The organism is Alteromonas portus, from assembly GCF_005117025.1.
In the GTDB taxonomy this organism is placed as follows: domain Bacteria; phylum Pseudomonadota; class Gammaproteobacteria; order Enterobacterales; family Alteromonadaceae; genus Alteromonas; species Alteromonas portus.
The window spans coordinates 115344-173014 of record NZ_SWCO01000012.1; the positions used below are offsets into that span (position 1 = coordinate 115344).

Consider the following 57671-nt stretch of genomic DNA (forward strand, 5'->3'; position numbering starts at 1 on the left):
AGTTCAGCGGCAGCGTCACTATCAGCGTTAATAAAGGCAAGGCGCGCGCAAGAAATATCGGCGCTTGCCTGAATAGAGAAACCTGATGTTGTTGGCTTGAGTAATTGCGTTATGTTGTCGCCTTGAGAAAGCGCCACATACACATTGCCATTCATCGCGACAATATCAAAATCACGGAAATATTGAGGCATGGTGTAAGTGGCCAACATAACTTGATTGTTCACGTCGACCGCTTTTAGTGTGCGACCATCAGCATACACTGCATCTTCGAAACCATCATTATTGAAGTCGAATGCCTTGATAACTGAAACATCGTTCGAGTATCCGCCTGTAATCTCATATTGAATAGAGAAATCATTTAATCGCATTGCAGCGAATGCGCCATCATAGGTTTCGGCACTAGGTAGGAATAAATCACCAGCACCGTCATTGTTGTAATCGGTGGTTACCGCAATACTAGAGTTATCCCAGTTAGAAGAAACTTCCTCACTAGTGATGTAATTCCCTGTATTCTCCATTAGTAAGACCTTAGAGCCGTCATAACCGCTACCGGTACTTGGCACGAAGAAAACAGCGCGTTCGTCACCAGGATACAAATCAGCCCATCCAGCCGCATTAAAGCTATCTAGTTGATGCGTGGTTGCTGTTGTTTTTATTGTTGCAGAAGTTGCTGTGACATCTGCCGTTACGAGTAAATCTTCACCAGAAGACGAAGTGCCAGTGCCCCATAACAGTTCGTTAAGGCCATCATTGTCGGCATCACCAAGAGTCAGCGAGGTCGAACCATGATCAACCATATCAACGCTAAATACTGAAGTGAGCGTGTTACTAGACAGCTTCATGGCGTGGACATTGCCCCATTGGCAGTCCCCTACAAGCAATACAGGATCACTATCGTCAGTCAGTTTTCCTGCGCTAATGTCGCAAGTATTAAAATTCTCAACACTCGTAATTTGAGACTTGTCTTGTGCTGAGTATACATAGATGTAAGACCAACTGTCAGCGCCTACGATTTCATCAATACCGTCGCCATTTATATCGGCAACGGCAATGTGATGACTGCCAAATCCTGAGTTCAAAAACCACTGGTTTTCACCAGAATCAAGGTCATAAACCAAACCAGAATTAGTAACCAGTTCTAACTGAGCGTCGGAATCTACATTACCCAAAGCAATTTCATAGGTATCTTCAGCGGTAAACGTAAATAAAGGTGTTTCGGGCGAATTAAGATCTACCACCACAATATTATCGGCATCGCCGTAATCACGTGATGAATATAGGTAGGCCAATTCATCGTCACCATCATTATCTATGTCGCCAAGAACAGCACTATGTATGAAATTGTCGGTGGTAAAAAGCGTTTTGGCCGTTTCGTCAGTGTCGGTAACGACAGATACGCCGTGTTCAGATATTACTAAAATATCGGGGTAATCGTCGTTATCAAAATCGGTACTGAGAACTTGTTTTACTGTTTCACCGTGCTCGATTTTGTAGGGATACATCCAAGTTTGGTTGTAGATGCCGTTTTGATAAGACAGTAAGAACACGCGGTTTGCTGAATCTGTAGAGAGAACTTCATTGTCGCCGTCGTGGTCGAAATCACCTACTACCATTGAATTGTTCATTTTAGGCACTTCAATACCCGAGCGAGCTAACTCTTGTACTTCATAGTTAGTCACCGAAACATGGGTTTTGACGACTTCAGCACCGTCTTCACCTGTTGAAAAACCAAATGCGTAAAGCTGGGTTTTAAACAGCTGATTGTTCGGCGCTTGCCAAGAAATTAATCCATCTTCATTAATAGTTGCACCTGAAGGCGCTGACACCAAAGTGGGAACACCTTGATTGTCGCCAAGATCAGGGTCAGACACCATTACTCTGAATTCGATGTATTCACCAGGAGAAACTGAGTCAGGTACGTTTTCAAATGCGACCTGTGCCGGGGCATCCGACAGAGTAATTGAAGTGCGTCCTGACTCTACAGTGTTTGCGCTATCTGCGACAACCATAGACACTTCTACTACATCGTTAAATACAGCTCGATAGGCAGGAAAGGTATCCCCTGTAACGTCTTCTACTAAGTTGCCGTTTAGATACCAGCGGAAACTGACCGATAAATCTTCTTCGTCTGTATCGCTATCATAGTAATAGCCGGGACTGACGGTAATAGGGGTCGTCGTATCCACTGTGTCCCATACGTAAAAATCAGGTGCATAGACAGTTGGTGGGATGGACATGTCAGCAATAGCGACAAGTAATCTATCTGCAAGGTTAGCAGTAATTAAATCATAGGCATCAACTATAAATGTACCTACGTCGTAAGTACCGTCGTTATCAGTATCTTCTAAATAACGAATAGTGCCATTTTCGAAAAGTAAGGTTGCAGTTTTATCGCCCGCTACAACTACTTCTCCCCTATACATGTATGGCCATAAATACTCAGGGGCCTCTGCTTCGACAGTGAGTTTACCTTTAGAGCCAACATAGAAGTCAAATTCGGCATGGTTAACGCTTTCAGTGGGCGAATCAGATATGTTGTAATTCCCCATTAATTTATATTGCTCTGAGCCAATAGTGAACGCGACATGCTGGCTGGTATCTGCGTGATAGCTAATGTTAGTTTCGTTGAAGCCTTCATCAATTGAGACGACGCCTGACAACGTGTGAGGTATGCCTTCGTTAGTCCAGGTAAGACTGTCGAAATACATACTGTATTTCACAGCGTTATCTGACACGCTTTCAATAGTAATAGCCGTTGAACCGGTAATAGCAACGCCGTTGCTGTATAACCAGCAGTTTTGGTAATCCATGGCGATGGTACCTGTAAGGGTACTGGACAACTTACCGTCATAAGCAACACTACCGCCTTGATCACAGGCATAGGTTTTTTTAATTGTGCCGCCGTTCACGTCGTCAGAAAAATCCTGTTCTGCCAGTTCTGGCAACGTCATAACAGCATCGTTAAATAATAAATTGAAGGTTTGTTGGACTAATTCTAGTTCCACTTCCGCATCGGCTGTTTTGCCTGTGTACTGGGCGTTTGCAATCGCTTTAGCAGCAGTGTTGAGTCGAGACGCGTCGTAGTCTTTCGCGTTTTTGATGATTGTAGATGACGAAACCGAAGAAGAACCTCCGTTTACTGGTCCCCCAGAGTCGGACCCTCCGCCGCCACATGCTGCTAAGGATAATACGATTATACTGAAGGTCCCGAGACGTAAACTGCGTGTCATAGCTCTTCCTTGATATTTTATTATTGGTATTGATATTTTATGCGGCTTAAATTTAACCCAAATACGAATGTGGAGCAACGAAATATGGGTTAAGTAAAATGAAGAGCTTGAATTAAAAAGCCTCTCGTCGGCTCAATTGTAAAGATAACTATCCTTTCACTCTCGATCCGTAAAGCAAACCTAAAGTTGACTTGAATCACTTGTCCCGATTCGATGGAATGTGTTTGCCTTGCGGATACAAAAAAGCGCCGTCGATTTACTCAAACAGCGCTTTTAAAATTTAAGCCTACGGTAGATTCAAAATTATAAAATTTGGTTTTGCTTCCACTCGTTTAATTTTTTCTGGCGGGCTTCTTCTTTTTCCATACGTGACTTTTTACGGTCACACGGTTCTGGACAGTCACAGGCCTTTTCAATACCTAGTGCACCTAAGCCACCACAGCTTCCAGAGATTGATTTTTTCTGAAAAAGGTAACCTACGGCCATAGCCAGTACCATTGTTAGAAAGAAACCAAAAGCAAGGATAAATGTAGACATTGCTACCCCCTAATTATGAACTGTGACCAGTTTATCAAATTCTGGCGATGCATACTCTTCAAATCCGTCTTCTGTGCGACGAATGAGGAATACAGCGAGTTGTTCTTGCTCAGCAACCGCTATTGCTTGCTCCCATCCCATTACATTAAACGCCGTAGCCAAGCCATCTGACGTCATAGATGAAGGGTGAACAACCGTAACCGACACCAAGTTATGTGAGATAGGATTACCCGTTGTGGGGTCGATTAGGTGCGAATAACGAACGCCGTCTTCTTCGTAATAGTTGCGATAGTCACCTGATGTAGCAACCGCGTTTTCTCCTATTGAGACAACTTTTTGAACAGCACGTTCAGTGGTAACTGGCTTTTCAATGGCAATCAGCCACTCACTGCCGTCGCCTCGTTCGCCTTTCACACGCATTTCACCACCTATTTCTACAAGGTAGTTTTCAATGTTGTGCTTTTCAAGGATCTCCGCCACTTCATCAACGCCAAAACCTTTTGCAATAGTCGACAGGTCGACATAAAGCATTGGGTGACTTTTCTTCAAGCCTGTAGGCGTGGTTGACAGCTTCTTATAACCCACATATTCGCGAATATCGTCGATGTCTGTCTGGCTTGGTACTTTTTCAGGGCGCTTAGTTGGTCCAAACCCCCATAAATTAACCAATGGGCCAACGGTAACATCAAGTACTCCGCCACTAAGGTTAGCCAAGCGTAATGCCTCGTTAACTACGGTTAGCGTATCTGGTGATACGGCGAAATTGTCGGTGTAGCGATATTGATTGAACCTTGATAGTTCTGACGTTGGGTCGTAAGTAGACATCATCTTGTTAACCTCAACAAGACGGGCATCTATTTCAGCTTGTAAGCCTTCTACCGGTGTCTCCGCTACAAGGTACTTAACGTTGTAGGTTGTGCCCATTGTCTGCCCTTGCAGGTGTACTACAGGCGTTTTTTCGTCGCTACAGCTTGCGAGAAGTAGAATACCTACCGCAACAAAGGCGAGGAAAATTCGAATAGCAAATCGAATCACGATGTTGTCCTTAGCTAATATGCACATTACTCAATCGCTATTATGTGCATTATGCATGTTGCTTCAACGAAAAAGGGGCTTACGCCCCTTTTAATATGCTTGAGTTTTTAAGCGAGTAGCTCTTAAATCAAACCCTTAGCCACCGAAGTCATCTAGCATGATGTTTTCGTCCTCAACACCCAAATCTTTAAGCATGTTGATTACGGCCGCGTTCATCATAGGTGGTCCACACATGTAGAACTCACAGTCTTCTGGTGCAGGGTGATCTTTCAAGTAGTTCTCAAGAAGTACTTGGTGGATGAACCCAGTGTAACCTTCCCAGTTGTCCTCTGGCTGAGGATCAGAAAGTGCTACATGCCACTCGAAGTTATCGTTTTCTGCTGCTAGCTCGTCGAAGTCTTCTGTATAGAACATTTCACGAAGTGAACGTGCACCGTACCAGAAGCTCATCTTACGCTTAGACTTAAGGCGACGAAGCTGATCGAAGATGTGAGAACGCATTGGGGCCATACCTGCACCACCACCTACGAATACCATTTCGTTTTCAGTTTCTTTCGCGAAGAATTCACCGAATGGACCAGAGATAGTCGCTTTGTCACCTTCTTTCAGGCTCCAAATGTACGATGACATTTTACCCGCAGGTAGGCTTAAGTTATTAGGTGGCGGCGTAGCGATACGCACGTTCAACATAATAATGCCTTCTTCTTCTGGGTAGTTCGCCATTGAGTATGCACGAATAGTCTCTTCGTCTACTTTAGACTCGATGTCGAAGAAGCCAAAACGCTCCCAGTCACCGCGGTATTCTTCAGGAATATCGAACTCTTTGTACTTAACGTGGTGCGCTGGCGCTTCAATCTGAATATAACCACCTGCACGGAAAGGTACACTTTCACCGTTAGGAATTTTAAGCTTTAGTTCTTTGATGAAGGTTGCTTTGTTATCGTTAGAGATAACTTCACAATCCCACTTCTTAACACCAAATACCGACTCTTCCAGCTCAATTTCCATGTCTTGCTTGATAGCAACCTGACATGAAAGACGGCAGCCTTCGCGCGCTTCACCTTTGGTGATGTGGTCTAGTTCAGTTGGAAGGATTTCACCACCACCTGAGTGTACATCTACACGACACTGGCCACATGAGCCACCGCCACCACAAGCAGACGACACGAAGTAACCTGCGTCAGCTAGAGCACCAAGAAGCTTGCCACCCGGTGCAGTTTTGATTGCCTTGTCTGGGTCACCGTTGATAGTGATAGTAACATCACCACTTGGTACCAATTTAGACTTGGCAAACATGATAATAAATACCAGCGCTAGAACGATGGCAATGAACATGCCTACGCCTAGATATATTTCTACATTATTCATTTATATGCTCCCGAGCTTTCTTACAGCTGAATACCAGTGAATGACTGGAAGCCTAGTGCCATTAGACCCGCGATCATAAATACAGAACCCAGACCACGAACACCATCAGGCATATCAGCATACTTCAGCTTTTCACGTACTGCCGCTAGCAATACAATTGCTAGTGCCCAGCCCATACCACTACCAACGCCGTAAACGATGCTTTCAGTGAAGTTGTATTCACGCTGTACCGCAAACGCCACACCACCGAAGATTGCACAGTTAACGGTAATTAGCGGAAGGAAGATTCCTAGTGCGTTGTAAAGCGCAGGGAAGAACTTGTCTAAGCTCATCTCTAGAATCTGTACCAACGCCGCGATAACACCGATAAACGTTAGGAAGTTAAGGAAGCTTAGATCGGCTTCTGGGAAACCTGCCCATGCTAGTGCGCCTGGAGCAAGAATGTTTACATAAATAACTTGGTTAACGGGTACAGAGATACCTAATACCACGATAACTGCAACACCAAGACCCATAGCAGTTTTAACTTTCTTAGATACCGCTAGGAATGTACACATACCTAAGAAAAGTGATAACGCCATGTTCTCAACGAAAATTGAGCGAACAAATAACGACAAATAATGTTCCATGACTTACTCCTTAGGCTCTACTTGCTCTGGACGGATAGTACGGATAAACCAAATCATACCGCCGATTAAGAAGAATGAGCTGAATGGTAGGATTAACAAACCGTTACCCTGATACCAGCCACCGTTTTGAACCAGTGGAAGGATTTCGAAACCTAAAATAGTACCGAAACCAAATAGCTCTTTAATTGTACCAATAACAATTAGAATGAAAGAGTAACCCAAGCCGTTACCAATACCATCAAGGAAGCTCATCAGAGGTGGGCTCTTCATGGCGTAAGCTTCAGCACGACCCATTACGATACAGTTAGTAATGATAAGACCAACGAATACCGACAGCTGCTTCGATATTTCATACGAATACGCTTTCAGAATTTGGTCAACTACGATTACCAACGATGCAATGATGGTCATCTGGATAATAATTCGAACGCTAGATGGGATCTGGTTACGAATTAGTGAAATAAACAAGTTTGAGAACGCTACAACGCTTGTAAGCGCTAGCGACATTACCAATGCTGTTTCCAGCTTAGTGGTAATTGCCAGTGCTGAACAGATACCCAATACCTGTAGGGCGATCGGGTTGTTGTCCAGGATTGGCCCAAAGAGGGCCTTTTTCATTTCTTTAGTATCTGCCATGAGACTTCCCTTATGAACGCCATGCTTGGTTCTTCAGGAACTGGCCGAAGCCTTGCTCGCCTACCCAGTAACGAATTGTGTTTTCAACACCGTTGCTGGTTAGGGTTGCACCTGAAAGCGCATCGATAGTGTGAGGATTGCTAGGGTTAGCGTTTTTCACTACGCGAATAGCAACTTCGCCATTCTCGTAAAGCTCTTTGCCATCCCATTTGTCCTGCCAAGCAGGGTTTTGCACTTCACCACCTAGTCCTGGCGTTTCTTTTTGCTGATAGTAAATAAGCTCGCGAACCGTTTGGCCGTCTGCGTCTACCGCTAAGAAACCGTACATAAGATCCCAAAGGCCGCTGCCGTGTACAGGAAGGATGATACGAGAAACATCACCTGCGTCGTCGCGAACTAAGTAAACACTTGCCACGTTAGGGCGGCGTTGGAAACCAACATTGCTGTTAGTTACCTTAGTGCTGTACTCAGTTTCTTTGGCTGCTTTATACATATCGTAATCTGGCTTAGGCGCTTCTACGAAAGTACCTTCGTCAAGATTAACAAAACGCTGTTCTACTCGCTCGCTGTACGTGCTTTCAATTGCGCTATTGCTCATGCCCATTTCATAAAGGCCTGCAGCATTAAGAATGTTGCTCTTTTTATCTAGAGCTGCGTTTGTTTGTTGTAGAGAGCGAAGGCCAACAGCCGCGCCAGAAACAACAATTGAACAAACTAAACATACGGCAACAACAATACCTACCGTTTTGCCTAAAGATTCTTTTTTAGCCGACACGTGCTACCCTCCGCTTGATATTGCTTTGTGCGACGAAATAGTCGAACAGTGGCGCCCACAAGTTAGCAAATAGAATTGCTAGCATTACACCTTCTGGGAAGGCTGGGTTTAGGACGCGGATTAGTACCGTCATGAAACCAATGAAGATACCGTAAGCCCACTTACCTTGGTTTGTGAACGACGCAGAAACTGGGTCTGTCGCCATAAAGAACATACCAAAAGCAAGACCACCAACAACAAAGTGCCAATGAGCAGGCATTGCAAACATAGGGTTGGTATCGCTGCCGATTAGGTTTAGCAAGGTTGCGAAGAACGCCACACCAATTGCAACACCAGCAACAATGCGCCAGCTTGCTATACGCATGTACATGATGAACAAGCCACCAAGAATAATAGCAAGGGTAGACACCTCACCCGCTGAACCTGAGATAGTACCGATGAAGCTGTTCATCCACTGATCCATGTTCGCGTAATCAAGGTTGCCAGAAGCCGCTTGGCTTAGAGACGTTGCACCAGAATAACCATCTGCCGCTACCCATACTTGGTCACCTGAAATTTGTGCAGGATACGCAAAGTAAAGGAATGCACGACCAGACAATGCTGGGTTAAGGAAGTTACGACCTGTACCACCGAATACTTCTTTAGCAATTACAACACCGAAGGTAATACCTAGTGCAACTTGCCATAGAGGAATAGTAGCTGGAAGTGTTAGTGCGAACAGTACCGATGTTACGAAGAAACCTTCGTTAACTTCGTGCTTGCGCACAGACGCGAACAATACTTCCCAGAAACCACCTACCGCGAACGTTACCGCGTAGATTGGCAGCCAGAAACATGCGCCATAGAAGAATAGACCTAGTGTACCCGCATTTGCCAAGTCACCGCCTAGTGCAGCGAATAGGCCTGCTTGCCACGTATCAGGTAGTGTTCCTGCACCAGCAGCAATTGCTTCTTGCGCTTGGAAACCAATGTTATACATACCAAAGAACATAGCTGGGAATGTTGCCATCCATACCATGATCATGATGCGCTTAAGGTCAATGCTGTCACGCACGTGCGTGTTAGCTTTATTTACTTTACCTGGGGTGTAGAAAATGGTCGCCGCAGCTTCGTAAAGCGCATACCACTTTTCATGCTTACCACCTGGATCGAAGTTTGGTTCGATTTTTTCTAAATACGCTTTTAAACCCATGACTTAACCCTCTTTCTCTATCGTGGTCAAACAGTCGCGTAAGATAGGAGCGTAGTTGTATTTGCCAGGGCATACATAAGTACACAATGCCAAATCTTCTTCGTCCAGCTCTAAGCAACCCAACGTCTGAGCACCGTCAGTATCACCAGAAATCAGGTCCCTAAGCAGAAGCGTAGGAATGATATCTAGGGGCATAACGCGTTCGTAATTACCAATTGGAACCATAGAACGTTCAGAACCATTGGTAGTTGTTGTCATATCAAATTTCTTGCTGCCACTTAGGTGACCTAAGTAAGCACGAGTCACTGAGTGCTTATCTGAACCTGGAGTGATCCAGCCAAATAGCTTTTTCTCGCGACCTTCTTTTAGTAGTGAAACTTGGGTGTGGAAACGGCCAAGGAAGCCGTGAACGCCCATCGCTGTTGTACCGCTAAGTACAGAACCAGAGATAACACGTACTTCACCGTCTACTTGCTCGTTTGCAGTAAGTTCGGTCAAGTCTGCGCCAATTACAGTGCGCACTAGGCGTGGGTTGGTTGCAGCAGGACCTGCAAGTGAAATAACACGACGGTTATCTAGCTCGCCAGAGGTCAGCAACGCACCAATAGCCATTACGTCTTGGTAGTTGATGTGCCAAACCGTTTTGTTCATGCCAGCAGAATCAAGGAAGTGGATGTGAGTACCCGGTAGGCCCGCAGGGTGAGGACCGCCAAATTCTTCAACATCAACTGCCGCATCGCCAGTAGCAACAGATGCACCTGCCGCTTTACAAACGTAAGTCTTGCCACCGCTCAATTGCGTTAATGCTTTAAGACCATTTACGAAATCGTCTTGGCGCTCAGCAATAATTACTGCAGGATCTGCTGCTAGTGGATTGGTATCCATTGCTGTAACGAAAATTGAACTTGGAACAGAGTCTAGCTTAGGAGATTTGCTAAATGGACGTGTACGGAACGCTGTCCACATGCCTGACTCTACAAGGATTGACTGAAGTTGCTCGCGTGTTGCGCTCGCGATCTGGTCAGCTGCAATTTTATCAAATGTCACAGCATCGCTGCCGTTCATTTTGATAACTACAGACTGAAGAACACGTTTTGCACCACGGTTAACCTCTACCACTTCACCCGCTGCTGGGGCAGTGAATTTAACGCCAGGGTTCTTTTTATCTTCAAAAAGCACCTGACCTTTCTTCACTACATCGCCAACTTGGACGTGCATGGTAGGGCGCATACCCACATATTCTTCTCCCAGAACGGCAACGCGCGTTGCAGCAGATGCATCAGCAATCTCCTGCTTTGGCGCTCCCTCAATTGGGAGGTCGAGACCTTTCTTGATTTTTATCATATGTAATCGCACTACTCTAATAGAAATACCCTTTTGCATGACCGCAGAAAACCTGCCTGTCAGCATGCAAAAGCGCACTATTAACAGGTGTAGAACACCTTTTCGTTGTTGATTGATGGAACTTGCTGCAATTGCTACGGTCAGCCTGTTATGAAGCCGTAACGCATAATTCCTTTTTGCGGACGCTTATTCGCCCTTTCTTTATAGACCACCAGCAGAAATTAACACTTATTATTATTGTTGTGTTGCTGCAATCGCCACTGCTGTTTTGGTAGAGGCAGAAAAGACCCCTACTTAATTTCGGGATTTTAGCATTAACCCATACGTTTGTGCCACGCTATTTCAAGATAAAGGCAAATTTTTCTACAATTTAATGTAAACCTTTGGTCTTATTCATTTACATTTTTTGAATCCACCCCCTATATCAGCTTGTAATTGGGTACAAAAAAGCCGTCAAATCAGACGGCTTTCGCATATATGAGTATTAGGTTAATTAATGGTAAGTTTAGGTTTTACCAATTAACCATTGGGTCAACTTCACTGTCGTAATCAACACTTGAAATGTCGAAACCGAACAGCTTTAAGAACTCATGGTTGTAACCTTTATAGTCACTTAAGTCATGAAAGTTCTCTTGTGTCACTTGATCCCATAACGCCTTAATTTTTGCCTGTGTTGCGTCGTTAGTTTCTTTGCCATCCATGCGATAGCGATTTGCTTCGTCTAACGTTGGAGTATTGCCGAAAAGACACTGCGTGAACAAACCATGAATTTGTTCAATACACCCTTCATGCGTGCCTTCCTCTTTCATCACTTTATAAATAAGTGAAATATACAGAGGCATTACAGGAATGGCTGAGCTTGCCTGCGTTACCAGTGCTTTCAACGAGCTCACATTGGCTTGCACAAGCAAATCACTGTTTTTACCGATAATGGCTGCGGCAGCGCGATCTAGGTCTTCTTTCGCTTTACCAATCGTCGCTTGACCATAAATAGGCCATGTTAGCTCTTTACCAATGTAGGTATATGCGGTGGTTTTACAGCCTTCAGCAAGCACATCGGCTTCACGTAAAAAGTCCATCCAACGTTCCCAATCTTCACCGCCCATCACTTTGATGGTATTGAGGATTTCTTCGTCGTTGGCTGGCTCTAGCGATACTTCATGCACTTTATCTTTATCAGTATCGTAGGTTTTTGTTGTGTACGCCTGCCCTACTGGCTTAAGCGTAGATTTATACGTTACGCCTGTTTCTGGGTCGGTTCTACGCGGAGATGCAAGGCTATAAATAACCAAATCTACCTTGCCCATTTCAGCTTTGATTTTTTCGATGGTTTCATTTTTGATTTCATCGGAAAACGCATCGCCATTAATAGTTTCTGCATACAAGCCTTTTGCTTTGGCTTTTTCGTGGAATGCTGCGGTGTTATACCAACCCGCGGTACCCGTTTTGCGTTCCGTTGGTGCTTTTTCAAAACACACACCTAGGGTTTTTGCGCCATAGCCAAACGCAGAAGTAATGCGCGATGCTAAACCGTATCCCGTTGAGCTACCAATAACCAACACATTTTTAGGGCCTTCGCCTAAGTCGCCTTTTGCTTCTACATAAGCAATTTGTTCGTCAACCGCCGTTGCACAGCCAACAGGATGCGCGTTTGTGCAAATGAAGCCTCTCACTTTAGGCTTGATAACCATAATAATTTTCCTTATTTGAGCGTGGGGCTATTGTAATGCCGAAGTCTCTGATAACAACTCGGAGCAGATGAACCCTAGCATATCGCAAACACAAGGCGACACCAATGAAACAACGTGCCAAGTTTAGATTTGCTTTGTATTTACGAGAAAAGACAGAGAAGAAAAGAGATAGGAAAAAGAAACATTAGTCCGAATCGCTAAATTTAACGAAGTGCGGGCTAGTTTTTAAAACGTTATGAACTATGAATAAGAAAAGATGGAACACAGGTGTGCAGAACTGCACACCTGTGAACAACACATTAACCTAGAACGTCTAGAAGCTCTACGTCAAAGATAAGCGTGCTGTATGGTGCAATAGCTGCTCCCGCACCTTGCTCACCGTAAGCAAGATCATGTGGCACGTATAAACGGTACTTAGCACCTACTTTCATAAGTTGAAGTGCTTCAGTCCAACCTTTAATAACGCCGCCTACTGGGAATTCAGCTGGCTGGCCGCGCTCGTAAGAGCTGTCAAACGTAGTACCGTTAATAAGTGTACCGTGGTAGTGAACACGTACAGTGCTAGCCGCAACTGGTGTTTCACCGTCACCTTCAGCGATAACTTCGTACTGAAGACCAGATTCAGTAACGGTTACTTCGTCACGCTTTGCGTTTTCTTCAAGGTATTTTGTGCCTTCTTCAATAACCGCTTTGCTAGCTTCTTCTTTAGCCGCTTGCATGCGCTTGTGAATTTCGCCGAACGCATCACGTAGTGTGTCGTTGTCAACCTGAGGTGCTTGACCTGCGAAGGCGTCTTTTAGGCCAGCTACAACAGCGTCAATCGCTAGTCCGTCAAACGGATTTGATTGTAATTGTTGACCCATTTGAAAACCAATGCCGTAACTTGCTTGGGTTTCTACTGTATTGAATGTATCAGTCACAAGAACTCCTGAAATTAAATTACAAATGCAGTACAAATTTCAAACAAAACGCATAACGCGAGAATGTTTCTGCATTTTCCGGTGCAAGAGTGTACCACACCATAAAATATCTTGCTTTGAGCAATGTTAACTAGGGTGCAAAAGTATCAAAATGTTGTAAATTATAACCGAAAGTGGTTAGACAAGTCGCAAAGGACACAGTATGGTTAGGCCCATATATTTAGGAGGAAAGCATGCAAACACACTACGATGCTGAACTGAAAGATACCGTTCGATACCTTGGTAAAACCCTTGGTGAAACAATCAAAAATCAATTAGGTCAGGAGTGGCTAGACCGTATTGAAAAGATTCGAAAAGGCGGCCGAGCTTCTTATCAGGGAGACGCTACTTGTAGCGAAGAACTGAAAGAAACTTTCAAAACAATGTCTGACAGCGATTTGCTTACTGTTGGCCGTGCCTTCGCACAATTCTTGAACTTAGGTAATATTGCCGAGCAAGAATACAACGCAGCAATGAATGTTGATGCATCGATAGATGCACTGTTCAAACACCTAGATAAAGCTGAATTAACCGCAGAGAAAGTTCAAGATGCGGTTGCTAAGCTAAACATCGATCTTGTACTGACCGCGCATCCTACTGAAGTTACGCGCCGTACACTTATCCACAAACATAAAGAATTGGCGAACTGCCTTCAGGCCATTCATCAAGAATCGCTTAATGATGTTGAGCGTAAAAAAATTGAAACCCGCATTGCCGACCTTATTGCACAGGCTTGGCACACTGAAGAAATTCGTTCTGTACGCCCTACACCTGTTGATGAGGCGCGCTGGGGCTTCTCGGTTATTGAAAACTCATTATGGGAAGCAGTACCTGACTTCATGCGCGAACTTGATGGTCGTTTGAACGAAGACTACGATGTATCGCTACCGCTAGACTCGTCACCAGTACAATTTAGCTCTTGGATGGGCGGCGACAGAGACGGTAACCCATTTGTAACGTCAAAAGTGACTGAGCAAGTTCTCTTGCTTGCCAGAAAGCGTGCAGCCAAGCTTTTCGCGATAGATCTTGACCGCTTGCAAGTTGAGCTTTCAATGTACGACTGCAACGACGCGTTACGCGAAAAAGTCGGCGACGCCAACGAGCCATACCGCGCCCTTCTTCGTCCACTTGTTGACAAGTTCATCGCAACCCGCGATGGCATTAGCGACTACTTAGCAGGTAAAAACCCAGATACTTCAAACTGGATAGAAAGCGACGATGAGCTAATCGAGCCGTTAATGCTTTGCTACCAGTCATTGTTAGACTGCGGTATGCAGGTCGTGGCAAACGGACTGTTACTAGACACTATTCGCCGTGCTCGAGTATTCGGTATTCACCTTCTGCGCCTTGATGTACGTCAGGACTCTGAACGTCATGCCGACGTCTTTAGCGAACTCACTCGCTATCTTGGTCTTGGTGATTACGCTCAGTGGAGCGAAGCCGACAAGCAGGCTTTCTTACTACGCGAGCTTGGCTCAAAACGCCCGCTTTTCCCTGCTCAATGGGACGCGTCTGATGACGTAAAAGAAGTGCTTGATACTTGTAAGGTTATTGCGAAGCACAGCAAGCACGGCTTTGGTATTTATATCATCTCTATGGCCAGTGAGCCGTCAGATGTCATGGCCGTTCAGCTGCTACTTCAAGAGAGTGGTGTAGATTGGCCTATGCCAGTGGCGCCATTATTCGAAACGCTAGACGATTTGAACAACTCACCTGACGTAATGCGTAAATTGTTGTCTATAGACTGGTATCGCGGTTACGTGAAGGGCCGTCAGTTCGTTATGATCGGTTACTCTGATTCAGCGAAAGACGCTGGTGCATTAGCTGCTGGCTGGGCACAGTATCAGTCGCAAGAAGCATTGGTTGCCATTGCAGAAGAATTCGACGTAAGCCTAACGCTATTCCACGGACGTGGTGGTACAATTGGCCGCGGCGGATTGCCAGCACACGCTGCTATTTACTCACAACCTCCTGGCTCACTAGAAGGCGGTTTCCGCGTAACAGAACAAGGCGAAACCATTCGCTACAAGTTCGGCATGCCTAAACTAGCTAAACGCAGCTTGGGTATTTACGCCAGCGCCATTATTGAAGCCATGTTGTTCCCGCCTCCGGCACCGAAAGAAGAATGGCGAGAGCTAATTACCGCAATGGCAGCGCAAGGTCGCGACAACTACCGCGCAACAGTACGCCATGATGAAGAATTCGTCCCTTACTTCCGTGTAGCAACGCCAGAGCAAGAACTAGGTAAGTTACCACTAGGTAGCCGACCTGCGAAGCGTAAGCCTCAAGGCGGTATTGAGAGCCTACGTGCGATCCCATGGATATTTGCCTGGGCACAAACCCGTTTGGTACTGCCAAGCTGGTTAGGCGTTATGCGCGCTATTGATAGCGTGAAGACTCCTGAGAACGAAAAAGTGGTTAACGAGATGTTCAGCGAATGGCCGTTCTATCGTTCACGTCTTTCAATGCTAGACATGGTGTTCCATAAAGCCGATCCGCGTATTAGCGAAGCTTATGACGAGCGCTTAGTACCAAAAGAGCTTAAACACTTTGGTGAGGCGCTGCGCAGCGAACTTAAAGAAAGCATCTCGTCGCTGTTGGCTATTACGGGCGATGACGACATTATGAAGAACGACCCGCAAGGTAAAGAGTCGATGGAGATCCGTGCAGCGTATCTTCAACCGCTTCATTACTTGCAAATTGAGCTTCTAGATCGTATCCGTAAAGCCGGTGATGATGCGCAAAACACCAGTTTAGAGCGTGCTATGATGGTAACGATAACTGGTATCGCTATCGGTATGCGTAACACAGGTTAAGCACTGTGTTAGCGAAGTGGTTGAATTGACGCATACTGCTTTATTATGTTGGTCACCTCTCGCTTCGCTAAGCAATAATATGAAAAAGCCCGCTTCATCAAAATGAAGCGGGCTTTTTATTGCTTACGTGTTTTTACTTACACTAAAGATAAGTACCACGTACTAGCAGGTAAGGTCGAAGCGGTCTGCGTTCATCACTTTTGTCCACGCAGCAACGAAATCCTTTACAAACTTTTCTTTGCTGTCATCTTGCGCGTATAGCTCAGCATATGCTCGCAACACTGAGTTTGAACCAAACACTAAGTCAAAGCGTGTAGCGGTAAACACTTCGTCACCTGATGCTCTGTCGACAATGGCGTAGCTGTTTTTCCCAGTCGGCTTCCACGTGTATTTCATGTCGGTAAGATTGACGAAGAAGTCCGTGCTTAGCGTGCCCACATTGTCGGTAAATACACCATGTTTACTTCCGCCGTAGTTAGTGCCAAGCATACGCATACCGCCAACGAGCACCGTCATTTCCTTTGCAGTTAAACCAAGTAGTTGGGTTTTGTCTAACATCAGCTCTTCAGGTTTAACAGCAAAGTCTTTTTGAAGGTAGTTTCGATAGCCGTCTGCAATTGGCTCTAATGGATCAAACGATTCAGCATCGGTCATGTCGTCAGTGGCGTCGCCGCGTCCAGGTGAGAAAGGAACAGGTACGTTAAAGCCTGCCGCTTCAATACCCTTTTCTATGCCCACGTTACCTGCTAAAACGATGGTATCTGCTAGGCTCGCGCCCGCCGCATCAGCAAGTGGAGCAAGAACCTCTAACACCTTATTAAGACGCTCAGGCTCGTTGCCCTCCCAATCTTTCTGAGGAGCTAAACGAATTCGCGCACCATTAGCGCCGCCACGTAAATCTGACCCTCTAAAGGTACGAGCACTATCCCACGCTGTTGCTACCATATCGCCAACAGATAAGCCTGACTCAGCAATTTTACTCTTCAACGCATCAACGTCGTAAGACGTACTGCCCTCAGGAACCGGGTCTTGCCAAATTAACGTATCTTCTGGTACGTCAGGCCCTATGTAACGAACTTTTGGTCCTAGATCGCGGTGAGTAAGTTTAAACCATGCGCGTGCAAACACCTCGCTGAAGTATTCGTGATCTTTATAGAATTTCTCAGAAATTTTTCTATATTCTGGGTCCATCTTCATCGCCATATCGGCGTCGGTCATAATAGGGTTATAGCGTTTTGATGGGTCTTCAACATCAACTGGCTTATCTTCTTCCTTAATGTTAATTGGCTCCCACTGCTCAGCGCCCGCTGGAGACTTTTTTAGTTCCCAATCGTAATTTAGTAATAGATGGAAATAGCCGTTATCCCATTGCGTAGGATTCGTTGTCCACGCCCCCTCAATACCACTTGATACGGTATCGCGGCCAATGCTGCGGCTCTTGTGATTCATCCAACCAAGACCTGCTTCTTCAATACCAGCTGCTTCTGGATCGGGACCTAGCGCTTCAGCACTGCCGTTACCATGACATTTACCGACCGTATGACCGCCCGCGGCTAACGCAACGGTTTCTTCGTCGTTCATTGCCATACGCGCAAAAGTTTCACGTACGTGAGCTGCCGTTTTAAGTGGATCAGGCTTACCATTAACGCCTTCAGGGTTTACGTAAATAAGGCCCATTTGTACCGCGGCCAACGGGTTTTCCATGGTTTCAGGGCTATCAACATCTTCATACCGCTCATCACTGGGCGCTAACCACTCTTTCTCAGCACCCCAGTAAACGTCTTTCTCTGGATGCCAAATATCTTCTCGGCCAAAGGCAAAACCATAGGTTTTAAGACCCATGCTTTCATAAGCAATGGTTCCAGCAAGAACGAACAAGTCAGCCCAGCTTAATTTGTTGCCGTACTTCTTCTTTATTGGCCAAAGCAAACGGCGAGCTTTATCTAAGTTAACGTTATCAGGCCAAGAGTTAAGCGGTGCAAAACGTTGATTACCAGTTGAAGCGCCACCGCGACCATCTGCAATACGATACGAGCCTGCCGCATGCCATGACATACGGATCATCAGACCGCCATAGTGCCCCCAATCCGCTGGCCACCATGGCTGAGAATCTGTCATCAAATCAGTGAGATCTTTTTTAAGGGCTTGAAAGTCTAGTTTTTTAACCTCTTCACGGTAATCGAAGTCTTCTCCCATTGGGTTTGTCTTCGTATCGTGCTGATGAAGAATGTCTAAGTTTAAGGCTTCAGGCCACCAGTCCATTACTGTTGTCCCGGTGGCTGTTAAACCACCATGCATGACTGGGCACTTTTTTGCCGAATCATTCACATCACCTAACTTTGCATTGCTCATATTACATCCTCTTTGCCTGTTCGTTTGCGTTATACAACTCACACGTTAGTTAAGTTATAGGATTGACCTATGGAGTTACGCTGTCACGTTATCATTTGATACTAAATCAGCGTTCTTCAAGCATAGTCAAAGTTCTACGCTTCGCCATAACTTAAAGCATTAAATCACAACGCGAGCACTTGCCCACAAATTCCAATAGCGGTAAGCCTCTAAGCTTTTTCTCATGGCTGAGAGCCACAAAATATTAAAGGGTTATGCTTATGCTACAGTTAAAGGTATTGCTGCAGATTCAGGGGAAATCAGGCTTTTTAATGTAATGAAATTCCGTTCTCTTAATTAAATTGAACACACCTCCATTCAAAATCGCCAACAGCGTATGCCTAAATTAGTCGTGGTTTGCCAAAGGAGGATACAAACAAACCTTCCGTACAGTTAAAAAGTCGCTTCGACCTTTTTACACTTTAAAGGTCCCAATTCTTGGGGCTTTTATTAATAAATTAAGGATGACTTATGCAAGAGTTAAATGTAGAAGAGGTAACATAAGTGTCTGGAGCAATGAGTGACTGGACCTCTGGAGGCATGGCAGTAATAGGCCTTGGGATTGCCGGAGGTCCAGCTACAGGTATATTCGGACTCGCTGTCGGCGGAGCAATGATGTTCATTGGCTATTTCGACGAGTAAGAAGTGATAAAAGCTCACCTTTGGGCGAGCTTTTAATATCCACCTAATTAGGATAAAACACTATGAAACATAAGAAATTGGCTGATTTCACTTACCTTGTTTTGATCTTTACAACGTTCATCGCCTCCTACTTTAAAGATAGCGATTCTTTTTTTTACACATTTACCGTACTAACGCTGGGTTATATAGTCATTCTTCAGCATGGCATTATTCAACGTTTGGATTTCAACGAAGCTCCCCTCTATGTGGGTAATAAATCTATAAATACAGAAAAATGAGATTTTGGGCTGAGAGAAGTTTTGTTAAGTAAACTTGCACCAAAAACGCCGTCGCAATGGCTACAAAGATGCAACAAAAAAGGCTGGATAGCTAAGGTCGTTTGAGACCTTAGCTATCCAGCCTTTTCAAGCGGATGCTAATGCATCCGCTTCAAGCACTATTAGCCGTTTACGAAGTCAACGCCTAGCTTGATGTCACCACGTAGGCCTTCAAGCATGTCGTTTTTCGCTTTTTCTTCAAATGCGCTTAGCTCGCCGTATGGCAAGATTTCTTCAACACCGTTTGCGCCAAGGCGAACTGGGTGTGCAAAGAATGCTGCGTCGTCGCTGTCGTCAGTTTGTACATAAGTGTACTCAACAACGTTCTCGCCTTGCATTGCTGCAACTAGAGATAAACAGAAACGTGCTGCTGCTTGACCCATTGATAGGGTTGCAGAGCCGCCGCCCGCTTTAGCTTCAACAACTTCGGTACCCGCATTTTGGATACGAGTTGTTAGGCTAGCAACTTCTTCGTCTGTGAACTCTACACCTTCAACTTGTGAAAGAAGAGGAAGGATAGTTGTACCAGAGTGACCACCGATTACCGGTACGTGCACAGAAGATACGTCTACACCTTTAAGTTCAGCAACAAACGTTTCAGCACGGATAACGTCTAGTGTCGTTACACCGAAAAGCTTGTTCTTGTCGTAAACGCCTTTTGCTTTTAGCGTTTCAGCTGCAATAGCAACAGTAGTGTTAACTGGGTTAGTGATGATACCAACACACGCGTTCGGGCAGTTATCAGCTACACCTTCGATTAGGTTTTTAACAATGCCGGCGTTGATGTTGAACAGATCAGAACGATCCATACCTGGCTTACGAGGCATACCAGCTGGAATTAGAACAACGTCTGCTCCAGTTAGTGCATCAGCTAGGTCATCTTTACCGTGACCGGTTACTTTTACCGCAGTGGGGATGTGGCTCAAATCAACGGCAACACCAGGAACAACTGGCGCTACGTCGTAAAGCGCTAAATCTGAACCTGCTGGCAATTGTGTTTTCAACAACAAAGACAGCGCCTGACCAATACCACCGGCAGCACCTAACACGGCTACTTTCATACCATTTCTCCTATGGGATTACTTCACGTATTTAAACGGAACGTCACACTAATGCAACGCGGGGGAAAACTCAATCACCGGATCGTCTTATTAACGTTATTTATGGCGATTTTATGTCGATATTCATTATCATGAATGATTATGCAAAGAAATTGCGCAAAGTCTACCTGTACGGCACAATAAGCGCATACTAAATATAATTCCTAACGATAACCCTTAAAAAAGAAAAGAGCGCTAATGGCAAACGCAAAACAAGAGCAACTCATCAAGGCTTTTAAAGAAATTCTTAAAGCGGAAAGTTATGGTTCGCAGGGCGAGATTGTTGATGCTTTAAAAGCTCAAGGTTTTGACAATATCAGTCAATCTAAAATCTCTAGAATGCTAAGCAAGTTCGGTGCAGTAAGAACCCGCAATGCTAGAGGCGACATGGTGTACTGCTTGCCTCCAGAACTAGGTATGCCTACCGCTAAAAGCCCTCTCAAGCAATTGGTGCTAGACATAGTTCACAACAACGTCATGGTTATAATAAGAACGAGTCCTGGTGCTGCTCAGCTTATTGCCCGGTTATTAGATTCGTTAAGCAAGAAAGATGGCGTACTAGGCACTATTGCAGGCGACGACACAATTTTTATTGCTCCTGCCGATGTAACGAGAATTGAAGAATTAAGACAGCGAGTTGAAGACTTGTTTGAAAATGTCTAACCAATTCAAATCAACTATTACATATTAAAAAAAAGCCGCTAATAAAAATTAGCGGCAAGGGAATTTGTACCAGGGAGATACAAATAAACACACCCCATTAAATTACCAAATCTCTTCTACTTTTTGTGCAAAGAAAAGTAAATTGCATGTAAAACATCACTTTTCAAAACAGACACTTAACACAAAAAAATCCATCTATGATGTTTTTACTCGCGGCAAGTTCAAATTTTTAATTCATAATTAAGTATAGCACCGTAAATATCTTTTCAGGCAGAGTAAATTCAAAGTAAAAACTGTCAATAATAAACAAATGAGCGCCCGCTCAAATTGATTATCCCCCCGACAAAAGGCTTAATTCTCTCGACAAATTACATCTGTCAAAAATTTATAATAATCACCATCCACTTTTCGTTTTTACACAAAGTGGTGGAACGGGGAATTTAAGATGTTTAAAAATAAAAAACTTAGTTTAGCGGTAAAGCAAAGCTTGTTAATTACCAGTGTTATGGGTGTAACAACGTCGCTCACTGCTAATGCTCAAACGACTGAAGAAAATACTGAAGCACCCATTGAGAAAATCCAGGTTACAGGATCTCACATTAAGCGCGTTGATTTAGAATCAGTTTCACCAGTTACTGTTATTACAGCGGAATCAATCAAGTTATCTGGAGACACCACTGTCGCAGACGTTTTACGCAATTCGTCGATAAACACGTTTGGGTCATTTAGAGGGCAATCAGGTTATGGTAGCGGTGCCTCTGCTTCAAGTGAGGTAAACCTGCGCGGCTTAGGTGCTGGCGCAACCTTGGTACTGATGGATGGTCGTAGGTTACCAGGCTTAGGTTACGACGGCGGCTCGTCGTCTGATATGTCTATGATCCCCATGTCTATTGTTGAACGCATAGAAATTTTACGCGATGGCGCTTCTGCTATTTACGGGTCAGATGCCGTTGCTGGTGTAATCAACATCATTACTAAAAAAGAGTTTGATGGTGTTGAGTTTGGCTATAACTTTGAAGATCCGGGCGTAGACGGCGGCAACAGCAGCCAATACAACTTTGCAGCAGGCTTAACCAGTGATAGAGGCAGTATTGTTTTCATTGCAGAGCACGCCAACACTCAAGAAGTAACCGATGTAGCAGTAAACGGTGATTTTGCAGATGGCAGCTATTCAACCTATAGTCCAGTTGCCAACTTTTTAGGTGATAGCGCTGACACCTTCGCATATAACACCGACCTTTGTGGTGAAGTAACCGATACGTCCATTGAATCTGATCGTTGCGGTTACTATTACGGTAACTCTACTTGGTTGTATGGCGCATCTGAAAAGAACTCGATCATGACAAAGATCGCGTACGAACTTACCGACTCCATTACATTCAACAGTCGTTTTTCTGCGCAACAAACGTCAACCGACACTCGTTATGCCGCTACCCCTGTGTCTACGTCTTCTGTAACTATAGATTCAGACAACGCGATGAACCCATACGGCGAAGACGGCAATATTTACTTCAGAACCGCTAGTCTAGGCACCCGTGACACGACCACAGAGAAAACCACGTTTGAGTTAGTTACCGGGCTAGAGGGCTATTCAAGCTTTGCAGGAAACGATTGGGACTGGCAGATAAACTATCAGCGCACAAATGCCAAAGAAGAAGTTTTTAACTATAACTTAGTTAACGATACCGTCGTGCAAGACCTTATTGATACAGAACAGTTAGACCTTTTCAACGTTCAAGGCTTGAGCACAGAAGACTGGTCTAGCTACAACGCTGAACTTTTAGACCTAGCACGACATACAGGGACTTACCAGTCTACACAAAAGCGTGACATTATTGATGCCAGCATTTCAGGTGAAGTGTTTGCAAACGACTTTATGCGAGTTAGCGCTGTTGTGGGTGCGGAATATTCACACTTAGATTTTGAACAGATATCAGACCCTGAATCAGGTTTGGGTTTCATTTCAGGTGGCTCGGGCGGCGATGATGTCTATGCAACGCGTAAGCGCCAGTCATATTTTACCGAGGTAGCAATTGAGCTTCCGCATGATGTAGAGATATCAGGCGCACTTCGTTATGACGGCTACGAGCTTGAGGGTGATACCGGCGCTGAAATAAGTACAGCAGACTTTTCTGATACCGTACCTAAACTAGGCATAAGCTGGCGACCTTCAGAGTCATTGTTACTGCGCGCCAGTTGGGGTGAAGCATTCAGAACGCCAACAATGAGTGAAATGTTTGCGTCAATTTCCTATAGCTTCCCATCAGCTTACGATACCTATTACTGCGATACTCAAGGTAATGCAGACTCTGATACAAGCTACTGTTCTACTACACAGCAGCACCTAACCTACTACGGCGGTAATCCGAACTTAAAGCCTGAAAATTCAGAGTCATTGACCCTAGGTCTAGTGTATGACGTAACCGACGATTTTTCTGTTGAGCTGTCATACTATCAATACGACTACGAAAACAAAATTGAAGATATCGACGTAGATGATTTGATAGCAGCAGATCTTGACGGTACTTCTAGTAATATCGTTCGCGACAGCAACGGACAAATATTATCGATTACATCTGGCTACACTAATTACGCTCAAGTAAAAACAAGCGGACTAGATTTAACGGCTGATTATCGTGTACCCACATCTATTGGTGAATTTGGCGTGAACTTAGAGCTTTCTCACGTAATAAGTTATGAAGAAGAAGGTATTGAGTGGTCGGGAGAACTATTTTACCCAGACAATAGAGGCAACGTTACCTTAGACTGGAATGATGGCGATAAGTGGACAGCATCATGGAGAACACTATTTATTGGCTCTCATGGCGATACTTACTACGATTATTACCAGTATGCTGATAACTATTTTAAACATAACGTGACGGTTTCATATCAAGTTAACGAGAACTTGTTGATGTCAGCGGGTATCAATAATGTGACGGATGAATTAATCGAATACGATCCGGGCGTATGGCGCGGTTATGACGATGCTTTATACGATCCTCTAGGTCGAACATTGAATTTGAGACTTCAGGCTAGCTTTTAATTGATATAAACAATCGCCCCTTAATAAGGGGCGATTTAAAATGATCATTACTAAAACTATTTAAGCCAGTAGCTTAATGAGCGCGTCTGCCGCTGGGCGTGAAGACGGTGGATTCTGCCCAGTTACCAACAAACCATCAGTACACACTTTTACGGCGAAATCGTCAGCACTTTCATATTTTCCGCCCTTTTTAACCAGTTCATCTTCAACCAGATAAGGTACTACATCGGTAAGTTCCATTGCCGCTTCTTCGCTGTTTGAGAATCCAGTTACCTGCTTACCATCAACCAAATATTTGCCATCTGACGTTTTAACGTCTTTCAGCACAATAGGTGCGTGGCATACTGCTCCAACAGGCTTTTTCGCTGCAATTGTGTCTTCGATTAACTTAATCGAGTGCGCGTTATCAGAAAGATCCCATAACGGACCATGGCCACCGGGGTAAAATACAGCGTCAAATTCATCAGCACGCACGTCTTCAAGCGGTATGGTCGACGCCATTGCACTTCGCGCCAATTCATCTTTTGTATAACGCATAGCGTCATCTGTCATTGCATCATCCGCTAAACTATTGGGGTCGATAGGTACTTGGCCGCCCATTGGCGACGCAAGCGTTATCGTATAGCCTTGGTCTTTAAATGCGTAATATGGCGCTGCGAACTCCTCTAACCACATGCCGGTTTTCTTGCCCGTATCACCCATAATTTCGTGAGACGTCATTACCATAAGCATACGCTTTGTCATAAGCCCTCCTTGCGAGCATTTAAGAATTTAGTGTCAATTTCTTCGGACAACTCGCGTACTTAGATCATTAAAATAACGGAGGATCGTTTGATTACATAATGGTGAGATTAATGGCAAGCATAAAAAAGTGCCACTTCCTGTTAAGGAGAGTGGCACCTAACACTACAAATTGTAGTTAGTGTTTACTACTTCTTAGAAGCGGTAGTTAACACCCAAACGTAATTCCCAAAGTGATGCATCACCTTGACGTGGAGTTGGGTTTGAAGAACCAATTGTAACAGTGTTAAACGATGCTTCTTCAAGAATGCCCCAGTCGTCATTCAGCATATTTGTGAAGTTATCAATCACGAAGAATACTTGTGCTGAGTGGTCTTTGTGGAACGCTGGAACATCTTGGCGAACCGCGATATCAACTTTTGTCCACCAAGGGCTTTCTTCATCATTACGCTCAGCACCGATTGGAAGAACACTACCGCTATCTAAGTAAGGAGTGAATCCAAAGATCGCATTACCTTCATTTTTTGAGTAAACAAGGCTGTAAGGTCTGCCAGACTGTGCAACCGCAAATGCAGAGAACGTAGTGTCATAACCATCAATAAGCTCGGTGGTGTAACGGAAGTCCAATGTAAAGCGGTGAGCAATGTTCCAATCAGAAAGTGAAGATACATCTTCATTCGGGTTAGTGAATGCTCTGTACTGGTAGTTAGAGAAAGCTACCGAGCTAGTCATAGGCTGAGTATCTTCAGCGTGGCTGTAGTTATAACCCGCAACAACTGAGATTCCGTTATCCCAAGCTTTATTCATAACTGCAGTTAATGAGTATGAAGTTGAAGTCTCATCAGAATTTGTTAACTCAAGAGAGCCATAACCGTTTCTATCGTAATCGATATAACCTTCTTCGGTTAAGCCAACCGCTTCAATACCTTTGTATTTAATCATCGCTTGGTCTTGCGTAATGCTTACCAATAGGTCTAGGTTAAATACGTAGTCTTCATCTGTAATATGCGTCAAGCCCGCAGAGATTTTCCACTCGCTAGGCATTTCGAAGTCTGGGTCAAGGTTATTACTTTCGAAGTTGTCGCCTTCACCAGCATCCATAGCTGCATCTAAGTCTGACGGTACAGAATAACCAGGACCAGCAGTTACGCCATCTTCTGTGTTAACCCAAGTAATGCTGCCATCGAACAAGTTAGCGTAAGTACCTTCTACTTCACCACCTAGCACGTTAGTATTTTGATAATTGTTAGTCATCCAAACGTTAGGGTTACCACCTGAGAATAGACCAACACCACCGCGAAGTTCTGTACTATCGCTTAGCGTGTAGTTAAGGCCAATACGCGGTTGAAGTAAGTCAACACCGTCTAAGTTAGCCGTATTGCTGTAACCGTAAGAATCAGTAAATTCAGTATTTTCTACTGGACGGTCAGACGTTGTAATCCAATCATAACGAAGGCCTGCAACTACTTTAAGGTCGTCAGTTAAATAGAATTCGTCTTGTGCGTATACTGATTGAGATTTAAAGCCCCATTCTGCAGCACGGTCTAGCAGGTTACCAGAGTACGCGTAGCCGTACTCGATTTCTGCATTCGTACCGTTCTCAAAGTCTTCAAGACTTTCGAATGTAATTGACGTTTCAGAGTGCTGAACAAATAGGTTATAGATATCTAGATCGTCGCTTTCATAACCGAAAGTTAGCGTGTGGCCATTGTCGAAATAGTAGTTACCACGGAACATTAGGCTCATCGCTTCCCAGTCTAGCTGGTTAGACTGACGGCTGTCATCAGAACCTAAGTAAACTACTAGATCATCGGCGTTATCTTCAGTTTCGTTTCCAAGCTCGATTTTAATTTCGCCAAAGTCGTTGTCGCCTGGAGTGCCGTTACCGTACATAGAACGCTGAAGGTTATCTAGCTCGGTACGAGAGACACGAATTTCTGTTGAAAACTTGTCTGTCCAATCAGAGTACAATACACCTACAAACGTTTGCAGTTCTGCGCCACGCTCATATAAGTGGCTAGACAATTCAAACTCGTCTGCGTCGCCGTCAGATTCAGCAAAGTTGTTACCGTCATTATAGTTATAAGTGAAGGCGAAACGATGCTGGTCATTAATGTTCCAGTCTAACTTAATAAGTAACTTTTCATCTTCGTTAGCTAGGCTTGAAGGAACAGAGCCAGCGTCGAAGTTATACAAAGATTGTGAAACTGACTGAATAGTTTCTAGCTGCTCTTGACTAATAGCAACTTCGTTGATGGCACCTGAGCCGATTGCGCCGCGGTCAAAGGTATTAGCGCCTTCAAGTTTTTCGTATGCAGCAAAAATAAATAGTTTATCTTTGATAAGTGGTGCACCAACAGAAAAGCCATAACGCTTCTCGGTATAGCCGCCAAGAGTAATGTCGTCACCTTCTAAAGAATCACCACGTAGGCTGTCACTACCAAAGTCGTAGAAAGCAGTACCGTGAACTTCATTAGTACCTGTTTTACTTACAGCACTAATATTACACGCAGAGAAACCACCGTAGATTACATCAAACGGTGCAATTTCTACTGAAACACCAGCAATAGCATCGAAAGAGAAAGGCATTCTTTCAGTTGGGTAGCCGTTTGAGTTAAGACCGAAAAGGTCATTCATGCGAACACCATCAACAGTCAAGCTGTTGAAGCGAGGGCTTTTACCAGCACATTGGATACCGTTGCTGCCGCCTTCGTCTACGTAGATACGTGGGTCGATACGAACGATGTCAGTGATGTCACGGTTAATTGCAGGCGCTTCTTGAAGAGTAGAAAGGTCGAAGCTTGCTACTGGGCCAGTTTGACCGAAAGACAAACTACTTACTTGAGAACCAGTAACAACAATGTTTTCGTACTGAGCCGCTGGCTCAAGCGTACGTTCGATAGATGCAGATTCACCAAGCTCTAAGTAAACATCGTTGATTGTTTGATCAGCGAATTCATCAGAATCAATAACAACTGTGTATGGACCACCAACGCGAAGACCGCGAAGACTGAACGTACCACCACTGTTAACTGTTACTGTTTTCACAGCACCAGTAGGAACGTGAGTTACCGTTACAACGGTACCTGCTGCTGGGTTACCTTGAGGCCCCATAATTTTACCGTTCAATTCAGATGACGTTACCTGCGCCATTGCAGTTGACGACAAACCGATTGACAGCGCAACCGCAGCCGCAATGCGACTGAACTTTGCTGATGTTCTCATGTGTGTTTCCCTTTTTTGTTTAAATTTGTTTTTAGGTTCGCTAGTAGGGTATTTCCCGTAGTCGACCTTCAATTAATATGAATCGACAAAATTGTTATAGAGATTCATGTCAATTTTATTACAACTTTACATTTTTATTTAGCAGCAACTCCCCTAGGCGTTTGACTTTGTAAAAAATATCTTGACCAAATGGTCAGGTTAATTTACTTATTATTATTATTGTCAATTCACGGCGTTTAGCTGATGTTATTCTTGCCATATCACGCACTAATAAACAGCGTTTAACAAAAATCAGGTTTACCTATAAAAACTACAACAATAACAACAACTTAATAATTTTAAATAAACTTACCTATTGCAATAAGTAACCTTAACTGATGAAATCCATATATAAATCGTTAATTCATTTGGTCGTTTTTTTGACAGATTTAAGAATTGTTACCTCTGTAAAGTGGATTATATTAGCTATGGTTGCGCTGTTGTGTAGCCTAGCAAGCTATTACAAAAATTCTATGCTTTATGATGACATTCTGCCGCAAACTGGTCAAACATTAACCTGCAACACAGGGTTATCAGGTAATAAGGACGTGTTTTCAGCTTATATTACTGATGGTCGGATAGCGGAAATGGTTAGCGAACGCTTGTGCTCAGATAGCACAATAAAGCGTCAGTATAGTGGTATAAAAGTAGTGATTGGCCAAAGCGATTACGATACCTTTAGGTATATTAATCACGGCGTTGTTGACTTAGCATTAGTAAAAAGCAATATCGTAGACGCTTTCGGTGCAGATAAAATTTACGGTTTAACCAAACTAGCAGCCCACCCTGATTACCCCGCATTCTTCATAGCTCTCAGAGAAAAGCCATTATTAAGTAAAGAGTATTTACTTGGTAAACGCATAGGACTTTTGGATTACCCTAGTAGCCGCTCAGGTCACATAGTGCCAAAAACGGTTTTACACCACATGGGGCTAACTGACACTAATGTCGACATTATTTATTACAGCTCTCACAAGGAATTAAGGCGAGCACTTCTTGCCGGCGAAGTTGATATCATTTCGACGTATTGGGCGGAGGAAGATGCCGACACGTTTTCTAAAAACTACACTTCACCTCTACTTGAAAGCGTTAGCGGAATGCAGTGGTATTTGAAAATGCAAACTCAAAATACAGACCTGTTTTGCGCGATACAGTCTGTTATTTACGAAATAGCGACTACCCACCCAAGACCATATTACAAAAATATTACGCTGGAAGAGGGTTGTAACAAATGAGTAAAATAAAGCTTCGACCTAAATCGCCTGTCAGGCTCGTCGCAACTTTAACCTTCCTGCTAATTTCATTACAAATTGCGTCAATAATTGGCCAGTATCTTGCGCATCAATTTTCTATACACAGAGCTATTGACGTAGTGGAGAGACGGATTAGTTTGGATAGCGCTTTCCTTGATGTCGGAAACGAAACGCTGAATACACCAGCAAATAGGTATGCTATTGAACGTTACCTAGAGCGTCTCGAAAAAGTTTTAGAAGAAAAAAACCTTCCCGTAGTAGTAAGTGAAATTCAGGGCGTTAGAACCAAGTCAGACTTAACTGAATTCCCGAGATTGCACCGCACTACCTTCGAAAATGCAGAGCAAACCATTAGTATTTCTATTAACAGTAGAAATCCGCTCAATGAAGTTGGAATTAGTTGGCTGAGTATCATCCTTGCACTACTTATTTCCCCGCTTTTTGCTTTTACTAGTAAAAAAAGACGAGCACAGTCTGCGCGTGAAGAAATAGTACTTCCCCCTAAGCCTAGGCTTGTTATTAATCTACAGGAAAAAACCATTTCAAACGGTATTGATGACAAAGTAGTGACACTTCAAAACAAGCCTCTATGTTTCTATACCGCATTAGTTAAGTATTGCATAGATAACCCTAATGAATCTTTGCCTCCACATAAAGATGTACCGCACGAGTTAATGGCATTAGCAAATAAGTGCTTCGGACGGTTAATTGAATTGGGCCATACGAAGCGAAAGCGCCCAGATTTTAACGCAAACTTAGATAAAACCCTTAGCGAAATACGTGCTGCACTTGATGATGTGTTCACGGGCTATATTGATGAAAAAGAGACCTACTACCCGCCTAGAGCACAAGGTGAGGGTTCTCGTTCAAAACAGCATTCGTATGCATTGCCAAGTATTAAGGAAGACGATATAGAGATAATTGGTAATTAGCGATATTTTGATTATTTCAGTGAAAAACTGACCACTTGGAGAACTTTTTTGTATTTTTTGCGAGTTTGAAAAACACCCCGCAATACCTTGAAAATCCAATAAAGTTCCTGCAAAGACCGCGCCCAAAAGTGATAACTTGTGAATATAACATTGATTCGCGAGGCCTAAACGCGTATCTTTGCACCAACAAAATCAGCTTTATAGTACTATGCAATCGCCACTTATTATTGCCATTTCTGGAGCTTCTGGCTCTGGGAAGTCTCTTTTTACAAAAAATTTGTTTAACGGCTTCAGTGCTCAAGGCCGCCCTGTTCAGGTGCTGCGCGAAGATCACTATTATCGTGCTCAAGATCACCTTCCTATGGAACAGCGTGAGAAGAATAACTACGATCATCCAAATGCGTTTGAACATGAGTTATTAAAAGCACACTTGCAAGCACTGCGTGATGGCCAACCTATTGACTATCCACACTACTGCTATAAAACGCACACGCGCTTACCTGAAACTGAACGCCTTAATCCAGCGCCAGTTATCATCCTTGAAGGTATCATGCTGCTAGCGCGTACCGATTTATTACCTCTATATGATGTAAAAATCTTTATCGACACTCCGCTTGATATTTGTTTGATGCGCCGAATGATGCGAGACCTGAAAGAGCGTGGCCGTAGCATTGAGTCGGTGGCAAAGCAGTACGAAGAAACTGTAAAGCCTATGTATCATCAATTTATCGAACCTAGCCGCTTCACTGCCGACGTAGTAGTGACGCAAGGTGGCAAAAACCAAATTGCATTAGATGTGATCAAATCACACATTCAGCAAGCGCTTCTTTAAGGGAACATTACTATGGTAAGTTTACTGGGCATTGCAGTCCTTCTGGGTATTGCCTTCGCGTTATCATCGGCGAAACGCAATATAAATTGGCGCACCGTTGGTGGCGCATTTGCTATTCAAGCATCAGTTGGCGCATTTGTCCTGTATTCTGAACCAGGTAAGGAAGTTTTGTTAAGCGCGACCAAATTCGTTGCTAACATTATTGCTTATAGCCAAGAAGGTATAAACTTCTTGTTCGGTCCTATTGGCGACAAATCAATTGCATTCATTTTTGCCTTCAATGTACTCCCTGTTATTGTCTTTTTCTCGGCCCTTATCGCGGTGCTCTATCACCTTAAAGTGATGGGCTTAATCATAAAAATTATCGGTGGCTTTCTACAAAAAGCGTTGGGAACTAGTCGACCTGAGTCCATGTCCTCTGCTGCCAATATTTTTGTGGGCCAAACTGAAGCACCTTTAGTGGTACGCCCTTTTATTCCACACATGACGAGCTCTGAGCTGTTTGCCGTTATGGTAGGTGGTTTAGCGTCAATTGCTGGCTCTGTAATGGCAGGGTACGCGGGAATGGGCGTAGACCTTAAGTATTTATTGGCGGCCAGCTTTATGGCTGCGCCAGGTGGCTTACTAATGGCAAAAATTATCTTGCCTGAAACCAGTAAGCCAAATGAAGATTTACATGACGTAGACGCGGAAGATACTGCCTACGCCAATGTATTTGATGCTGCGGCCAGTGGCGCAGCGTCAGGCATGCAGCTTGCGTTAAACGTAGGCGCCATGCTACTCGCTTTCATAGCTTTAATTGCCATGTTCAACGGTCTTATTGGCTGGACGGCAGCGCTATTTGGTTATGAAAACGTCACGTTTGAAGGGATCCTGGGTTATGTGCTTCAACCTCTCGCATGGGCAATCGGCGTACCATGGGAGGAAGCGCAACTTGCAGGTAGTTTCATTGGTCAGAAAATGGTGGTCAACGAATTTGTTGCTTACCTCAACTTCTTAGAAAACCAATCACAGCTATCTGAAGCATCTCAGGCCATTATCACCTTTGCACTTTGTGGTTTTGCAAACTTCTCTTCTATCGCTATTTTGATGGGTGGAATTGGTGCTATGGCACCAACACGCAGAAAAGAAATTGCGAGACTGGGGCTAAAAGCTGTTATTGCTGCAACGTTATCTAACTTAATGAGTGCCGCGCTAGCGGGCTTTTACCTCTCTCTTGGTTAAATTTCATTAATTTGGACCAGTTGGTCAAGATTTTACTAGACTAACTGGTCAGGTTTCTGTAAATTACGCGCAAATTCCTCGCGGGGTTGATTTATGTCAATTTCTGCGACTTTTTTCTGTAGCCCGTCTACCTTTATAATGCCGCAGTCAAAATATACGGGATAAAGTTATGCAATTAGTTGCTGTTGATTACCAAGCGGAAAACGCACAAGAAGAATTCGTGAAGTCACTTCGCGAGACAGGGTTCGGTGTTTTAAAGAATCACCCTATCCAGCAGTCATTAGTTCAAGGTATTTACAACAATTGGCAGGGCTTCTTCGACAGTGAAGAGAAGAATGATTACCTGTACAACAAAGGTAAACAAGACGGATTTTTCCCTCAGAGTGTATCTGAGGTAGCCAAAGGCTTTACGAAAAAAGATATTAAAGAGTATTACCACTTCTATCCGTGGGGACAGTGTCCAGAAGCACTACACCCACAAATTTCTCAGTACTATGAGGAAGCAAACACACTAGCGAAAGAGCTACTGGGTTGGATAGAAAAACATTCTCCTTCAGAGGTGAGTGAGAAGTACAGTCAACCGCTAGGTAACATGATCAAAGATTCTGATCAAACCTTGCTACGTATACTGCACTACCCACCACTAAAAGGTGATGAAGAAGTAGATGCAATTCGCGCTGCTGCTCACGAAGATATTAACTTAATTACTATCTTACCGGCAGCTAACGAACCTGGATTGCAAGTACAAGCTAAAGACGGTAGTTGGATTGACGTTCCTTGTGATTTTGGGAACTTGATTGTGAATATTGGCGACATGCTTCAAGAAGCATCAGGCGGATATTTCCCATCAACTACGCATAGGGTTGTAAACCCAGATGGCACTGACATGACGAAATCTCGCATTTCATTGCCACTATTTTTACACCCTAGACCAGATGTTGTTCTTTCAGAACGTCATACTGCAGGGTCATACCTGCAAGAGCGCCTTCGTGAGCTGGGCGTTATATAAATTAAGTTCCTTTTGTAGTGTTATTCTTTTGCCGCAGCTAGTCTGCGGCTTTTTTTTAATTACTTGCCAACGTGGCTAATTTAGAAGAATAGCGCTGTTTTTCCTGTTGGTTTGATGAATGCTTAACGGCCCTTTCCAAGAAGCGTTGTGCTTCGCTTACATCTCCTAACTCGTGATAAGCTTTGGCCATTCCGAACAAAATCTCGTGACGCGCATTATCAAGCTTTAGTCCTTTTCTATAGTGCTCTATAGCAGCAATAATGTCGCCGGCCTCAAACGCCTGCTCTCCCAATATGTAATGATAAAAAGGGTTATTTTTACGCTTTGCTTCAACCATTTGCGTGATCTGCATTGCTTCTTCATCTCTGTCTTGGTGAGTATAGAGAATGGATAAATTCTCCCATGCTGTGAGGTTTTCATCATCCAGTGATAGTGCATGCTTGTAAGTCATCTCAGCCTGCTCATAAGCGTCAACCATTCTGTATAAAACGCCAAGGTTAACCCAACTTTGCTGTAGCTCAGGAGTTAATGTAGCAGCCGCACGAAAGTAGCTATAAGCCCTTGTGTAGCTATTCGCAACCAAAGCGTCTGCCCCTTTGTTGTTGTAGTACATAGACACAATTTTACTTTTCGATACAGGCTTTCTGGGAAAGTAGTTTCGTAACATCTGCGGATCAAAGTCTACGTCTGCCCATGAACCTCCAATCGATGTTACATTGTTAGCTTCAGGCATGGAGATTCGCATATTAATATGGCCGTTAAGTAAGCTGTATCCGTCCCTCCGCGTCCAGTACTCTGGAATATCCACATCGTAGAAGGTTGCTGTTAAACCAACATATTCAGCCAGCGCATAGGTCATAATGGATAACGACAAGCAGTTCGCCGCCCGATTATTAAATGTTGTATCTGCTGTGGTATTCGCACTATTGCGATAAAGCATGCCGTAGTCGGAGTGGTCAAAAATAGCTTTCACTAGACCTCTAACATTTTTCTGAGAAATGCTTTTGTCATACACCGCTTTTTCAGCAAAACGCTGAGCGTCTTCACCTAAATGAAAAATTTCATCAACAGACTCAACGGGGAATAACGTGTAAGAGGGAAAAAGGCTATCGTTTAATAGTGTAGGCGGCGACGCTAGATTTTGCTCGTCAGTGGACTGGCAAGCACTGAGAAAAAAACAAAGTAGCCAAATCAAAACTAGTCGAGTATTCATACCAGGCACCTTTTTTAGTTACTCGATAGTTCAAAATTATAGCACCCAAACACAAATTTTACATTTTATTTACATCCTGCATAACTGGTCTTTTATCGCAATGTTGTGATTTAACTGTCGCTTATCACGCTTTGCTTTTTAAAGTCGAAACGATTTGCTTATCGCATTACACAAAGTTAATCATCAAATTTTTGCGAACAGGCGTACTCATGTTCAATTCAGTAACTTTCAAAGGCTGTTGTTTAGCAATATGAAGGATGGTGAATTTCACTTAATGCCAATTTACATGTTAAAGGAAATAGTATGAAAAAATTAATGAGTGCGTTGTTTTTGATAGTAATGAGCGCAAACGCTTTCGCTGGACACCATGCAAAAGGCGATCATAAAGACATTGTTGAGACTGCTGCGAGCAATGAGATGTTTTCAACATTAGTCGCTGCGGTAAAGTCTGCCGACTTAGTTAGTACGTTGAAGGGAGAAGGTCCATTTACTGTGTTTGCCCCAACTGATGATGCCTTCGCTGCATTACCAGATGGAACAATTGAAATGCTGCTTAAACCTGAAAACAAGCAAACATTAGCAAAGATCCTTACCTATCATGTGGTGGCGGGTAAAGTAACAGCAAAAGACGTGTCGACACTAACTGATACCACTACAGTGGAAGGCAGTAAAGTGATGGTGTCTACCAGCATGAACAAAGTCATGATAAACGATGCGCAAGTAATTAAAGCTGACGTGATGACGAGCAATGGTGTCATTCATGTTATTGATAAAGTATTGCTTCCTAGTGATGTAAAAGCGGCGCTATAACTTTATCCGCAATAATAAATGCAGAGAGCAGCTGTTGTTGCTCTTTGCTTCTCTCCTAAATTATCCACCGATCTCTTCAAGTCGCTTTGGCGTAAACAACACTAACTCAATAGGCAGTTTTCAGTAGCTTTAAAGTTTCGCGTGAGCGTTAAGCCAAAATAATTTTCTCAGCTTAGATTTCACTGGCCTTGTTAATATTTAAGGTTTAAGAGTGAATCAGGAAAAGGAGTTCATATGTTTACGGTGTATACCTATAGTATTGCAGGGTTGTTGGTTATTAGCTTTACAGTCTTTGTTCAAAATATTATTGCTGCTGTTGCCCACAGAAAGCAATCTCACTACATTCCAGGCAAAGTAAGTGAAGACCTAAGCCATAATAGCTTCGTTTTTCGAAGCCACAGAACGTTCCACAACTCGCTTGAAAATATTCACCAATTTACACTCCCCGCTCTGCTCTGTATTTTTCTTGGCGCATCAACAACGCTGCTCGCTATCTTAGTTTGGTCTTTCGCCCTAAGCCGAATTGCGCATATGGCGCTCTACTATGCCATTGTCACAGAAAAAAACCCAAGCCCTCGTAGCTATTTTTATATGTTTGGCACCGTCTGTACTTTTGGCGCTTACGGGCTGGCATTACTTAATTTGTTTTCTAATATTTAACAATTGAACCTTGTGCAAAATTTAATCACAATAGGATATCTTTATTCTAAAAGATCCTTTCATCCGTTAAAGATTTCAGAAAAGCGGTAGATAACATTAAACACCGAAAGAATGCTTAAATATTACACTTTTGATTAATGTTCTTTTCGCTATTCAGGCGTATTCTTAACAGTTGAACACTTTCATATGTGTTTAGGAGACCCAGTGTACATTGATCAAGTCGGCGATCGGACGTTAGCTGATTGCAACGTATTGATAGTCGACGACCAAGCCAGCAGCAGACTTGTATTAGAAACGTTACTTGAAGAAACAGTATCGTGCTTTTCTGTGAACTCAGGAAAAGAAGCTATTGAGTATTGCCGGCATAACACACCCGATTTGATCCTTATGGATGTGTCTATGCCAGAAATGGATGGACATCAAACCACTGCGCTGCTTCGAGAAAAACCAGCGTGTGAGCACATACCTATTATTTTTGTAACTTCTTCGTCAACAGAAGAGGAAGAGTCACGCTGCTGGGCCTCCGGTTGTGTGGACTTTGTGGTAAAGCCTGTAAATGCTTGTACCCTAATCAATCGAGTAAAGTCGCATATTCAACACAAACTCAGAAGCGACTTCTTAGAAAAGCTGATTTATATCGACAAACTAACAGGTGCTTATAACAGGCATTATTTGGATGATTACCTACCCCGACTAGTAAAAGACAGTGAGCGAAACGCTACGCCACTGGCACTAGTAATTTTTGATGTCGATCACTTCAAACTTTTTAATGATATGTATGGACATTTAGATGGCGACAGTTGTTTGTGGAAAGTAAGTAAAACGATCAACGAAGCTCTTCTGCGACCTATGGACAAACTGGTTAGGATTGGTGGTGAAGAGTTCTTGGTGATCTTGCCAAATACTGACGTAGATGGAGCAAAAGCAGTGGCCGAACGCTTACTGCAAACCGTTTATGATCTCAACATTCCTCATGCTTCATCAGAGTATTCGCGAATAACGCTAAGCGCCGGTTTAGCATTAAAACTCGCAAACGACAGTAAAACTGTTGACTATATTATGCTGGAAGCAGATAAAAATTTGTATGCTGCCAAAACATCTGGCCGAAACCGGGTAGTGTCTCCTTCACAATCTGTGACTAAAAATGCAAAGGGATTGTCTTCTGGTCAAAAACTGAAAAGTCTCAGCTAACCTTAAGATTTAATGCACCTTCTACGCGCCGCCTAGTTGTACATACCCCATTGCTCCGGTGTGATACAAACAATCCAACGTATCGCTTTTTGATACGCCTAATTCTGACAGCTGTGCCAAGAAAAGCTGATGGGTAGCCAAAGCGTCATCAAGTGCATTGTGTTCGTTGAAAGCAGGAAGATCTAAGCGTTGACGACACACGCTTAACGTCGCGCTATTACTTGGTAAAACTTGGTGTTGTTTATTTAGCTGATAAAGTGCAAGTTGTAATGTATCAACGTAAACCACGTCCATCTTCGGCATTGCACATTGTTTAAAGGCGCTATTAAGCGCCGTTAAGTCTAATTTCGCATTGTGGAAAATGAGAACCTGTTGCTTAATATGTGGCGCAAAAGCATGAAGTGCTTCGTCTAACGCTTCACCTTTTTTTAAGATATCAAGGGTAAGCCTGTGAATAACGGGGCTTTGTCCTAAATCTGCCGTTGTGTTGATGACATGATAACCGCAAGAAGACAAATCAATGCAGCCACCTCTTCCACTGACGTAACCCACAGATGTGATCTGCGTGGTCGACGGGTTAAGTGACGTAAGCTCTAAATCTACAGCCACAAACGATGTATTGTAAACGTCGAGTTCACGAAGGCGCTGTTTCAGCTTGCTTTTATACCTAAAGACCCGTGAGTATGCTTCTATCCACTTTTTAATCATATCGGTTAACTAACACCACCTGAAAACTTCATAACCATGGCTTGATTTGTTCTTTCTATCGCTTTGAATGCAGCTTTAAGCTGATGCTTTTCAATTGATGATAAACTGGAAATGGACACGCGATTGTTGGTAACGTTGTTTTCGAGTTGATGCCGCCAACGCAGACGATTAAGGAACAGCCAAATATCCCGGAGGTTGGCTGCATCGCGCCCTGAAAGTTGAGAACGTTCAGACAGGGATTCTAAACGTGCAAGTGTATTGGGTAAGGTTACACCATCGGCCAGGGCGTAAATTCTGGCAATATTGTTGATTAAAGCTACAGCGCGGGTTTTAAGATCAATAACGTCTTTTTCTTTTCTGCCCTTTTCATAAACAAATTTCTGAAACATGGAAAGCGGCACCGATATCTCATTGCTATGCCTAGAAAGTGCGGCTAGAAACATATTTTGCTGCATCAAAGGGGCACGCTGTTGTTGAAGCTGCTTAAATAGGCTTACATCTCCCGCGGCACATCGCACATCGAGAAAAATATTAAAATGCATAATGGCGTCTTTAGTGGGTGCTTTTACCCACTGTTTAGCCTCTTCTAGTGCCTCATCGAGTGACAACCTAAGCTTGGGGTTACACGCCATTATGTTGCCATCACAAAGCTTTATACCGCACTTTGCTAACCCATTGCATACGTACTGTGCCATATCTGAAAAATATTCTGCTTGTACCTTGTTAGGTCTTTCGGCGAGAAGCAGCCCATTATCTTGATCTGAGCCCATTGTTTGGTCTTCTCTGGCTTGTGAACCATACACCAGCCAGGCAAACATCATGGGGGCTTTACCATTAGCTTGTTGAAAAAAGCCAATCAGCTTTCTGGTCATGATATCTGTTGCTTGCGACAATATTTTTCCAGCAATGTCGTAATCTCCCGCTTTTTTCGCATGTGCTGAAAAATAATGCGGTAGCTGCCAAGAAAGACGCGCGAGTTCGTATAAGTTTTCGGCTTTACTTAGCTCACCAATAATAAAAAGTACGTTCCCTCGCTGATGACGAATAATGTCGCTTGCCGTTACCATGCCAAGCGGCACTTGTGTTTGATGGTCAATAACAGGCAAATGATGAATATTCTTTTCAGTCATTAGCGCCAAAGCATCAAATAAGGTTCTGTTTCCCATTATTTGAGCAGGGTTTACTGTCATTATCTGACTAACAGGAAGATGAGTGTTTAAAGATGCCGCAACGACTCTCGACCTTAAGTCACGATCAGTAATAATGCCAATTAGCTTCTCTTCTTGCGTAATTAACAAAGAAGAGACTTTTTGCGATGTCATTAGCTGAGCTGCGACCGTAATGGGCGTTTGAGCATCAACGGAAACCGGGGCTTTTTCGATAGCATCAGTAAGTCCTTTGTACAGCCACATGGAATTGCTATCTGCAATAGCCTGACTTTGCAGGGCATTATTTCTAAGTCCATCGAAAAAGTGCCTTATTGCAGGTATATCAAATAGAGGCGCTACAGCTGCTGCATCAAAACAATAAACTAATCCAGGGCTATCTACGCTTACGTTTAATGAAACTGTGTGCTTTTCCAAAATGTTGGCATAGCCAAAGTAATCGCCTTCACTTAAATGGCGCATAGGTGTAGTGGAATCCTTAACAGAAAACTGTCCACTTTGAATAAGAAACAGCGACACCCTATCTTTGAGAACATCGTTAACATTGTCAGCAGTTAAATAGATAAGTTCTGCGTGCTTCACCAACGCGAGTTTCTGATCATCATCCAGTAAGTCAAAAGGCGCTGATGTATTAAGAAAGTCTTCAACTTGCTTGGCCATTGCAGTCATAGAAATTGTCCGTTTCACAAAAAGAAAAAACCAACCTACTCACTTTCGCTAGTAGATTGGTTTTGTTTTGCTAAAGCCTATCTTTAGGCAACATTAGTTTAGTGCGCTGATGCTTCACCCGCTCCCTTAGGATAACGAATGCTCTCAACCAGCTCTTGAATTTCTTCTGGCGCCTCATCTGTTGCTTTATACACTAAGAAAGCAACAATGAAGTTCACCATCATACCCAAAGTACCAATACCTTCAGGAGAGATACCAAACCACCAGTTGTCAGGCGTATTTGCAGCCGGATTAATAAACTTGAAGTAAATAATGTAAGCCGCAGTAAACGCAATACCTGAAATCATCCCAGCAATAGCACCTTTATCGTTCATGCGCTTGCTGAAAATACCCATAATAATTGCCGGGAAGAAGCTCGACGCCGCCAAGCCGAAGGCAAATGCCACCACCTGAGCAACAAAACCTGGCGGATTGATACCAAAGTAACCGGCTATAACAATGGCCACCCCAGCAGCAAGTCGCGCATACATAAGCTCGGCTTTATCGGTAATATTCGGCATAAAGTTTCGTTTCAGTAAATCATGGGAAACAGAGGTGGATATCACTAACAGTAAGCCAGCTGAGGTAGAGAGAGCCGCGGCTACACCACCCGCTGCAACTAGTGCAATTACCCATGCCGGCAGGTTTGCAATTTCAGGGTTAGCCAACACCATGATGTCGCGGTCAACTTTCATTTCGTTGCGCTCATCTCCCGAATAGAACATTTTGCCATCGCCGTTTTTATCTTCAAACGCGATAAGGCCAGTTTGCTCCCAATTCTTGATCCACGATGGCGCTTCTTCATAGCTGGTGCCCGTCATCTCTGGACCGTTAATGGTTTCAATCATATTTACACGAGCAAATGCCGCTAGTGACGGCGCTGTAGTATAAAGAATGGCGATAAATGCTAAGGCATAACCTGCTGATTTACGCGCATCATGAACTTTAGGCACAGTGAAGAAGCGAACAATTACGTGAGGAAGACCCGCAGTACCCACCATCAACGCAAAGGTGATAAAGAATACATCGATAGTACTTTTTGTCCCCGAGGTGTATTCATTGAACCCGAGTTCGACGGATAAATTATCGAGCTTTTGCAGCATATGCACCCCCGAACCGTCTGCCAAGGTTGCGCCAAAACCGGTTTGTGGAAGGATATGCCCGGTAACCATCATTGAGATAAATACGGCAGGTACTATGTACGCAAAAATCATTACGCAATATTGAGCAACCTGTGTGTAGGTAATGCCTTTCATGCCGCCAAGTACGGTGTAGAAGAACACGATAACCATGCCAATAACAACGCCAGACACAATATCCACTTCTAAGAAGCGGCTGAATACCACACCTACGCCACGCATCTGACCTGCGACGTATGTGAAGCAAACAAAAATGGCACAAAATACCGCAACAGTACGTGCAGTTTGAGAGTAGTAACGATCGCCAATGAAGTCAGGTACCGTAAACTTACCGAACTTACGGAGGTAAGGCGCTAAACAAAGAGCAAGTAGAACATAGCCGCCGGTCCAACCCATAAGGTATACCGCACCGTCGTATCCCATAAATGAGATAAGACCCGCCATTGATATGAACGATGCTGCCGACATCCAGTCTGCCGCCGTAGCCATACCGTTCATAACAGGGGGGACGCCACCACCCGCTACGTAAAAGTCATTCGTCGACCCAGCGCGGGCCCAAATTGCAATTGCAATATACAGCGCGAACGACGCGCCTACGATAATAAATGTTAAAGTTTGAACGTCCATGATTTACTCCTCATCTACGCCGTAGCGTTTGTCCATGGCGTTCATCTTCGCCATATAGACAAAGATCAATGCAACAAATACGTAAATTGAGCCCTGTTGTGCAAACCAGAAGCCTAATTTAAAGCCAAAAAACTGAATTTCATTTAAGATATCGACAAACAGTATGCCGGCACCAAATGATACGATGAACCAAACGACTAAAAGCTTAGCGAGGAGTGCTAGGTTTTCACTCCAGTAAGCTTTTTTGTCCTCTTCGTTTCTAAATGCCATTGTTTCACCCTCATGTCAGGTTAACTAGTTGTTATGATTTTACAATTCCCTAACGCTCGGCTTTGTTAACGTTATTGCTGGTTCTTAATTCTTGCAAAAAGCAAAAATATGGCAGCAAAAGTCAAGCATCTAGGAGGTCGGCTATTACTCTAGACCTGAGGTGTGAATTTCAAAATGAGACCATGGTCGTAGGTAGACCATGGTCGAAATGGTTATAATAGCAACAGAGTTGTTAAATCAACGTTAAAAGGAATGTTATGGTTTTTGGTTGGGTAACACTTGCAGTCTTATACCTGTTCTTGCTGTTTTCCTTAGCAAGTTGGGGCGAAAAAAACTCCCCTACCGCAAGAGCACTGACTTCTCACCCAGCCATCTACTCACTAGCTCTTGCTATTTATTGTACGGCTTGGACCTTCTTTGGCATGGTGGGTCAGGCCAGCAGAGATACGTGGATCTATCTTCCGATCATGCTTGGGCCCGTCCTGGTTTACGTGTTGGGCTACAAATTTATTTATAAGCTGACCCTGGTCAGCAAAAAGCAGCATATTACAACCATTTCAGACTTTATCGCCTCTCGTTACGGCAAGCGACAAACCGTTGCCTTAGTTGTAACCCTTATTGCTTTACTTGCCACCATTCCCTACATCGCGCTTCAGTTAAAAGCGGTAGGGGCCACCTTTCAACTGTTAACTCAGCAACCCAACAGTAACGGTATAATCATTGCTGCGACGGGCTTTATCGCCGCGTTCGCCATTTATTTTGGCACGCGCCAAACTGATGTTACAGAATACAGACGAGGTTTGATGCTAGCTATAGCCTTTGAGTCGACCATTAAATTACTCGCCCTTGTGTTAGTAGCTATAGTTGGCTACAGCGCCTGGAAACGCACGCAATCAGGGCCGTTCTTTGAGAGTTTTACTAATGAAATTGCGCTTGCTCAATTCGGTTCGTTTAGTTTTGTTGCACAAACCATCATGGCCGCGGCCGCAATTGTGTGCCTACCTCGGCAATTTCATGTCGCCATTATCGATAACTTAAGCCTGGGCCATTTACGCACTGCGCGCTGGCTGTTTCCTCTTTATCTCACCATTATTTCTGCGGTTATTCCCATTATTGCTATCGCGGGAAAGGCGATATTTGCAGGTCAAGGTATTGAGCCAGACTCCTATGTTTTGTCTCTTGCGATGTTTTCGGAATCGGCGCTTCTTCAAGTCATTGTATTTGTTGGTGGGCTGTCTGCGGCTACCGCTATGATTATCGTCGCCACCCTGACCTTAAGCACCATGCTTACTAACGATGTAATATTGCCGCGTATTCTCGCGTTCACCGGCAACACTGATGATAAAAAAGATGTGTCGAGAAAAATTCGCTTTATTCGCCGTGTCGTTATTGCCTTCATTCTGTTAATGGCCTTTTTATACCACCAGCAGATGACCAGCAGTCGCTCGCTTCACTCTATTGGCCTTATCGCTTTTTCCCTTGTAATTCAGCTAATGCCCGCCATTGTTGGGGGCCTTTATTGGAAGCGCGCTCACGCCCACGGTGTCTATGCTGGGCTTATGGTCGGGCTTGTTATATGGGTGCTGTGGTTAGTGCTTCCAATTGTGAGTGAACAAGTGTCTCAAATGGAGCAAAACGAACTTATAAGCCAGGGGGCCATGATTAGCTTGGCAGCAAACACCTTTGTTTACGTACTCTTTTCTCACTTCGCTCCCCAACGCCTTATTGACAGAATGCAAGCAGAAGCATTCGTTTCACCCGCTATATCTGGCAATAATACAGTTAAAGCCCAAGCGACCAATGTCACCGTGTCTGATCTTATCACCCTGCTTTCAACCTTTATGGGAACAGGGCGCTGCGACCAACTTCTTGACCAATACCAACAGTTAAATAATTGCCAGCTAAGCCATACCGAAACACCTGATGAATCGTTCTTATCGTTTTGTGAACGGGCCCTTGGCGGTGTAATTGGTGCATCGAGCGCTAAGGTTTTACTGGACAGTGCGCTGCGCGGAAAAAAAATGGACTTTACGGAAGTCATTAACTTTTTCGACGATACCACGCAAGCTATGCAGTTTAATATGACGGCACTTTTGACCTCGCTTGAGAACATGGATCAAGGCATTAGCGTGGTAGACAAACATTTAAATTTGGTCGCTTGGAACAAGCGCTATGCAAACCTCTATCCCTACCCTGACAACCTGCTTGCTGTAGGCACGCCTATTGAAAAACTCATTCGCTACAATGCTTCTCAAGGCGAGTTTGGTACTCACAATGTTGACGCTGAAGTAGAAAAGCGATTGGCACATTTGCGCTCTGGTATGCCGCACCGTTTTACTCGACAACGCAAAGATGGACGGGTTATTGAAATGGTCGGTAACCCACTGCCCGGTGGCGGTTTCGTAACAAGCTTTAACGACATCACGGGGCACGTAGAAATTCAACAAGCGCTGGAAGAGTCGAACATTGATCTTGAAGCGCGTATAAAAAAGCGTACTGAAGAAGTTCATTCCATTAACGCCGAACTTCGCTTGGAAATAGAACGACGCTCTGAGGCAGAAAAAGAACTAATAAGAGCAAGGAAAGCTGCTGAAGACGCCAACGCCAGTAAAACTCGTTTCTTAGCGCTTGCTAGTCATGACGTATTACAGCCACTTAATGCGGCGAAGCTCTATGTAAGTGCATTAGAAGAGCAAGAGTTGTCAGAACAAGCCTTAGCTATCATTCATAAACTTAGTCACAGTGTTACTTCGAGCGAAACTCTTATCGGCACCTTGTTAGACATAGCTCGACTAGATCAAGGTGAAATGAAACCTGATATTGAATCTATCGACGTCAGCGCCTTACTCTCTCCTCTTGTTGATGAAATGGCCATGCGAGCTCGAGAAAAAGGGCTAGGGTTCAAAGCGATTATTCGCCCTTGCTGGGTTAAAGCTGACAAAACGTACTTATACCGAATAACCCAGAATTTGCTATCAAATGCCGTGAAGTATACGGAAAAAGGCCGAGTTCTATTCACAGTTAAACCTGTAAAAGGAACCGTTTATTTCAAAGTTATCGACACCGGCATAGGTATATCTACCGATAAAAAAGAAAGCATATTCGGCGACTTTTTCCGTGCAAACGAGAGTAAAGAGCATGGCCTAGGTCTGGGCTTAGGCGTTGTGCGTCGCTTAAGCTTACAACTAAGCAGCGATATTCGCGTGACATCGAAAGTAGGAGAAGGCAGCTGCTTTGCGTTTGCTCTTGCCAAAGCTGAGCCAAAACTGGTTTCTAATGTAGCATCAAAGCCACGCAGCACCACGTTTACAGGAATGGATGTACTTTGCGTTGACGATCAAAGGGAAAACTTAGATGCCATGCAAACCCTACTACAAAAATGGGGAGTTAATGTTTTCTTGGCGAATAACTGGGAAGATGCGCTTAAGGTTTGTGAAGTTATCCAGCCTCAAATCTTACTGATGGATTACCAACTTAGCTTTGATGATGAGAAAAATGGGCTCGCGCTGATTGAAGAAATAAGACATCGGTTGAACATCGTTGTGCCGGCAGCCCTGATAACGGCTACGCCAGATGATAGTTTAGTTACTCAATGTAAGGCACAAGGTGTTAACTTTTTGGCGAAGCCGCTAAAACCAGCAAAGCTTCGTGCGCTACTTCAAAGTATGACGCGCTATATTAGAGAAGCAAAAAACGTGTAGTACATGGGGAGCGACGATACATTTTCACCACGTTTTTCGCTCTCTATAGAGGAACTTCAATCAACGTATTAAGACGTGCTTACAATAACTCGTCCTGTGGTTTAGCCTCTTCGGTCTTAACTACTGGCTTCTCTGCACTGGACTTAGCAACGACTTTGCCCATTGCGCCCCATTTCTCTTTTGGGTTAAGCAGCACAGGGCGAGTCAAAATTAAGTTATTTGGGTACATCAAGGTTTCGCGCTCTGAAGTAAGTAAACGTGTACTAAATGGACCAACGTCCGCAATCACACCCTCAATGTAGTTATCTCCATCAAGGATGCGAACATAGTTGCCTCGACGATAGGCCACATTGGTTAACAATATAAAGTACGCAGTGATGTTACTAATAAGCGACCAGCTTGCAAAAAGGGCCACCCCAGTTACTGTTATGATTGACGTAGAAAGTACAAGTAAGCCCGAGAAATCAATACCCCATGCCAGTAGCAGCAGGGAAAGCGATACTGTAGCGACAATTACGCGCGCAGCAAAAAGCCCTTTCAAGGCACTGTTAGATTTAAGCTTTGACTTTACGATATTAGTTTCTAATTTTGGCAGTAACTTCCGCGACATTGCCAAATAGATAAGCAGAACTAAACCACTGAACACGACGTTTGACTGGTACTGAGTTAACCACGCCAAAAAACCATGCCACCACTCATTCATTCACTCTTTCCTTACTGTTTTTGTAATGCATATTGGCCCACTTTTCGGTTTTTTCTTAAAAAAGGCCAAGGCGCTCTAATGCTAACGTGAATAACAGACAAGTTCATGCATTAAAAGCAATCGACACAACAAGAATTATTCGTAAGACACCCCTTAACACTTCTATTAGTATGCGCGCAAAAATGACTTGTCTAATTAATAATCACGTTCTAACGTGTTAAATTATAATCACGCTTCAACGTGGTAAATGACTCGTCGATTCAACGACAAAATAAATCACAAACTACAGGCCTTTTCATAATGCGCATCGCTATTCTTTCAAGAAATCCACGTCTTTACTCTACTTCACGCTTGGTGGAAGCTGGGCAGGCTCGCGGGCATCAGGTCGACGTTATCGACACTATGCACTGCTACATGGATATCACGAGCGCGCGACCGTCTGTTCGCTATAACGGTAAAAAACTGCCTTATTATGACGCAGTGATCCCGCGTATCGGTGCATCTGTTAGCTTTTACGGCACCTCTGTTGTTCGCCAATTTGAAATGATGGGGACCTATAGCCTTAACGAGTCAGTTGCAATTAGCCGTTCTCGGGACAAACTGCGCTCGTTACAGCTACTTTCGCGCAAAGGCATTGGCATGCCTAGAACCGGCTTCGCTCACCACCCGGACAAGATTGATGACGTAATCAAGACAGTTGGTGGCGCACCAGTGGTTATTAAGCTGCTAGAGGGCACGCAAGGTATTGGTGTGGTATTGGCAGACACTCAAAAAGCCGCCGAATCAATTATTGAAGCTTTTATGGGCCTAAACGCCAGTATATTGGTACAGGAATTTATTAAAGAAGCCGGTGGTGCTGATATTCGCTGCTTCGTTGTAGGTGGAAAGGTGGTTGCAGCCATGAAGCGTCAGGCTGCCCCGGGAGAATTTCGCTCTAACCTTCACCGCGGCGGTCAAGCAAGTTTGGTTCGCTTAAGCCCTGCTGAACGTAAAACTGCGGTAGATGCCGCGAAGACTATGGGCCTTAATTGCTGCGGTGTAGATATTCTTCGCTCGAACAACGGCCCAGTCGTCATGGAAGTTAACTCTTCGCCAGGCTTAGAGGGCATTGAGAAGGCGACCAACAAAGACGTTGCTAGCATGATTATTGAATTTATTGAAAAGAGCGCAGAGCCGCACAAAACAAAAACCCGTGGAAAGGGCTAGCCCCTTCAACCTACGCAATAACGTAAATATAGGAAAACGTTAGTGGTAAATGATGTTTTAAAAATTGGGGGTGAAAATATTGCTCCTGGCGAAACAAAGAAGATTGAGTTGGAGATGCCGCCGTTATACACGGCTACCAACATGAGCATTCCCGTTTATGTGAAACGAGGAAAGCGACCAGGCCCTGTTATGTTCGTTAGCGCAGCCATTCACGGTGACGAATTAAACGGTATTGAAATAGTGGGTCGCCTTATTCGTTCAAAAGCTATTGAGCGTTTAAGAGGCACCTTGATAGCGGTACCAATGGTTAACGTATACGGCGTGCTCAATCAATCACGTTATTTACCCGACAGACGCGACTTGAATCGCAGTTTTCCTGGCAGTAAAAAGGGTTCGCTTGCCGGCCGACTAGCGAACTTGTTTTTTAAAGAAGTAGTAAGTAAATGTGATGTGGGCATCGACCTTCATACAGGCGCTATTCACCGTAGTAATTTGCCTCAAATTCGCGCAGATCTAGACGACCCTGAAGTACTAGAAATGGCCAAAGCGTTTGGCGTACCGGTTTTGCTTAATGCCGAATTACGAGACGGCTCAATGCGCGAAGCCGCCAGTGAAAGCGGCGTTAAAATCTTACTGTACGAAGCAGGTCAAGCGCTGCGTTACGATGAATTTTCTATTCGAGCGGGCGTAAGAGGTATTATTAATACTATGCGTCATTTGGGTATGCTGAATAAAAGCCGTAGCAAAGGCCACAGTATTGAACGCTTTATTGCGAGGCAAAGTGGATGGGTTCGCGCGCCAGAAAGTGGCTTTGTGACGCATTTAGCTCAATTGGGTGATCACGTAGAAAAAGGTGATAAACTGGCCATTATTGCTGACCCGTTTGGCAACTATTTAGATAGCCTTGAAAGCCCAGCCGAAGGGGTCGTAATTGGTAAACAAAATATTCCGCTTACACAAGAAGGTGAAGCTGTTTACCACATTGCCTACTTCTCAGAGCCTGATACGGTTGCTGAACATGTAGAACTATTACAAGACAATTTATTACCACCAGAACAGGGGCCTGTTCTTTAACATTGGTAGAAAGACTGATGAACAATAAGAAAATTGTTGGTGCGGTAGAACTGTGCGATTTACCTAAACTTGCTATCTCTGATTTAAACGTACGCGTGGATACAGGGGCTGCCACGTCATCGCTTCACGTAGACAATATTGAAGAGTTTGAACAAGACGGTGAATTATGGATTAAATTTGATATTCACCCAGACATTCACAATGTTGAACGTGTGGTTCGCCGAGAAGCACGCGTTGAAGGGCAAAAGCGCGTAAAAAGCTCTACGGCTACACTTGAGAAGCGCTATGTTATAATTACGCCTATAATAATGGACGGCTACCAGTGGGATATTCAGTTAACCCTAACGGATCGCTCTGAAATGACTTATCTCATGCTTCTTGGAAGAGAAGCAATGAGTGGGCAATTTATTGTAGATCCTGAGCACGACTTTTTGCTGACGGGAAAAGATTAGCACGTTGAGTTAGCAGGTATAGATAGCGCCGCCTGCGCATGTTGAACCTTAAACGACCTTTAGTCGAGGCATGTATCAGAAGCATTTGCCACGTGCATGAGTAGAAAGATATGGACATTAAAACTAAAGCGCTAAGCGCTAGCGTACTTTTAACTAGTCTGTTTACACAATGTCACGTGTATGGACAGCAACAAACTTTCAATGAGGTAAGTTCAAACTTACCTCATACCGTTTTGCGTCTTCCAAACATACACCCCGGTCGAGACACCGTCTATTCTTATGCAAAATCACTGCTAACAGAAGCCTTACGAGTTACAGAGCCACAGTATGGCACTTTCGAACTCATTATTAGCGACCAAGAAACTGCGCAAGAGCGCCAACTACGTAGTCTAGAACACAATATGCTAGACGTGACGTGGAGCGTAACGTCAACCGAGCGCGAGCGTCAGTTCCTCCCTGTTCGCATTCCTATTATGGCCGGGCTATTTGGCAAACGCGCACTGTTTGTCAAAGAGGGTGATGTTCGACTGAAAGAGGTAAAAACTCTTAAAGAGCTGCAACATTTTCGTGCTGTTCTAGGTTATGACTGGCCCGATACAAAAATTTTTCGCGCAAACGATATCCCGGTATTAGAAACCACTTACCGAGCTTCTTTTCGCATTGTCTCGGAAGGTTTCGCTGATATGTTTCCAAGAAGCGTAATGGAGATTAGCGAAGAGTTTGCCAATAAAAGTTTATCAAATGGTTTGGCTATCGATGAGCACCTCATTATTTCATATCCCAGTCCCATCTTTTACTTCGTAGGCAGTGATAATCAAGCGCTTGCTGGGCGAATAGCTGAAGGCTTACTTATGCTATTTGAAACAGGTAAGTTTCAAGAGCTGTTGCTGGCTCATGCTAATTTTAAAGAAGGTATGACCCTGCTCGACGGGCGAACAATTATTGAAATTGATAATCCTTTGCTTAGTGAGCAAAGCCGGTTGGCGTTAGAAAAATTCTTGCCTGAGTTTGCTGCTTCAGATGCAGTGCTTCAGTTTGACGCTACTGAATTGGGGGCTCCAGCTCAAGTTGTGAAGCAATAAGTACCGCTTGTGTACGGTTGTTTATGCCCAGCTTTTTGAAGATTGCGGTAACGTGCGCTTTTACAGTGGCCTCTGCGATATCTAAGTTAAAGCCAATTTGTTTGTTCAGCAAGCCATCTCGCATATAGCAAAGCACCTTATATTGCGAAGGCGTAAGCGATGCAACTTTGTCTGCAAGTTCAGAAAACTCTTCGTTCACTTCATCAACGTCTTCGCTTAAATTGTCAGGTAACCATACGTCGCCATCTAAAATGGCCTCTACCGCGTTTGCAATATCCTGTGCACTGGCTGTTTTTGGAATAAACCCTAACGCGCCAACGCTGATAACTTTAGAAATAAGCGTAGTGTCTTCGGTTCCTGAAACCACGGCAACAGGGAGTTCGGGAAAGAGTTTGCGAATATGCAGCAGGCCAAATAAATCATTACTACCCGGCATATGTAAATCTAGCAGCAACAAGTCGATATCCTCATTATTGAGAATATCGACTGTAGTGTTTAAATCTCCCGCCTCTTTGAGCGTTAAGGCTGGAAGTGACAACGACAACGCGCCTCTTAGTGCATCGCGATACAGCGGATGATCATCAGCGATTAGAAGGGTTATCATTGTCTATATCCTTAGTTCTACTTATTAAGACGTTCCTCTATCAGTGTATCAACAACCGATGGATCCGCCAATGTAGATGTATCACCTAATTGCTCGTGCTCATTAGCCGCGATTTTACGCAAGATACGGCGCATAATCTTACCAGAGCGGGTTTTAGGTAGCCCACGTGACCATTGGATCATATCAGGTGTGGCAATGGGGCTTAGCTCTTGACGTACCCATGCCTTAAGCTCTTTTGTGAGCGCGTCGTCAGCTTCAACCCCTTCATTTGGCGTTACGTATACGTAGATCCCCTGCCCTTTAATATCGTGAGGGAAACCTACAACGGCTGCTTCAGCTACCTTAGGGTGGGCAACAAGTGCACTTTCAATTTCAGCAGTGCCTAAGCGGTGTCCAGATACGTTCAATACATCGTCTACGCGGCCGGTGATCCAGTAAAAACCATCCTCGTCACAACGTGCACCATCACCTGTAAAATACACACCTTTGTATGCGCTGAAGTAGGTGTTAATGAAGCGCTGATGATCGCCGTATACCGTTCTAGCCTGACTAGGCCAGCTATCTTTGATCACCAAGTTACCTTCCGCTGCCCCTTCAAGTTCGTTACCGTCAGCGTCAAACAGCGCTGGCTGTATACCGAAAAACGGACGCGTTGCTGAGCCTGGTTTTAATTCCGTGGCGCCGGGTAGCGGTAAAATCATATGTCCACCGGTTTCCGTCTGCCACCATGTGTCAATGATAGGACAACGCCCCTTACCAATAACGCGGTGATACCATTCCCACGCTTCTGGGTTAATTGGCTCACCTACTGTGCCAAGCAAACGAAGTGACGATACATCACACCCCTCAGCCGGCACGTCACCGTGTGCCATCAGCGCACGAATAGCAGTTGGCGCGGTATAAAGACTATTTACTTTGTATTTTTCTACTACCTGCGCAATACGCTTAACGTCTGGATATGTGGGTACGCCCTCGAAAAACACTTGTGATGCAGCATTCACCATAGGGCCGTAAACCATATAGCTGTGACCTGTGATCCAGCCCACATCGGCTGTACACCAATAAACGTCATCGTCTTTGTAATCGAAAGCGTATTTAAAGGTCATAGCGGAATAAAGTAGATAGCCGCCTGTTGTATGAACCACACCTTTTGGCGTCCCCGTAGAACCTGATGTATACAAGATGAAAAGCGGATCTTCAGCGTTCATTACTTCGGGCTCACACTGGGCAGACATACCGTCTACCGCTTCGTGCCACCACACATCGTGCTTCTCGTTCCAATCTACGTCGCCCCCTGTGAGCTTATGCACTAAAACGTGAGTGATAGACGGACAAGCGTCATCGGCCAACGCTTTATCGACATTGGCTTTAAGCGGGATACCTCTTCCTGCACGACGGCCTTCATCAGCAGTAATAACGACCTTTGCATTACTATCGTTAATTCTATCGGCAATGGCGTTAGGCGAAAAACCACCGAATATCACTGAATGCACCGCACCGATCCGAGCGCACGCCAACATAGCGTAAGCAGCTTCAGGCACCATAGGCATATAAATGGCAACACGGTCTCCTTTAGCTACTCCCATTTCTTTAAGTGCATTCGCTAACTTACAAACTTCGTAGTGAACTTGTTGATAAGTGATATCTTGACTATCTTCTGGTGAGTCGCCTTCCCAGTGAAAGGCAACTTTCGTGGCATTATCAGCCAGATGGCGGTCAATACAGTTATAACTGGCGTTTAACTCACCATCTTCGAACCATTTTATTGATACATCGTTTTCACCAAACATGGTGTTTTTAATTTTGGTGGGCTTTTGATACCACTCAAGCATGGATGCATGCTCAGCCCAGAACGCTTCGGGTTGCTCTACAGACTGCTTATACATCTGGTCGTACTGCAATGCAGTCAAATGCGTAGATTGAAGAATGTTCTCAGGCACAGGATAAGTTTTGCTGGCGGTCATAAAGATTGCCTCCAATATCAATAATGTAAAAATCTTGTTGTATGGTGAAACACTCTAGCTATTCACCCACAAAGCAAAATGAGACTTTGGTCTTAGCAGCATAAAACTAAGGTAATATTAAAAAACCTAGACTAAAAGTATTACGACTATAGTCTTATGCGACCATCGGCTTATTTAAATTTGAGATAATAAGTACACAATCAGCGATGTTAACGTTGAATTTACATTTATTTAACCACTTTTTTGGAACAGACACGATGAAAGCTAAAATAAAAAATACGGCTACCGCAGTAGCGCTGTGCCTGGCGGCAACTGGCGGCGCAGCACACGCAGCAACAATCGGCGATACTAGTGTGAAATTCACGGGCTACATTAAAGTCGACGCTATGGTAAGTAACTATTCAGATGGCACTATTGCCTCGGGTAGCGTAGGTCGCGATTTCTATATTCCTTCACTAACACCTGTTGGTGGCTTTGACGAAGATCCACAATTTGATGCGCACATTAGAACGTCGCGATTCCGCTTCGCTACTTCAACACCAACCGCTGAAGGCGATACCATTAACGGTGTTTTCGAGCTCGACTTTATTGTAACTAGCGGCGGTGACGAACGTATTAGTAACTCTTATGTTCCTCGTGTTCGTCACGCTTACCTTACCTACAAAAACTGGTTAGTAGGTCAAACGTGGACAACCTTCATGGACGTTGCCTCATTACCAGAATCACTTGATTTCATTGGTACAACTGACGGTATTACCTTTGGTCGTCAAGTTATGGTGAGATATACAAATGGCGGGTTACAGCTGGCGCTCGAAAACCCAGAATCAACCATCACACCGTTTGGTGGCGGTAGTCGAATTACCAGTGATGACAACAGCGTACCAGATTTTGTTGCTGCTTATACCTCAAAATATGACTGGGGTTATGTTAAAGTTGCGGGCTTACTAAGACAGTTGTCTTACGACAATGCAGTTGGCATTGACGCTGACGAAACCAGCTTCGGTGTATCGGTAACTGGTAAATACAACCTTTCGAATGGCGATGACATTCGCTTCACATTCAACACGGGTAAAGGTTTAGGCAGATACTCTGCACTAAACACGGTAAATGGCGCAGTGCTTACTGAAAGTGGCGACCTTGAAGCTATCGACTCAACAGGGTATGGCATTGCGTATCGTCACAAATGGAGCGAGAAAGCGCGTAGCAGCATTATGTTCTCGGCGTTTGAAGCAGACAATGATGTGTCACTCACAGGCTTAAATACCACTGAGAGCACTTATAGTACACGTGTGAACTACTTGTACTCGCCAACTAAAGCGCTAACCGTTGGTGCTGAATACGCTTTCGCAAAACGTGAAATTGAAGCAGGCCTTGAAGGCGACATGAACCGCTTCCAAGTTTCAGCTAAATACGCGTTTTAATAAAAACGACGTTTTAATAAAAAACGGCGCTGATGCGCCGTTTTTTATTCGCAGTAGGTTGCTTTGCAATTAACCTACATAGTAGTAAAGATAATACTTAAGGGCATTATGAAAAATAATCCTCCCACATAAGCGGCACCATACATTTTGCGTTCTGCTGCAATCACAGACAGTTGGTAAGATAAGTTAAGCGGAATATTGCGCAATAAGGGCAGCCCATAAATTAGCGTAACACCTAATACGTTATAAATAAGATGGACTAGCGCGATTTGTAAAGCAAAACCACTGTTTACTCCCACTACCCCTAAAGCCGCAATTAATGCCGTAATACAAGTGCCTATATTAGCGCCAAGTGTAAATGGGTAGATATCTCTAGCCTTCAAGATACCGCTACCGACTAACGGCACCATTAGTGATGTGGTGGTTGATGAAGACTGGACCAGTACCGTCATTACTGCACCTGAGGCTATGCCAGATAGGGGCCCCTTTCCAATACTGGTATGCAAAAGCGCCTTTGCTTTACCCACCATAAGCGACTTCATGATCTTACCCATGTAAGTGATTGAAAGCATAATAAGGCCAATACCAAGAATGATTTTAGCCACGCCGGGATAGACAGAAGGTAAAAATGAGAACGCCTGTGTAACGAGGTCGGTGACGGGTTGAGTTACCGCTTTAATAGGATTAAAGCCCCCCACTCCCATAGCTTCCCCCGTATGGAGCAGAGCAACTAACTGTGCGCTTAAAAATTCCAAAATTCCAAACGCCATTTCAAGAGGTAGAAAGATGAGTACTGACAACACATTAAAGAAATCGTGAATGGTTGCAGCGTTAAAAGCCCGTTGAAATTCATCTTTTTTAGCAACATGCCCTAAACTTACCAACGTATTGGTGATACTGGTGCCAATATTCGCACCCATCATCATGGGAATAGCGATGGTAATAGGTAAACCACCTGCCACCATTCCAACGATGATTGAGGTAACCGTGCTTGAAGACTGAATTAGTGCGGTACAGACCATACCAATGATTAACCCCGTAATAGGGTTAGAAGCGAAACTAAAAAGGGCTTTAGCGTGATCGCCCGTAGCAAATTTAAAACCACTGCCAATCATGCTGACAGCAAGCAGCATTACATAAACTAACAAGCCTAAAAGCAGCCATTTACGCCCGTTATGTGTTTTTTCTAACACACTACTTTGAGCAAGTTGAGGGTCAATCATTGACATAATACACACAATTCATTCTTGAAAAATTTATAGTATGACGTGCGTATTACACAAAAATGACGATAAATACTCGGGGCTAGTTGATATTCGATTTACACCAAATATCAACTATTCCTAGTAAAGCCAGCCATTTTAAGCTGGAAAAAATGGCGTTTAGAAGCCTAATGGATATTGTCTAAAGACTTTGTGAACTTCCTCCAACGTCTCGCTTGAGAGCGTCATATCAAACGCATCGATATTTTCCTTTAACTGAGTCATTGTTGTTGCGCCAATAATAGTAGATGTCACGCCAGGCACTTGTTTACACCACGCTAATGCTAATTGTGAGGGCGTAATACCCGCTTTATCAGCAATCTTCACATATTCCGCTGTAGCAGCCTGCGCAGGCGCTTTGTCTCTAAACAACCCCATGCGCTGTGCCAGTGTCCACCTGCTGCCTTTCGGTCGCGCGCCATTGTGATATTTACCACTAAGCATACCCGTAGCTAGCGGTGACCACGGCAGGTAAGCGATATTCTCTAGCTCACACATCTCAATTAAATAGGGCCAGTCTTTCGCGTGCAGTAAACTAAACTCATTTTGAATAGAAACAGGCAGTGGTATGTCGAGCTCTTTACAAAGCGTTAGAAAAACGTGAATGCCCCAAGGCGTGTCGTCCGACAGCCCCCAGTGCCTAATTTTTCCTTCATCTAACGCGCGCTTTATCCCCATCAGAATATCGCGCATACCGTCTAGTTCTTTTTCCCGATTGGTTTTGGTGGGATCGGCGCCGTCAGGCCAATGTTTACCAAAGTGTGGCGTTACTCTGTTTGGCCAATGAAGCTGATAAACGTCAATATAGTCAGTTTTTAAACGCTCCAGCGAGTATGTAAGTGCATTGGTAACTGCGTCAGACGTAATAGGGCCAGCATTACGGATATACTTTAACCCGCTCCCGGCAACTTTGGTCATCAATATAATATCTGAGCGCTTCGCTTCGTTTCGCGAAATCCAATTCCCGATAATGCGCTCTGTATCTCCGTACGTGTCGACATTAGGAGGAACGGGGTACATTTCCGCGGTATCTAGAAAGTTTACGCCTTTATCAAGTGCGTAAGCTATTTGTTCGTCAGCATCTTGCTGGGTATTTTGAATACCCCATGTCATTGTGCCCAAACACACGTCAGACACTTTCAAATCGCTATTTCCTAAGCGGTTAAACTTCATTTTTGCTTCTACCTTGGCTTATACCTTGTTAATGCAATAATGAGCCGGCCGCTTTAGAAAATATGCCCGTATTGAGCTTAGCGTTTCAAGCTACGAGGCTTTCTTATTGGCCAACTCAGCTTCTACGGTGGCTAGTCGTGCCTCAATATCTCTTTTCGACTCGACCATTTCATTCGCCAGCTCTGCGAGTGACTTTAACTCTGCAAACCCTAACTTTCTGGTATCAATCATTTGATACTGACGCTTGCAGCGATAAAAGAAAGTGAGAAAGTTAACAAATGCACGATGAAATGTCGCAAAACTCTTGATCAGCACCAGAATTAACACGACAGACGTAAGCGCAGCAATACTTAAGCTATAAATACGTACCTGCGCTTCTTGTTGTTCAATTACCGGTTGCAGCGCAGCGTCAACGGCTTTTAATTGAGTCTCGACGTTATGAGCACTTTGTCTAAACTCTCCACGAAGCCCTTCGTTGTGTGTGACACCGTAAGTGATAGTAGCGTCAACGAGCTGCAACAGCGCCTCTCTGTATTGAGCTAGTGTACCTTGAAGTAAAGCCGTATCACCAAATTCTGACGCCAAACGCTCACTCAATGTATTCATTTGTTTAGCGTACGTTCCATCTTGGCTAATTTGATAGTTTCGCGTAGCAAGTTGAATACGACTTAACAGTTCATTTGATAGCGGGCTTTGTGCCAGTTGCCCTTCGTTGAGTATATTTTCCAACTCGGTAATACGTGCTCTCAAACCATTATTTTGCGTTAATCCAATCCGTTCTTGTAGTGACACTACCTCTCGAAATGTACTGCTGTAGGCTTCCATAGAAGAAGACAAACTTTCAACGTCAGCCACAGGTAATCGATATTCGTCAAATAATGGAACAATAGACGTTAGCCGACCTTGAAACA

45 protein-coding genes (2 of these 45 cut by a window edge) are annotated in these 57671 nt (G+C 44.1%); 19 read left to right on the forward strand and 26 right to left on the reverse strand.

The window, feature by feature from the left end; all coding sequences use genetic code 11:
* The 11 genes from E5672_RS19190 to E5672_RS19240 all read right to left on the reverse strand — a co-directional run.
* On the reverse strand, positions 1-3230 hold the 5' portion of the coding sequence (locus tag E5672_RS19190; RefSeq protein WP_136783796.1) for an FG-GAP repeat domain-containing protein. Its footprint begins 355 nt before the window's first position; only the first 3230 of its 3585 coding nucleotides appear in the window; the start codon lies at positions 3228-3230; its stop codon lies off the left edge, out of view.
* A gap of 303 nt (positions 3231-3533) precedes the next feature.
* Entirely contained in the window at positions 3534-3767 is a 234-nt protein-coding gene (gene nqrM, locus E5672_RS19195) for a (Na+)-NQR maturation NqrM (RefSeq protein ID WP_014950791.1), read from the reverse strand.
* Between the two features lie 9 nt (positions 3768-3776).
* Positions 3777-4802 carry an FAD:protein FMN transferase gene (locus tag E5672_RS19200; protein ID WP_136783797.1) on the reverse strand — a complete coding sequence of 342 codons (1026 nt, stop codon included), beginning with the start codon at positions 4800-4802 and terminating at the stop codon, positions 3777-3779.
* Between the two features lie 135 nt (positions 4803-4937).
* The gene (gene nqrF, locus E5672_RS19205) at positions 4938-6170 is read right to left on the reverse strand and encodes an NADH:ubiquinone reductase (Na(+)-transporting) subunit F (RefSeq protein WP_071815998.1); all 1233 of its coding nucleotides are present in this window, start codon (positions 6168-6170) and stop codon (positions 4938-4940) included.
* A gap of 20 nt (positions 6171-6190) precedes the next feature.
* Complete coding sequence (nqrE, locus tag E5672_RS19210) at positions 6191-6799, reverse strand: NADH:ubiquinone reductase (Na(+)-transporting) subunit E (RefSeq protein ID WP_014950794.1); 609 nt, start codon at positions 6797-6799, stop codon at positions 6191-6193.
* A gap of 3 nt (positions 6800-6802) precedes the next feature.
* A complete protein-coding gene (locus tag E5672_RS19215) occupies positions 6803-7435 on the reverse strand; it encodes an NADH:ubiquinone reductase (Na(+)-transporting) subunit D (RefSeq protein WP_014950795.1) in 633 nt (210 codons plus the stop codon).
* A gap of 10 nt (positions 7436-7445) precedes the next feature.
* Complete coding sequence (locus E5672_RS19220; RefSeq protein WP_014950796.1) at positions 7446-8210, reverse strand: Na(+)-translocating NADH-quinone reductase subunit C; 765 nt, start codon at positions 8208-8210, stop codon at positions 7446-7448.
* Positions 8200-9402 carry an NADH:ubiquinone reductase (Na(+)-transporting) subunit B gene (locus E5672_RS19225; RefSeq protein WP_136783798.1) on the reverse strand — a complete coding sequence of 401 codons (1203 nt, stop codon included), beginning with the start codon at positions 9400-9402 and terminating at the stop codon, positions 8200-8202. Before E5672_RS19225 ends, E5672_RS19220 begins: the two co-directional genes overlap by 11 nt.
* Positions 9403-9405: 3 nt before the next feature.
* Positions 9406-10746 carry a Na(+)-translocating NADH-quinone reductase subunit A gene (locus tag E5672_RS19230; protein WP_136783799.1) on the reverse strand — a complete coding sequence of 447 codons (1341 nt, stop codon included), beginning with the start codon at positions 10744-10746 and terminating at the stop codon, positions 9406-9408.
* Between the two features lie 512 nt (positions 10747-11258).
* On the reverse strand, positions 11259-12437 hold the full coding sequence (gene fabV / locus E5672_RS19235; RefSeq protein ID WP_014950799.1) for an enoyl-ACP reductase FabV: 1179 nt from the start codon (positions 12435-12437) through the stop codon (positions 11259-11261).
* Between the two features lie 299 nt (positions 12438-12736).
* Positions 12737-13357, reverse strand: a complete 621-nt coding sequence (locus E5672_RS19240) for a BamJ family beta-barrel-assembly machinery protein (RefSeq protein ID WP_014950800.1) — start codon at positions 13355-13357, stop codon at positions 12737-12739.
* Between the two features lie 233 nt (positions 13358-13590).
* On the opposite strand from E5672_RS19240, the gene ppc reads away from it, so the two are divergent.
* Entirely contained in the window at positions 13591-16212 is a 2622-nt protein-coding gene (gene ppc / locus E5672_RS19245) for a phosphoenolpyruvate carboxylase (protein WP_136783800.1), read from the forward strand.
* 162 nt (positions 16213-16374) lie between these two features.
* On the opposite strand, the gene katG is transcribed toward ppc, so the two are convergent.
* Positions 16375-18564, reverse strand: a complete 2190-nt coding sequence (katG, locus tag E5672_RS19250; RefSeq protein WP_136783801.1) for a catalase/peroxidase HPI — start codon at positions 18562-18564, stop codon at positions 16375-16377.
* 543 nt (positions 18565-19107) lie between these two features.
* Here katG and E5672_RS19810 point away from each other — a divergent pair.
* Positions 19108-19245, forward strand: coding sequence for a hypothetical protein (locus E5672_RS19810; RefSeq protein WP_161569411.1), 138 nt, complete (start codon positions 19108-19110; stop codon positions 19243-19245).
* Between the two features lie 62 nt (positions 19246-19307).
* A complete protein-coding gene (locus E5672_RS19255) occupies positions 19308-19523 on the forward strand; it encodes a hypothetical protein (RefSeq protein ID WP_136783802.1) in 216 nt (71 codons plus the stop codon).
* Between the two features lie 161 nt (positions 19524-19684).
* Here the strand turns inward: E5672_RS19255 and mdh are convergent, their stop codons facing one another.
* A complete protein-coding gene (gene mdh, locus E5672_RS19260) occupies positions 19685-20623 on the reverse strand; it encodes a malate dehydrogenase (RefSeq protein ID WP_014950802.1) in 939 nt (312 codons plus the stop codon).
* Positions 20624-20860: 237 nt separating this feature from the next.
* Between mdh and argR the strand changes: the two genes are divergently transcribed.
* Positions 20861-21325: a transcriptional regulator ArgR gene (gene argR / locus E5672_RS19265; protein ID WP_025253953.1), complete on the forward strand. Its 465-nt coding sequence runs from the start codon at positions 20861-20863 to the stop codon at positions 21323-21325.
* Positions 21326-21770: 445 nt separating this feature from the next.
* Entirely contained in the window at positions 21771-24371 is a 2601-nt protein-coding gene (locus E5672_RS19270; RefSeq protein ID WP_136783803.1) for a TonB-dependent receptor, read from the forward strand.
* A 60-nt stretch (positions 24372-24431) separates the two neighbouring features.
* On the opposite strand, the gene E5672_RS19275 is transcribed toward E5672_RS19270, so the two are convergent.
* Positions 24432-25115: a type 1 glutamine amidotransferase domain-containing protein gene (locus E5672_RS19275; protein ID WP_136783804.1), complete on the reverse strand. Its 684-nt coding sequence runs from the start codon at positions 25113-25115 to the stop codon at positions 24432-24434.
* 192 nt (positions 25116-25307) lie between these two features.
* Complete coding sequence (locus E5672_RS19280; RefSeq protein ID WP_136783805.1) at positions 25308-28337, reverse strand: TonB-dependent receptor; 3030 nt, start codon at positions 28335-28337, stop codon at positions 25308-25310.
* A 377-nt stretch (positions 28338-28714) separates the two neighbouring features.
* On the opposite strand from E5672_RS19280, the gene E5672_RS19285 reads away from it, so the two are divergent.
* The 5 genes from E5672_RS19285 (at position 28715) to E5672_RS19305 (ending at position 33626) form a co-directional block, all read left to right on the forward strand.
* Positions 28715-29611, forward strand: coding sequence for a type 2 periplasmic-binding domain-containing protein (locus E5672_RS19285; protein WP_136783806.1), 897 nt, complete (start codon positions 28715-28717; stop codon positions 29609-29611).
* A complete protein-coding gene (locus E5672_RS19290) occupies positions 29608-30561 on the forward strand; it encodes a hypothetical protein (protein WP_136783807.1) in 954 nt (317 codons plus the stop codon). The genes E5672_RS19285 and E5672_RS19290 overlap by 4 nt, the downstream gene beginning before the upstream one ends.
* Positions 30562-30769: 208 nt before the next feature.
* The gene (udk, locus tag E5672_RS19295) at positions 30770-31393 is read left to right on the forward strand and encodes a uridine kinase (RefSeq protein WP_014950808.1); all 624 of its coding nucleotides are present in this window, start codon (positions 30770-30772) and stop codon (positions 31391-31393) included.
* A 12-nt stretch (positions 31394-31405) separates the two neighbouring features.
* Positions 31406-32617, forward strand: coding sequence for a NupC/NupG family nucleoside CNT transporter (locus tag E5672_RS19300; RefSeq protein ID WP_136783808.1), 1212 nt, complete (start codon positions 31406-31408; stop codon positions 32615-32617).
* Between the two features lie 169 nt (positions 32618-32786).
* Positions 32787-33626 (forward strand): isopenicillin N synthase family dioxygenase, encoded by an 840-nt coding sequence (locus E5672_RS19305; RefSeq protein ID WP_136783809.1) that lies wholly within the window; start codon positions 32787-32789, stop codon positions 33624-33626.
* 55 nt (positions 33627-33681) lie between these two features.
* Here the strand turns inward: E5672_RS19305 and E5672_RS19310 are convergent, their stop codons facing one another.
* The gene (locus tag E5672_RS19310) at positions 33682-34839 is read right to left on the reverse strand and encodes a tetratricopeptide repeat protein (protein WP_136783810.1); all 1158 of its coding nucleotides are present in this window, start codon (positions 34837-34839) and stop codon (positions 33682-33684) included.
* A 303-nt stretch (positions 34840-35142) separates the two neighbouring features.
* Between E5672_RS19310 and E5672_RS19315 the strand changes: the two genes are divergently transcribed.
* The 3 genes from E5672_RS19315 (at position 35143) to E5672_RS19325 (ending at position 37500) form a co-directional block, all read left to right on the forward strand.
* On the forward strand, positions 35143-35649 hold the full coding sequence (locus E5672_RS19315) for a fasciclin domain-containing protein (protein ID WP_136783811.1): 507 nt from the start codon (positions 35143-35145) through the stop codon (positions 35647-35649).
* Between the two features lie 234 nt (positions 35650-35883).
* A complete protein-coding gene (locus tag E5672_RS19320) occupies positions 35884-36309 on the forward strand; it encodes an MAPEG family protein (RefSeq protein ID WP_136783812.1) in 426 nt (141 codons plus the stop codon).
* A 204-nt stretch (positions 36310-36513) separates the two neighbouring features.
* On the forward strand, positions 36514-37500 hold the full coding sequence (locus tag E5672_RS19325) for a GGDEF domain-containing response regulator (RefSeq protein WP_136783813.1): 987 nt from the start codon (positions 36514-36516) through the stop codon (positions 37498-37500).
* Between the two features lie 21 nt (positions 37501-37521).
* On the opposite strand, the gene E5672_RS19330 is transcribed toward E5672_RS19325, so the two are convergent.
* The 4 genes from E5672_RS19330 to E5672_RS19345 all read right to left on the reverse strand — a co-directional run bounded on the left by E5672_RS19330 (position 37522) and on the right by E5672_RS19345 (position 42118).
* Positions 37522-38208, reverse strand: coding sequence for a 3'-5' exonuclease (locus tag E5672_RS19330; RefSeq protein ID WP_136783814.1), 687 nt, complete (start codon positions 38206-38208; stop codon positions 37522-37524).
* 5 nt (positions 38209-38213) lie between these two features.
* The gene (locus tag E5672_RS19335) at positions 38214-40043 is read right to left on the reverse strand and encodes a putative nucleotidyltransferase substrate binding domain-containing protein (protein WP_136783815.1); all 1830 of its coding nucleotides are present in this window, start codon (positions 40041-40043) and stop codon (positions 38214-38216) included.
* 98 nt (positions 40044-40141) lie between these two features.
* Complete coding sequence (locus E5672_RS19340) at positions 40142-41848, reverse strand: sodium:solute symporter family protein (protein WP_136783816.1); 1707 nt, start codon at positions 41846-41848, stop codon at positions 40142-40144.
* A gap of 3 nt (positions 41849-41851) precedes the next feature.
* Positions 41852-42118 carry a DUF4212 domain-containing protein gene (locus E5672_RS19345; protein ID WP_039216401.1) on the reverse strand — a complete coding sequence of 89 codons (267 nt, stop codon included), beginning with the start codon at positions 42116-42118 and terminating at the stop codon, positions 41852-41854.
* A 257-nt stretch (positions 42119-42375) separates the two neighbouring features.
* On the opposite strand from E5672_RS19345, the gene E5672_RS19350 reads away from it, so the two are divergent.
* Entirely contained in the window at positions 42376-45819 is a 3444-nt protein-coding gene (locus tag E5672_RS19350; protein WP_136783817.1) for a PAS domain-containing hybrid sensor histidine kinase/response regulator, read from the forward strand.
* 79 nt (positions 45820-45898) lie between these two features.
* Here the strand turns inward: E5672_RS19350 and E5672_RS19355 are convergent, their stop codons facing one another.
* Positions 45899-46522, reverse strand: a complete 624-nt coding sequence (locus tag E5672_RS19355; protein WP_136783818.1) for a mechanosensitive ion channel family protein — start codon at positions 46520-46522, stop codon at positions 45899-45901.
* Between the two features lie 300 nt (positions 46523-46822).
* On the opposite strand from E5672_RS19355, the gene rimK reads away from it, so the two are divergent.
* The 4 genes from rimK (at position 46823) to E5672_RS19375 (ending at position 50336) form a co-directional block, all read left to right on the forward strand.
* A complete protein-coding gene (gene rimK, locus E5672_RS19360; protein ID WP_039216404.1) occupies positions 46823-47728 on the forward strand; it encodes a 30S ribosomal protein S6--L-glutamate ligase in 906 nt (301 codons plus the stop codon).
* Between the two features lie 42 nt (positions 47729-47770).
* Positions 47771-48802 carry a succinylglutamate desuccinylase/aspartoacylase family protein gene (locus tag E5672_RS19365; RefSeq protein ID WP_136783819.1) on the forward strand — a complete coding sequence of 344 codons (1032 nt, stop codon included), beginning with the start codon at positions 47771-47773 and terminating at the stop codon, positions 48800-48802.
* 17 nt (positions 48803-48819) lie between these two features.
* Positions 48820-49254: an ATP-dependent zinc protease family protein gene (locus E5672_RS19370; RefSeq protein WP_039216432.1), complete on the forward strand. Its 435-nt coding sequence runs from the start codon at positions 48820-48822 to the stop codon at positions 49252-49254.
* 110 nt (positions 49255-49364) lie between these two features.
* A complete protein-coding gene (locus E5672_RS19375) occupies positions 49365-50336 on the forward strand; it encodes an amino acid ABC transporter substrate-binding protein (protein WP_240692286.1) in 972 nt (323 codons plus the stop codon).
* On the opposite strand, the gene E5672_RS19380 is transcribed toward E5672_RS19375, so the two are convergent.
* Together E5672_RS19380 and acs are read right to left on the reverse strand one after the other, a co-directional pair.
* Positions 50296-50940: a response regulator transcription factor gene (locus E5672_RS19380; RefSeq protein WP_136783820.1), complete on the reverse strand. Its 645-nt coding sequence runs from the start codon at positions 50938-50940 to the stop codon at positions 50296-50298. The two genes, E5672_RS19375 and E5672_RS19380, sit on opposite strands and share 41 nt — an antisense overlap.
* A gap of 17 nt (positions 50941-50957) precedes the next feature.
* Complete coding sequence (gene acs, locus E5672_RS19385) at positions 50958-52904, reverse strand: acetate--CoA ligase (RefSeq protein ID WP_136783821.1); 1947 nt, start codon at positions 52902-52904, stop codon at positions 50958-50960.
* A 257-nt stretch (positions 52905-53161) separates the two neighbouring features.
* Between acs and E5672_RS19390 the strand changes: the two genes are divergently transcribed.
* On the forward strand, positions 53162-54325 hold the full coding sequence (locus tag E5672_RS19390; protein ID WP_136783822.1) for a DcaP family trimeric outer membrane transporter: 1164 nt from the start codon (positions 53162-53164) through the stop codon (positions 54323-54325).
* 74 nt (positions 54326-54399) lie between these two features.
* Here the strand turns inward: E5672_RS19390 and E5672_RS19395 are convergent, their stop codons facing one another.
* From E5672_RS19395 to E5672_RS19405, 3 genes are all read right to left on the reverse strand, one after another.
* Complete coding sequence (locus E5672_RS19395; protein WP_136783823.1) at positions 54400-55554, reverse strand: Na/Pi symporter; 1155 nt, start codon at positions 55552-55554, stop codon at positions 54400-54402.
* Positions 55555-55707: 153 nt separating this feature from the next.
* Positions 55708-56760 (reverse strand): aldo/keto reductase, encoded by a 1053-nt coding sequence (locus tag E5672_RS19400; RefSeq protein ID WP_136783824.1) that lies wholly within the window; start codon positions 56758-56760, stop codon positions 55708-55710.
* A 90-nt stretch (positions 56761-56850) separates the two neighbouring features.
* Positions 56851-57671: the 3' portion of a chemotaxis protein gene (locus E5672_RS19405; protein ID WP_136783825.1), read on the reverse strand. It continues 238 nt past the right edge of the window; 821 of the gene's 1059 nt are visible here — the last part of the coding sequence; its start codon lies beyond the right edge, outside the window; its stop codon occupies positions 56851-56853.

Coding starts and splice junctions, on each gene's coding strand:
- nqrM (WP_014950791.1), bottom strand. CDS start 3,767: ATGTCTACATTTATCCTTGCTTTTGGTTTCTTTCTAACAATGGTACTG.
- nqrF (WP_071815998.1), bottom strand. CDS start 6,170: ATGAATAATGTAGAAATATATCTAGGCGTAGGCATGTTCATTGCCATC.
- nqrE (WP_014950794.1), bottom strand. CDS start 6,799: ATGGAACATTATTTGTCGTTATTTGTTCGCTCAATTTTCGTTGAGAAC.
- E5672_RS19215 (WP_014950795.1), bottom strand. CDS start 7,435: ATGGCAGATACTAAAGAAATGAAAAAGGCCCTCTTTGGGCCAATCCTG.
- E5672_RS19225 (WP_136783798.1), bottom strand. CDS start 9,402: ATGGGTTTAAAAGCGTATTTAGAAAAAATCGAACCAAACTTCGATCCA.
- E5672_RS19230 (WP_136783799.1), bottom strand. CDS start 10,746: ATGATAAAAATCAAGAAAGGTCTCGACCTCCCAATTGAGGGAGCGCCA.
- fabV (WP_014950799.1), bottom strand. CDS start 12,437: ATGGTTATCAAGCCTAAAGTGAGAGGCTTCATTTGCACAAACGCGCAT.
- ppc (WP_136783800.1), top strand. CDS start 13,591: ATGCAAACACACTACGATGCTGAACTGAAAGATACCGTTCGATACCTT.
- katG (WP_136783801.1), bottom strand. CDS start 18,564: ATGAGCAATGCAAAGTTAGGTGATGTGAATGATTCGGCAAAAAAGTGC.
- E5672_RS19255 (WP_136783802.1), top strand. CDS start 19,308: ATGAAACATAAGAAATTGGCTGATTTCACTTACCTTGTTTTGATCTTT.
- mdh (WP_014950802.1), bottom strand. CDS start 20,623: ATGAAAGTAGCCGTGTTAGGTGCTGCCGGTGGTATTGGTCAGGCGCTG.
- argR (WP_025253953.1), top strand. CDS start 20,861: ATGGCAAACGCAAAACAAGAGCAACTCATCAAGGCTTTTAAAGAAATT.
- E5672_RS19270 (WP_136783803.1), top strand. CDS start 21,771: ATGTTTAAAAATAAAAAACTTAGTTTAGCGGTAAAGCAAAGCTTGTTA.
- E5672_RS19275 (WP_136783804.1), bottom strand. CDS start 25,115: ATGACAAAGCGTATGCTTATGGTAATGACGTCTCACGAAATTATGGGT.
- E5672_RS19280 (WP_136783805.1), bottom strand. CDS start 28,337: ATGAGAACATCAGCAAAGTTCAGTCGCATTGCGGCTGCGGTTGCGCTG.
- E5672_RS19285 (WP_136783806.1), top strand. CDS start 28,715: ATGAAATCCATATATAAATCGTTAATTCATTTGGTCGTTTTTTTGACA.
- E5672_RS19290 (WP_136783807.1), top strand. CDS start 29,608: ATGAGTAAAATAAAGCTTCGACCTAAATCGCCTGTCAGGCTCGTCGCA.
- udk (WP_014950808.1), top strand. CDS start 30,770: ATGCAATCGCCACTTATTATTGCCATTTCTGGAGCTTCTGGCTCTGGG.
- E5672_RS19300 (WP_136783808.1), top strand. CDS start 31,406: ATGGTAAGTTTACTGGGCATTGCAGTCCTTCTGGGTATTGCCTTCGCG.
- E5672_RS19305 (WP_136783809.1), top strand. CDS start 32,787: ATGCAATTAGTTGCTGTTGATTACCAAGCGGAAAACGCACAAGAAGAA.
- E5672_RS19310 (WP_136783810.1), bottom strand. CDS start 34,839: ATGAATACTCGACTAGTTTTGATTTGGCTACTTTGTTTTTTTCTCAGT.
- E5672_RS19315 (WP_136783811.1), top strand. CDS start 35,143: ATGAAAAAATTAATGAGTGCGTTGTTTTTGATAGTAATGAGCGCAAAC.
- E5672_RS19320 (WP_136783812.1), top strand. CDS start 35,884: ATGTTTACGGTGTATACCTATAGTATTGCAGGGTTGTTGGTTATTAGC.
- E5672_RS19330 (WP_136783814.1), bottom strand. CDS start 38,208: ATGATTAAAAAGTGGATAGAAGCATACTCACGGGTCTTTAGGTATAAA.
- E5672_RS19335 (WP_136783815.1), bottom strand. CDS start 40,043: ATGACTGCAATGGCCAAGCAAGTTGAAGACTTTCTTAATACATCAGCG.
- E5672_RS19340 (WP_136783816.1), bottom strand. CDS start 41,848: ATGGACGTTCAAACTTTAACATTTATTATCGTAGGCGCGTCGTTCGCG.
- E5672_RS19345 (WP_039216401.1), bottom strand. CDS start 42,118: ATGGCATTTAGAAACGAAGAGGACAAAAAAGCTTACTGGAGTGAAAAC.
- E5672_RS19350 (WP_136783817.1), top strand. CDS start 42,376: ATGGTTTTTGGTTGGGTAACACTTGCAGTCTTATACCTGTTCTTGCTG.
- E5672_RS19355 (WP_136783818.1), bottom strand. CDS start 46,522: ATGAATGAGTGGTGGCATGGTTTTTTGGCGTGGTTAACTCAGTACCAG.
- rimK (WP_039216404.1), top strand. CDS start 46,823: ATGCGCATCGCTATTCTTTCAAGAAATCCACGTCTTTACTCTACTTCA.
- E5672_RS19370 (WP_039216432.1), top strand. CDS start 48,820: ATGAACAATAAGAAAATTGTTGGTGCGGTAGAACTGTGCGATTTACCT.
- E5672_RS19375 (WP_240692286.1), top strand. CDS start 49,365: ATGGACATTAAAACTAAAGCGCTAAGCGCTAGCGTACTTTTAACTAGT.
- E5672_RS19380 (WP_136783820.1), bottom strand. CDS start 50,940: ATGATAACCCTTCTAATCGCTGATGATCATCCGCTGTATCGCGATGCA.
- acs (WP_136783821.1), bottom strand. CDS start 52,904: ATGACCGCCAGCAAAACTTATCCTGTGCCTGAGAACATTCTTCAATCT.
- E5672_RS19390 (WP_136783822.1), top strand. CDS start 53,162: ATGAAAGCTAAAATAAAAAATACGGCTACCGCAGTAGCGCTGTGCCTG.
- E5672_RS19395 (WP_136783823.1), bottom strand. CDS start 55,554: ATGTCAATGATTGACCCTCAACTTGCTCAAAGTAGTGTGTTAGAAAAA.
- E5672_RS19400 (WP_136783824.1), bottom strand. CDS start 56,760: ATGAAGTTTAACCGCTTAGGAAATAGCGATTTGAAAGTGTCTGACGTG.